General features: G+C 72.4%; 53 protein-coding genes and 2 pseudogenes (2 of these 55 only partly in view). 36 read left to right on the forward strand and 19 right to left on the reverse strand.

The window, feature by feature from the left end; genetic code table 11:
• On the reverse strand, positions 1-78 hold the 5' portion of the coding sequence (locus tag ACFYP4_RS03735) for a 3-hydroxyacyl-CoA dehydrogenase family protein (protein ID WP_358854606.1). Its footprint begins 1,728 nt before the window's first position; 78 of the gene's 1,806 nt are visible here — the first part of the coding sequence; its start codon is at positions 76-78; its stop codon lies off the left edge, out of view.
• Between the two features lie 368 nt (positions 79-446).
• On the opposite strand from ACFYP4_RS03735, the gene ACFYP4_RS03740 reads away from it, so the two are divergent.
• The gene (locus ACFYP4_RS03740) at positions 447-1,016 is read left to right on the forward strand and encodes an adenylosuccinate lyase (RefSeq protein ID WP_358854605.1); all 570 of its coding nucleotides are present in this window, start codon (positions 447-449) and stop codon (positions 1,014-1,016) included.
• 37 nt (positions 1,017-1,053) lie between these two features.
• On the opposite strand, the gene ACFYP4_RS03745 is transcribed toward ACFYP4_RS03740, so the two are convergent.
• The 4 genes from ACFYP4_RS03745 to ACFYP4_RS03760 form a co-directional block, all read right to left on the reverse strand.
• Positions 1,054-1,566 carry a GNAT family N-acetyltransferase gene (locus ACFYP4_RS03745; RefSeq protein ID WP_358854616.1) on the reverse strand — a complete coding sequence of 171 codons (513 nt, stop codon included), beginning with the start codon at positions 1,564-1,566 and terminating at the stop codon, positions 1,054-1,056.
• Between the two features lie 20 nt (positions 1,567-1,586).
• Positions 1,587-1,985, reverse strand: coding sequence for a RidA family protein (locus tag ACFYP4_RS03750; protein WP_358854604.1), 399 nt, complete (start codon positions 1,983-1,985; stop codon positions 1,587-1,589).
• Positions 1,986-2,106: 121 nt separating this feature from the next.
• Positions 2,107-3,693: an alpha/beta hydrolase gene (locus ACFYP4_RS03755; RefSeq protein ID WP_358854603.1), complete on the reverse strand. Its 1,587-nt coding sequence runs from the start codon at positions 3,691-3,693 to the stop codon at positions 2,107-2,109.
• Positions 3,694-3,872: 179 nt separating this feature from the next.
• Positions 3,873-4,910: an Rv2578c family radical SAM protein gene (locus tag ACFYP4_RS03760; RefSeq protein WP_358854602.1), complete on the reverse strand. Its 1,038-nt coding sequence runs from the start codon at positions 4,908-4,910 to the stop codon at positions 3,873-3,875.
• Between the two features lie 158 nt (positions 4,911-5,068).
• Between ACFYP4_RS03760 and ACFYP4_RS03765 the strand changes: the two genes are divergently transcribed.
• The 9 genes from ACFYP4_RS03765 to ACFYP4_RS03805 all read left to right on the forward strand — a co-directional run bounded on the left by ACFYP4_RS03765 (position 5,069) and on the right by ACFYP4_RS03805 (position 17,354).
• Positions 5,069-5,512 (forward strand): SRPBCC family protein, encoded by a 444-nt coding sequence (locus tag ACFYP4_RS03765; RefSeq protein ID WP_358854601.1) that lies wholly within the window; start codon positions 5,069-5,071, stop codon positions 5,510-5,512.
• Between the two features lie 228 nt (positions 5,513-5,740).
• Positions 5,741-8,110, forward strand: a complete 2,370-nt coding sequence (locus tag ACFYP4_RS03770; RefSeq protein ID WP_358854600.1) for an MFS transporter — start codon at positions 5,741-5,743, stop codon at positions 8,108-8,110.
• A gap of 149 nt (positions 8,111-8,259) precedes the next feature.
• Positions 8,260-10,731, forward strand: a complete 2,472-nt coding sequence (locus ACFYP4_RS03775; protein WP_388782499.1) for a SpoIIE family protein phosphatase — start codon at positions 8,260-8,262, stop codon at positions 10,729-10,731.
• 139 nt (positions 10,732-10,870) lie between these two features.
• On the forward strand, positions 10,871-11,608 hold the full coding sequence (locus ACFYP4_RS03780) for a class I SAM-dependent methyltransferase (protein ID WP_388782502.1): 738 nt from the start codon (positions 10,871-10,873) through the stop codon (positions 11,606-11,608).
• Positions 11,609-11,663: 55 nt separating this feature from the next.
• Entirely contained in the window at positions 11,664-12,497 is an 834-nt protein-coding gene (locus ACFYP4_RS03785) for a M55 family metallopeptidase (RefSeq protein WP_358854597.1), read from the forward strand.
• A complete protein-coding gene (locus ACFYP4_RS03790; RefSeq protein WP_388782505.1) occupies positions 12,490-13,839 on the forward strand; it encodes a M20/M25/M40 family metallo-hydrolase in 1,350 nt (449 codons plus the stop codon). The genes ACFYP4_RS03785 and ACFYP4_RS03790 overlap by 8 nt, the downstream gene beginning before the upstream one ends.
• Positions 13,840-13,852: 13 nt before the next feature.
• Positions 13,853-15,838 carry a prolyl oligopeptidase family serine peptidase gene (locus ACFYP4_RS03795; protein ID WP_388782508.1) on the forward strand — a complete coding sequence of 662 codons (1,986 nt, stop codon included), beginning with the start codon at positions 13,853-13,855 and terminating at the stop codon, positions 15,836-15,838.
• Complete coding sequence (locus ACFYP4_RS03800; protein ID WP_388782510.1) at positions 15,835-16,764, forward strand: LD-carboxypeptidase; 930 nt, start codon at positions 15,835-15,837, stop codon at positions 16,762-16,764. The genes ACFYP4_RS03795 and ACFYP4_RS03800 overlap by 4 nt, the downstream gene beginning before the upstream one ends.
• Before the next feature lie 29 nt (positions 16,765-16,793).
• Entirely contained in the window at positions 16,794-17,354 is a 561-nt protein-coding gene (locus ACFYP4_RS03805; protein WP_358854593.1) for a GNAT family protein, read from the forward strand.
• Between the two features lie 94 nt (positions 17,355-17,448).
• Here ACFYP4_RS03805 and ACFYP4_RS03810 read toward each other — a convergent pair whose 3' ends face one another.
• Entirely contained in the window at positions 17,449-17,799 is a 351-nt protein-coding gene (locus tag ACFYP4_RS03810; protein WP_358854592.1) for a VOC family protein, read from the reverse strand.
• 223 nt (positions 17,800-18,022) lie between these two features.
• Here ACFYP4_RS03810 and ligD point away from each other — a divergent pair, with 223 nt between their 5' ends.
• The 11 genes from ligD to ACFYP4_RS03865 all read left to right on the forward strand — a co-directional run bounded on the left by ligD (position 18,023) and on the right by ACFYP4_RS03865 (position 24,436).
• Complete coding sequence (ligD, locus tag ACFYP4_RS03815) at positions 18,023-18,943, forward strand: non-homologous end-joining DNA ligase (RefSeq protein WP_358854591.1); 921 nt, start codon at positions 18,023-18,025, stop codon at positions 18,941-18,943.
• Between the two features lie 60 nt (positions 18,944-19,003).
• Positions 19,004-19,366: a gas vesicle protein gene (locus ACFYP4_RS03820; RefSeq protein WP_358854590.1), complete on the forward strand. Its 363-nt coding sequence runs from the start codon at positions 19,004-19,006 to the stop codon at positions 19,364-19,366.
• 52 nt (positions 19,367-19,418) lie between these two features.
• Positions 19,419-19,844: a gas vesicle structural protein GvpA gene (locus ACFYP4_RS03825; protein ID WP_355789046.1), complete on the forward strand. Its 426-nt coding sequence runs from the start codon at positions 19,419-19,421 to the stop codon at positions 19,842-19,844.
• Positions 19,841-20,614: a GvpL/GvpF family gas vesicle protein gene (locus ACFYP4_RS03830; RefSeq protein WP_358854589.1), complete on the forward strand. Its 774-nt coding sequence runs from the start codon at positions 19,841-19,843 to the stop codon at positions 20,612-20,614. The genes ACFYP4_RS03825 and ACFYP4_RS03830 overlap by 4 nt, the downstream gene beginning before the upstream one ends.
• A 4-nt stretch (positions 20,615-20,618) precedes the next feature.
• A complete protein-coding gene (locus ACFYP4_RS03835; protein WP_358854588.1) occupies positions 20,619-20,885 on the forward strand; it encodes a gas vesicle protein GvpG in 267 nt (88 codons plus the stop codon).
• Positions 20,882-21,523, forward strand: a complete 642-nt coding sequence (locus ACFYP4_RS03840) for a DNA primase (RefSeq protein WP_358854587.1) — start codon at positions 20,882-20,884, stop codon at positions 21,521-21,523. Before ACFYP4_RS03835 ends, ACFYP4_RS03840 begins: the two co-directional genes overlap by 4 nt.
• A complete protein-coding gene (locus ACFYP4_RS03845; protein ID WP_358854586.1) occupies positions 21,516-22,715 on the forward strand; it encodes an SRPBCC family protein in 1,200 nt (399 codons plus the stop codon). Before ACFYP4_RS03840 ends, ACFYP4_RS03845 begins: the two co-directional genes overlap by 8 nt.
• On the forward strand, positions 22,712-23,056 hold the full coding sequence (gene gvpJ / locus ACFYP4_RS03850; RefSeq protein WP_358854585.1) for a gas vesicle protein GvpJ: 345 nt from the start codon (positions 22,712-22,714) through the stop codon (positions 23,054-23,056). Before ACFYP4_RS03845 ends, gvpJ begins: the two co-directional genes overlap by 4 nt.
• Entirely contained in the window at positions 23,053-23,835 is a 783-nt protein-coding gene (locus ACFYP4_RS03855) for a GvpL/GvpF family gas vesicle protein (RefSeq protein ID WP_358854584.1), read from the forward strand. The genes gvpJ and ACFYP4_RS03855 overlap by 4 nt, the downstream gene beginning before the upstream one ends.
• Complete coding sequence (locus ACFYP4_RS03860; protein ID WP_358854583.1) at positions 23,832-24,020, forward strand: gas vesicle protein; 189 nt, start codon at positions 23,832-23,834, stop codon at positions 24,018-24,020. Before ACFYP4_RS03855 ends, ACFYP4_RS03860 begins: the two co-directional genes overlap by 4 nt.
• Before the next feature lie 152 nt (positions 24,021-24,172).
• On the forward strand, positions 24,173-24,436 hold the full coding sequence (locus ACFYP4_RS03865) for a gas vesicle protein K (protein WP_358854615.1): 264 nt from the start codon (positions 24,173-24,175) through the stop codon (positions 24,434-24,436).
• Positions 24,437-24,481: 45 nt separating this feature from the next.
• Here ACFYP4_RS03865 and ACFYP4_RS03870 read toward each other — a convergent pair whose 3' ends face one another.
• The 3 genes and pseudogenes from ACFYP4_RS03870 to ACFYP4_RS03880 all read right to left on the reverse strand — a co-directional run.
• Positions 24,482-24,652: a hydrophobic protein gene (locus ACFYP4_RS03870; RefSeq protein ID WP_358854582.1), complete on the reverse strand. Its 171-nt coding sequence runs from the start codon at positions 24,650-24,652 to the stop codon at positions 24,482-24,484.
• Between the two features lie 42 nt (positions 24,653-24,694).
• Positions 24,695-25,516, reverse strand: a complete 822-nt coding sequence (locus ACFYP4_RS03875; RefSeq protein ID WP_388782519.1) for a class I SAM-dependent methyltransferase — start codon at positions 25,514-25,516, stop codon at positions 24,695-24,697.
• Between the two features lie 162 nt (positions 25,517-25,678).
• Positions 25,679-26,305: pseudogene (locus ACFYP4_RS03880) on the reverse strand (phosphatase PAP2 family protein); the annotation flags it as partial.
• A 139-nt stretch (positions 26,306-26,444) separates the two neighbouring features.
• On the opposite strand from ACFYP4_RS03880, the gene ACFYP4_RS03885 reads away from it, so the two are divergent.
• Together ACFYP4_RS03885 and ACFYP4_RS03890 are read left to right on the forward strand one after the other, a co-directional pair.
• Entirely contained in the window at positions 26,445-28,064 is a 1,620-nt protein-coding gene (locus ACFYP4_RS03885) for an ATP-binding cassette domain-containing protein (protein ID WP_358854580.1), read from the forward strand.
• A gap of 149 nt (positions 28,065-28,213) precedes the next feature.
• The gene (locus ACFYP4_RS03890) at positions 28,214-28,432 is read left to right on the forward strand and encodes a DUF6158 family protein (protein ID WP_358854579.1); all 219 of its coding nucleotides are present in this window, start codon (positions 28,214-28,216) and stop codon (positions 28,430-28,432) included.
• Between the two features lie 164 nt (positions 28,433-28,596).
• Here the strand turns inward: ACFYP4_RS03890 and ACFYP4_RS03895 are convergent, their stop codons facing one another.
• Positions 28,597-29,148 (reverse strand): type 1 glutamine amidotransferase domain-containing protein, encoded by a 552-nt coding sequence (locus tag ACFYP4_RS03895; RefSeq protein ID WP_388782522.1) that lies wholly within the window; start codon positions 29,146-29,148, stop codon positions 28,597-28,599.
• A 196-nt stretch (positions 29,149-29,344) separates the two neighbouring features.
• Positions 29,345-31,144 carry a thiamine pyrophosphate-requiring protein gene (locus tag ACFYP4_RS03900; protein WP_388782525.1) on the reverse strand — a complete coding sequence of 600 codons (1,800 nt, stop codon included), beginning with the start codon at positions 31,142-31,144 and terminating at the stop codon, positions 29,345-29,347.
• Between the two features lie 243 nt (positions 31,145-31,387).
• On the opposite strand from ACFYP4_RS03900, the gene ACFYP4_RS03905 reads away from it, so the two are divergent.
• The 4 genes from ACFYP4_RS03905 to ACFYP4_RS03920 all read left to right on the forward strand — a co-directional run bounded on the left by ACFYP4_RS03905 (position 31,388) and on the right by ACFYP4_RS03920 (position 36,162).
• Positions 31,388-32,182 (forward strand): RNA polymerase sigma factor SigF, encoded by a 795-nt coding sequence (locus ACFYP4_RS03905; protein ID WP_358855403.1) that lies wholly within the window; start codon positions 31,388-31,390, stop codon positions 32,180-32,182.
• 588 nt (positions 32,183-32,770) lie between these two features.
• A complete protein-coding gene (locus ACFYP4_RS03910) occupies positions 32,771-33,550 on the forward strand; it encodes a hypothetical protein (RefSeq protein ID WP_358855404.1) in 780 nt (259 codons plus the stop codon).
• Between the two features lie 144 nt (positions 33,551-33,694).
• On the forward strand, positions 33,695-34,942 hold the full coding sequence (locus ACFYP4_RS03915; RefSeq protein WP_388782529.1) for an aminotransferase class I/II-fold pyridoxal phosphate-dependent enzyme: 1,248 nt from the start codon (positions 33,695-33,697) through the stop codon (positions 34,940-34,942).
• Positions 34,939-36,162, forward strand: a complete 1,224-nt coding sequence (locus ACFYP4_RS03920; protein ID WP_388782532.1) for an MBL fold metallo-hydrolase — start codon at positions 34,939-34,941, stop codon at positions 36,160-36,162. The genes ACFYP4_RS03915 and ACFYP4_RS03920 overlap by 4 nt, the downstream gene beginning before the upstream one ends.
• Here the strand turns inward: ACFYP4_RS03920 and ACFYP4_RS03925 are convergent.
• Together ACFYP4_RS03925 and ACFYP4_RS03930 are read right to left on the reverse strand one after the other, a co-directional pair.
• Positions 36,159-36,803: a DedA family protein gene (locus tag ACFYP4_RS03925; RefSeq protein ID WP_388782535.1), complete on the reverse strand. Its 645-nt coding sequence runs from the start codon at positions 36,801-36,803 to the stop codon at positions 36,159-36,161. The genes ACFYP4_RS03920 and ACFYP4_RS03925 overlap by 4 nt on opposite strands.
• The gene (locus tag ACFYP4_RS03930; protein WP_358855408.1) at positions 36,800-37,573 is read right to left on the reverse strand and encodes an MBL fold metallo-hydrolase; all 774 of its coding nucleotides are present in this window, start codon (positions 37,571-37,573) and stop codon (positions 36,800-36,802) included. Before ACFYP4_RS03930 ends, ACFYP4_RS03925 begins: the two co-directional genes overlap by 4 nt.
• Positions 37,574-37,709: 136 nt before the next feature.
• Here ACFYP4_RS03930 and ACFYP4_RS03935 point away from each other — a divergent pair, with 136 nt between their 5' ends.
• The 4 genes from ACFYP4_RS03935 to dnaK all read left to right on the forward strand — a co-directional run bounded on the left by ACFYP4_RS03935 (position 37,710) and on the right by dnaK (position 43,123).
• A complete protein-coding gene (locus tag ACFYP4_RS03935) occupies positions 37,710-38,108 on the forward strand; it encodes a hypothetical protein (RefSeq protein ID WP_358855409.1) in 399 nt (132 codons plus the stop codon).
• 188 nt (positions 38,109-38,296) lie between these two features.
• A complete protein-coding gene (locus ACFYP4_RS03940; RefSeq protein WP_388782540.1) occupies positions 38,297-40,411 on the forward strand; it encodes an alkaline phosphatase family protein in 2,115 nt (704 codons plus the stop codon).
• A 219-nt stretch (positions 40,412-40,630) separates the two neighbouring features.
• The gene (locus tag ACFYP4_RS03945) at positions 40,631-41,059 is read left to right on the forward strand and encodes an OsmC family peroxiredoxin (protein ID WP_358855411.1); all 429 of its coding nucleotides are present in this window, start codon (positions 40,631-40,633) and stop codon (positions 41,057-41,059) included.
• Between the two features lie 132 nt (positions 41,060-41,191).
• Entirely contained in the window at positions 41,192-43,123 is a 1,932-nt protein-coding gene (dnaK, locus tag ACFYP4_RS03950; protein WP_358855412.1) for a molecular chaperone DnaK, read from the forward strand.
• 31 nt (positions 43,124-43,154) lie between these two features.
• On the opposite strand, the gene ACFYP4_RS03955 is transcribed toward dnaK, so the two are convergent.
• A complete protein-coding gene (locus tag ACFYP4_RS03955) occupies positions 43,155-44,018 on the reverse strand; it encodes a helix-turn-helix transcriptional regulator (protein ID WP_358855413.1) in 864 nt (287 codons plus the stop codon).
• Positions 44,019-44,184: 166 nt separating this feature from the next.
• Positions 44,185-45,021 (reverse strand): helix-turn-helix transcriptional regulator, encoded by an 837-nt coding sequence (locus tag ACFYP4_RS03960; protein WP_358855414.1) that lies wholly within the window; start codon positions 45,019-45,021, stop codon positions 44,185-44,187.
• Between the two features lie 129 nt (positions 45,022-45,150).
• Between ACFYP4_RS03960 and ACFYP4_RS03965 the strand changes: the two genes are divergently transcribed.
• Entirely contained in the window at positions 45,151-45,456 is a 306-nt protein-coding gene (locus ACFYP4_RS03965; RefSeq protein ID WP_388782544.1) for a 4a-hydroxytetrahydrobiopterin dehydratase, read from the forward strand.
• Between the two features lie 6 nt (positions 45,457-45,462).
• Positions 45,463-45,627, forward strand: a pseudogene (locus ACFYP4_RS03970) (SAM-dependent methyltransferase); the annotation flags it as partial.
• On the opposite strand, the gene ACFYP4_RS03975 reads toward ACFYP4_RS03970, so the two are convergent.
• Positions 45,609-45,755, reverse strand: coding sequence for a hypothetical protein (locus tag ACFYP4_RS03975; protein WP_388782547.1), 147 nt, complete (start codon positions 45,753-45,755; stop codon positions 45,609-45,611). The pseudogene ACFYP4_RS03970 and the gene ACFYP4_RS03975 sit on opposite strands and share 19 nt — an antisense overlap.
• 150 nt (positions 45,756-45,905) lie before the next feature.
• Between ACFYP4_RS03975 and ACFYP4_RS03980 the strand changes: the two genes are divergently transcribed.
• A complete protein-coding gene (locus tag ACFYP4_RS03980; protein ID WP_388782712.1) occupies positions 45,906-47,741 on the forward strand; it encodes a rhamnogalacturonan lyase in 1,836 nt (611 codons plus the stop codon).
• A gap of 143 nt (positions 47,742-47,884) precedes the next feature.
• Here ACFYP4_RS03980 and ACFYP4_RS03985 read toward each other — a convergent pair whose 3' ends face one another.
• From ACFYP4_RS03985 to ACFYP4_RS03995, 3 genes are all read right to left on the reverse strand, one after another.
• Entirely contained in the window at positions 47,885-48,433 is a 549-nt protein-coding gene (locus tag ACFYP4_RS03985; protein WP_358855417.1) for a GNAT family protein, read from the reverse strand.
• Positions 48,434-48,584: 151 nt separating this feature from the next.
• A complete protein-coding gene (locus tag ACFYP4_RS03990) occupies positions 48,585-51,251 on the reverse strand; it encodes a cellulose binding domain-containing protein (protein ID WP_388782550.1) in 2,667 nt (888 codons plus the stop codon).
• A gap of 143 nt (positions 51,252-51,394) precedes the next feature.
• The gene (locus tag ACFYP4_RS03995; RefSeq protein ID WP_388782553.1) at positions 51,395-54,310 is read right to left on the reverse strand and encodes a glycoside hydrolase family 48 protein; all 2,916 of its coding nucleotides are present in this window, start codon (positions 54,308-54,310) and stop codon (positions 51,395-51,397) included.
• 253 nt (positions 54,311-54,563) lie between these two features.
• On the opposite strand from ACFYP4_RS03995, the gene ACFYP4_RS04000 reads away from it, so the two are divergent.
• Positions 54,564-54,875, forward strand: coding sequence for a hypothetical protein (locus ACFYP4_RS04000; protein ID WP_358853035.1), 312 nt, complete (start codon positions 54,564-54,566; stop codon positions 54,873-54,875).
• Positions 54,876-54,886: 11 nt separating this feature from the next.
• A protein-coding gene (locus ACFYP4_RS04005; RefSeq protein WP_358853034.1) for a glycoside hydrolase family 6 protein crosses the window boundary here: on the forward strand, positions 54,887-55,554 show its start. Its footprint extends 1,069 nt past the window's final position; the window shows 668 of its 1,737 coding nt (coding positions 1-668); it begins with the start codon at positions 54,887-54,889; its stop codon lies beyond the right edge, outside the window.

Genomic DNA, 55,554 nt, shown 5'->3' on the forward strand with positions numbered 1-55,554 from the left:
GGTGCCCATCGTGCCGAGGCCGACGACGGCGACGGTCTTCAGCGGGGACAGAGGGGTGTCGGACAGGGGAGTGGCCATCGCGGGACTCCAGGAAGAGGGTGACGACTGAGGAGCACACGGGTGCGCCGAAGGGGCGCACACGGTGCGTGGGATGCGGGTGTTGCCGGGCTGACGAGCGCACACGCCCGGAGCCGTCCAGGAGGTGGAAGCACAGCCGCCCCTGGAGCGGTGAAGACCGACCGGCCCTGTCCCGGAGCCGTGTCGCACTGAGGTACCTGAGGTACCGAACCGACTGGCACTCGCGGCGGCTGCGTCACCAGGCCACCGCAAGCAGAACGCGAGTGGGTAACTCGCTCGTCTGAGCTTAACCGGCCGGTAACGAGCGCGCCAGCCCCCAGTTTGTGATGTAGGTCCCCGCACCCCGGGTGCCGCTCTAGGCTCGGCGTATGGACGAGGAGTTGCGAACACTCACGCGCCTGCGCACCGAAGCCGGGGCTTCCGCGACGTACGACCGGCTCGTGGCGACCGGGAACCCCGACGAACTCGCGGCCGCGCTGACCGAGCCCGGACAGCCGCTCTGGGCCCGGGAGCTGGTCGCCTTCCGGCTCGGCACCGCCGGTGACCGGCGGGCCTTCGAGGCCCTCGTCCTGCTGCTCAACCACCGCGATCCGCAGCGCTGCGCGTCCGCCGCGCACGCACTCGCCGCGCTGGGCGACCCGCGCACGGCCCGCGCCGCCGCCGCGCTCGCCACCAACGAACTGCGGGTCGCCTACGCGCTGCACCCGGTACGCCTCCTGGCGGAGCTGCGCGCACCGGAGTCCGTGCCCGCGCTCGTCACCACGCTGGAACGCAGACTGCGGCCGCACGATCCGTACCGCGGGGTCGCCCTCGCGTGCGTGGAGGGGCTGGGCGCGCTGGGCGACGCCCGCGCCCGCCCCGTCCTGACCGAGTGCCTCGCGCACCCGGCACTCGCGGAAGCGGCCGTCCGGGCCCTGGGCCGACTGCCGCGGCCGTGACGGCCGTTGACGCCGTGGCAGCCGCCGATGCCGTGACTCAGCGGGGCCCCGTGCCGTCGAGCACGCGCACGTAGCGCACCTCGGGGACCGCGACGCCGTCCACCTCGAACGGCTCCTCGGTGCCGTCGGCGGCGAATCCCGACCGCTCGTAGAAACGCCGGGCGCGGTGGTTCTCCCGCAGCACCGACAGGAGCATGCGCGGGTGGCCGGCGGCGGCGCACCGCGCGACCGAGGCACCGAGCAGCGCCCGGCCCGCGCCGCCGCCGAACCGGTCGGGGTGGACGTAGAGCGCGTACAACTCGGCGTCCCCGGTCGGGGTTTCACCGTCCCGGCAGGGGCCGTGGCAGGCCCAGCCGACCACCTCCCCGTCCCACTCGGCGACGACGTTCACCACGCCGTCGCCGCCCCGGTCGAAGAACATCCGCCGCCGCGCGACCTCCTCCGCCACGTCGAGAGCGTCCAGGTACGGCTGCGGCACGAGCCCCCGGTAGGCGCTCTGCCAGCCGCGGACACGGATCTCGGCCACCCGGTGACAGTCGGCGCGCGTCATGGCGCGCAGGGCGAGCCCGCTCACCCGCCGATCACCGCGTACGCCTCGATCTCCATCAGGAACTCCGGGCGGACCAGCGCGGCGACCTGGACCGCCGACGCGGCCGGGAGGCGGTCCGCCGGTATGTGGGCGTCGCGGGCCGCGCGGACGGCGGGCATGCAGGACATGTCCGTGACGAAGAAGGTGAGTTTGACGACGTCGTCGAACGTGGCGCCGGCCGCGGCGAGGCAGCGGCGCAGGTTCTCGAAGACCTGGCGGGCCTGCGCCTCGGGGTCGCCCTCGCCGACGACCTCCCCGTCCTCGTCGAGGGCGAGTTGGCCGGAGACGGCGACGAAGCGCCCGGTACCCGTGACGACATGCGAGTACGCGGCGGCGGGGGCGACCCCGTCGGGGGCGGGAATGCGGGTCAGCTCACTCATGCGTCCATGGTGGACCACCGGTCGGACAGCGGCCCCGGCGGCCACGGCCGTCGGGCTCCGCCCGCGCGGCCGGCGGTTCCGGCCAGAACCGCCGGCCAAGTCGCCGCCGGACTGCCGCGGATCAGCCGCGGAAGCCGAGCAGCCCGTGCAGCGCCGAGCCGCGCGAGGCGGCGGCCGTCCTCTTCGCGCTCAGCGGCTTCGGGTCGGGCAGCGCCTCGCAGACCGCGTCCGCCTCGCCGTCACCGCGCGGCACCCGACCGCTGTCGAGATACGCCGCCAGGTGCTTGTCCAGGCAGGCGTTCCCGCTCAGTGTGACGCCGTGGTTCCCGCCGTGCTCCTCCACCACCAGGCTGGATCCCCGCAGTTGCTGGTGGACGGCGACGGCGCCCGGGTAGGGCGTCGCCGCGTCGTCCGTCGCCTGGAAGAGCAGCGCCGGGGGCACCGCGTCGTTGGAGACGTCGACCGGCCGGAGCGGCTCGACGGGCCAGAAGGCGCAGGGCGCGTTGTACCAGGCGTTGCTCCAGGTCATGAACGGCGCCTCCTCGTGCACCGCCCAGTTGTCCTTGCGCCACTGCTCCCAGTCCCGGGGCCAGGACGCGTCACGGCACTGGACCGACGCGTAGACGCTGTAGCCGTTGTCCCCCGCCGAGTCCACCGCGCCGAACTTCCGGTACGCCTCGGTGAGCGGGCCGGCGTCCTTGTCGTTCACGTAGGCCGCGAACGCCCCGGCCAGGTGGGGCCAGTAGCCGTTGTAGTACCCGCCGGGGAGAAAGGTGTCCTCCAGTTCGGAGGGGCCGACCTTCTTCCGCGCGGGCTTCTTCGCGAGCGCCGCGCGCATGCCGTACCACTTCGCCTCGACCCCGGCCGGATCTTTGCCGAGTCCGTACGTCCTGTCGTGCTTCGCGACCCAGGCCATGAACGCCAGGTGCCGGTCGTTGAAGGCGCGGTCCTGCTGGATGTTGTCGTCGTACCAGACCCCCGTGGGGTCGACGACGGAGTCCAGCACCAGCCGGCGCACCCGCTCCGGGTACAGCTTCGCGTACACGGCGCCCAGGTAGGTGCCGTACGAGTACCCGAGGTAGTTGATCCGCCCGGCGCCCAGTGCCCGCCGGATCGCGTCCATGTCCCGGGCCGTGCTGACCGTGTCGATGTGGGGCAGCACGTCCGCGTACGTGGCACCACAGGCCTCGGCGAAGGCCTTGGCGCGGCCGAGGCCGGCCCTCTCCACCGCCTGGGTGATCGGAACGGAGTCGGGCCGCACGGGAGCGAAGTGCTTCGGCCGGCAGTTCAGAGCCGGTCTGCTCGCACCGACTCCGCGCGGGTCGAAGCCGACGACGTCGTACTGCGCCGCCACCTTCCTCGGCAGCGCGGAGGCGACGAACCCGGCGAGGGTGCGCCCGCTGCCGCCGGGCCCGCCCGGGTTCACCAGCAGGGGCCCCTGGTACGTCTTCGCGGTGTGCGGGACGCGGGACAGCGCGAGGGTGATCCGCTGCCCGTGGGGGTTCGTGTGGTCCAGAAGCACCTTCAGGGACGCGCACTGAAGCGTCGGGTAGGCGGTCGTGCCGCACTTCTTCCACGCGGGCTTCGGGGCGGCGGTCGCGGCGCCCGGCGTCACGGACGCGGCACCGGCGTCGGCCCCGGCCGGGACCGGCGCGAGCGTCGCGGCCACCACGGCGGCGGCGCACAGAGCGGCTGCGCGTTTCTTCATTGGGCCTCCCAGGACGGAGGAGCTGAGCCGTGCACCTCACGGCCTCCGCCGTATCGTCCCGGAAGGGGGGTCCGGAAGAACTCGTTCTGGACGGGCTTGACCCGATTGAGCGGCGGGATGCGCTCGGATGCCGCCGGGGCGGCTCCGGGCACGCGGAGCCCGGGCCCGACCGCGCCGCCTCAGAGCAGCGTGAGCTGGGTCGGCTCCGGTGGTGCCGGGGCCGGCTCGGGTGCGGCGATCCTGCGAGCCGCTCCGGCGCGCGCGGGTCCGATGCCGTACTCCTGCGCCAGTTCGTGGACCTGACGGGTGATGTGGCGCTGGTACCACCGGGGTGCGTAGGCGCCCTCCGCGTAGAGCCGCTCGTAGCGGCACACCAGGTGCGGGTGGTGGTGACCCAGCCAGGCCATGAACCACTCCCGGGCCCCCGGCCGCAGGTGCAGCACGAGCGGAGTGACCGAGGTGGCCCCGGAAGCCGCGATCGCCCGTACCGTGGCGCGGAGTTGGTCCGGGCGGTCGCCGAGGAAGGGGATCACCGGCGCCATCAGGACCCCGCACGCGATGCCGTGTTCACTCAGTGTGCGGACCGCGTCCAGACGCCGCTCCGGGGCGGGGGTGCCGGGTTCCACGGTGCGCCACAGCTCGGGGTCGGTGAAGCCCACCGACACGGAGATGCCCACGTCGGTGACCTCGGCCGCCTGCTTGAGCAGGTCGAGGTCGCGCAGGATCAGCGTGCCCTTCGTCAGGATGGAGAAGGGGTTCGCGTGGTCGCGCAGGGCGCCGATGATGCCGGGCATCAGCCGGTAGCGGCCCTCCGCCCGCTGGTAGCAGTCGACGTTGGTGCCCATCGCGATGTGCTCGCCGTGCCAGCGGTCCGAGGCGAGCCGGCGGCGCAGCAGCTCGGGCGCGTTGACCTTGACCACGATCTGGGAGTCGAAGCCGAGGCCGGTGTCGAGGTCCAGGTAGCTGTGCGTCTTGCGGGCGAAGCAGTACACACACGCGTGCGTGCAGCCCCGGTACGGGTTGACGGTCCACTCGAAGGGCATGCGCGAGGCGCCCGGCACCCGGTTCACGATCGAGCGGGCCCGGATCTCGTGAAAGGTGATCCCGCGGAACTCCGGGCTGTCGAAGGTGCGGGTGGTCACCGCGTCCGCGTCGAACAGCGCGGCGTCCCGGGCGCGGTCCCCGTCGGGGTCGGCCGTGAGGTTCTCCCAGCGCATGAGTCCTCCTAGGTAGCACTGGCTCCAGAATAGAACATACGTTCCCTTGATCGTGCGAACCGGTTTCCGGGCCCCCGCGGGACCCCGATTTGGGCCGCCCGGGCGCCGGGTGGTTGGCTTGCCGCACACCCCGGAAAACCAACTGCTGGAGGAAGTCAATGGCGCAGGTCGAGGCCACCACGGAACGGGTCATCGCGGCGGATGCCGAGACGGTCTTCGATGCCCTGGCCGACTACAGCGGCACACGCGCGAAGGTGCTGCCCGAGCACTTCAGCGAGTACGAGGTGCGCGAGGGCGGCGACGGCGAGGGCACCCTCGTGCACTGGAAGCTCCAGGCCACCAGCAAGCGGGTGCGCGACTGCCTGCTCGAGGTCAGCGAGCCGGCCGACGGTGAGCTCGTCGAGAAGGACCGCAACTCCTCCATGGTCACCACCTGGCGCGTCACGCCGGCCGGCGAGGGCAGGGCGCGCGTCGTCGTCACCACCGTCTGGAACGGCGCCGGGGGCATCGGCGGCTTCTTCGAGAGGACCTTCGCGCCCAAGGGCCTCGCCCGGATCTACGACGCGGAACTCGCCAACCTCGCCGCCGAGGTCGAGAAGTAGCCGAGCGGCGACTCGGAACTGCTGCTGCGGGGCCCGGAGTTGATCCTCCGGGCCCCGCTCGCAGTCACCGTTTCGAGTGGTTTTCCGCACGGCTTCCCCGTCCGCCGCAGGGCTCCGACCGGCGGTTACGCCCTTTCGGGCCGTTTGAGAGGCGACTCGTCGTACTTGCTCCCGGTTGTCGCGTAATGCGAGAAATGGGCCGCGCAGACGCGACGAGGGGAGCGGTACGTGGGCGGGACGACGCTGGTGGAGACCGAGCGGGTGGCGGCTCCTGTCGTCGACGCGCCGCCCCGGGCGCCCGCCCCCGGCACGACGGGCCTCAGCCCCCGCCGGATCCGCATGGTGTTCGTCGGGCTCATGCTCGCGCTGCTCCTCGCGGCGCTGGAGCAGATGATCGTCGCCACCGCGCTCCCCAGGATCGTCGGCGAGCTGCACGGTCTGGACAAGATGTCCTGGGCCATCACCGCGTACCTCCTCACCTCGACCGTCGGGCTGCCCGTCTACGGCAAACTCGGTGATCTCTTCGGTCGCAAGGGTGTCTTCCAGTTCGCCATCGTCGTCTTCGTCGTCGGTTCCGCGCTGGCCGGCCGGGCACAGAGCATGGACCAGCTGATCGCCTTCCGCGCCGTCCAGGGCATCGGTGCGGGCGGTCTCCTGATCGGCGTGCAGGCGATCATCGCGGACATCGTGCCGCCCCGCGAACGCGGCCGTTACATGGGGCTGATCGGCGCCGCGTTCGGCCTCGCCTCGGTCGCCGGGCCCCTGCTGGGCGGCTACTTCACGGACCACCTGTCCTGGCGTTGGTGCTTCTACATCAACGTGCCCTTCGGCCTGCTGACCCTCGCCGTCGTCACCGTCGTGCTGAGGCTCCCGAAGCCCGCGGCCAGGGCGCGTCTCGACGTCCTCGGGACCCTGCTGCTCGCCGCCGCCTCGACCTGCCTGGTCCTGCTGACCAGCTGGGGCGGCACCGAATACGCCTGGGACTCCCGGGTCGTCCTCGGGCTCGGTGCCGGAGCCCTCGCCGCGACGGCGCTCTTCCTGGTCACCGAGCACTTCGCGCCCGAACCCCTCATCCCGCTGCGGCTGTTCAGGGACGGCGTCTTCAACGTCACCGCCGTCGTGGGACTGGTCATCGGCATCGCGCTGTTCGGCGCGGCCAGCTACCTGCCGACGTACCTGCAGATGGTCGAAGGCGCCTCCGCGACCGGGTCGGGTCTGCTCATGCTCCCCATGATGGGCGGCATCGTCGGCGCCTCGGTGATCTCCGGCCAGCTCATCAGCCGCACCGGCCGCTACCGGATCTACCCCGTGCTCGGCAGCGCCCTGTCCGCCGTCGGCATGTGGCTCCTGTCGCGGCTGGAGACCGACACGCCCCGGCTGCACTACAGCATCTGGATGGCCGTCCTCGGCACCGGCATCGGCATGGTGATGCCGGTCCTGATCCTCGCCGTGCAGAACTCCGTGCGCCCCGCCGACCTCGGCACCGCCACCAGCGCCAACAACTACTTCCGGCAGATCGGCGGCAGCGTCGGCGCCGCCGTGTTCGGCACCCTCTTCGCGAACCGGCTCGCCGACGCGCTGGCCGAACGCCTTCCCGCGCCGGCCGGCGGCCCGGACCCCGAGTCCATCACCCCCCGGCTCGTCCACGCGATGCCCGCCGCGCTGCGCGACGACTACATCCGGGCGTACGCCGACGCGATGCCCCGGATCTTCCTCTACCTGGTGCCGGTGCTCGTCCTAGGCCTGCTGATCGCCTTCTTCCTCAAGGAGAAACCGCTGGTGTCCCACAACGCCCCCGCCTCCCCGCTCGCCCAGGTCCCGCAGTCGCGGACGCACGCCGCCGGGGTCCCGGTGTGCGGCACGGTGCAGCACCACGACGGCACCGTCGTGCCGCGGGCCGCGCTCACCCTCATCGACGTCGCGGGGCGGCAGATCGGACGGGGTGCCAGCGGCGAGGACGGGCGGTACGCGCTGTCCACGCCGGGCACCGGGTCGTACGTCCTGATCGCCGCGGCCGGCGGCCACCAGCCGCAGGCGGTCTCGGTGACCGTCGGTGAACGCCCGGTGGAACTGGACGTGGTGCTCGGCGGCGCCGGACGGCTGGCCGGCGGCGTGCTCACCGCGGACGGCACGCCGGTGCGCGACGCCACCGTCACGCTCACGAACGTCCAGGGGGAGGTGGTGGCCACCACCCGCAGCGGACCCGAGGGCGGCTACGTCATCGCCGAGCTGGTCGCCGGGGAGTACACGCTGGCCGCCAGTGCGCCCGCGTTCCGGCCGGCCGCGCTCCCCGTCACCGTGCAGGCCGCGCGCGAGACCCGCCAGGACGTCGAACTCGCGGGCGGAGCCGTCCTGCGCGGAACCGTGCGGGCCGGCGGCGGGCGCCCCGTGGAGGACGCGCGCGTGACGCTCCTCGACGCCGCCGGCAACGTCGTGGACACGCTCACCACCGGCGGCGACGGCACGTTCAGGTTCGTCGACCTGTCCTCGGGCGAGTACACCGTGATCGCGGCCGGGTATCCGCCGGTCGCCACCGTGCTCCGGATGGCCGGGGGCGGCAGGACGGAACGCGACCTCCAACTGGGCCACGAGGACTGACCCGTTGGCGGTCCGCTCCGGCTTGTCCGCGCCGGAGCCGCCCCCGATGATGTCAATTCGAGCGTTGGCGCACATCGCGAGCGGCCGCCGCCGTACCGTGGTGACGACGACGCAGATCTTGCGGATCCGTGGGGAGAAAGGGCCTGGCCATGGACCGTGGCACGGAAGTGGGCGCACATCCCGGAGCGGGAACCGGGGAGGATCCCGCGGCGGGGTACGCCGCCGCGGGGCGCATCCCGCTGGCCGTGGTCGTCGTCGACCGCGACGGCCTGGTCTCCCACTGGAGCACGGGCGCGCGGCGCCTGTTCGGCGCCACCCGGGAGGACGCGCTCGGGCGCCCCGCCGCCGACCTGCTGCCCGTCTCCGGCGCCCTCCCCGACGTCCTCGACCCCGAACCGCTGACCGACGCGTACGGACCGTACGAGGTCTACGACGGGCTGGGCCCCGACCTGGAGACCTCGCTCGGCGGCCGCAGCTCCTACCCGGCGGCGGGCCGCGCCCGGCTCCCCGGACCGGCCGGGGAGCGGCTCGACATCCTCTGGTGGGGCTACCCGCTGGTCGGCCCGGGCCCCGCCCGGCTCCTGGTGCTCGCGGCGGACGCGCAACGCCTCCAGGCCGAGCGCGGCTACGACGACGAGGTCGTCGAGCGCATCGCCCCCGGCTTCGCCCCGTACACCGAGCTCCCCGCACCGGACGACCTCGCCAAGCGGCTGCCCGAGGTCCTGCCGAACATGGGACCCGAGCTGAGCGGCCGGATCGTGGCGCAGATCCTCGAACTCGGCTATCCAGTGCTGGAGTTCAGCCAGTACGAGCGGGTGCCGGTGACTCCCGACTGGGGTGTGCCGCGCCGGGCGGGCAGGCAACGGGCCACGGCCGGGACCGGGATCACCGTGTCCCGTTCCGTGCCGTCCGGAGCAGAGCACGACCTGGAGTACGCCGCCGTTCGCGAGCGGCTGGAATTCCTGAACGAGGTCAGCACCGGCATCGGCTCCTCGCTCGACCTCGGCGAGACCATCCGCGAGGTCACCAGCGCCGCCGTGCCCCGCTTCGCGGACTTCGCCGGCACACACCTGCGCGCGGCCGTCCTGGCGGGTGAGGGATTCCCGGACGGCCCGCCCGACGTGACGACCGTGTGGCACCGCGTCTGGGTCGAGCACAACGACGAGCCCGGGCGCTGGGACGACACCGTGCCGGTCGGCGAGGCCATCGCGTTCCCCGAACACACCCCGTTCTTCCGGTGCATGGTCACCGGGGAACCCGTGCTCATCCCGCGCATCGACGAGCAGCTGGGGAACCGCATCGCGGGGGAGTTCGAGAAGCGGGACCTGCGGCCCCTCATCACCGGCCGCTCCCTGCTCATCGTCCCGCTCAAGGCACGCAACGTGGTACTCGGCTTCATGGTGCTGATGCGGCGCGCGGACCGTGAGGCGTTCGACGACATGGACCGCACGACGGGCGCCGAACTCGCCGCCCGGGCCGGCCTCGTGCTCGACAACGCGCGCATGTACACCTACCAGGAGAACGTCGCCGACACGCTCCAGGACAGCATGCTGCCGCAGGTCGCGCCGCGCATGGCGGGCTGCGACATCGCGACGCGCTATCTGCCCGGAACCCGTCTCGGCCGGGTCGGCGGCGACTGGTTCGACACCATCAAACTCCCCGGCTCACGCACCGCGCTGGTGGTCGGCGACGTCATGGGCCACGGACTCAACTCGGCAGCGATGATGGGCCAGTTGCGCACCGCCGTGCAGACCATGGCCACGATGGGGACGCCGCCCGCCCAACTGCTGCGCGGCCTCGACGACCTGGCCCGGCGGCTCGGCGAGAACTACCTCGCGACCTGCCTGTACGCGGTCTACGACCCGATCCGCGGCGAACTGCAGCTCTCCAACGCCGGTCACATCCCGCCCGTCGTGGTGCGCGCCGCGAACGGCCGCAGCGAACTGCTCGACCTGCCGACCGGCGCGCCCGTGGGGGTGGGCGGGGTCCCCTTCGAGACCGCGGTCGTCCGCGTCTCGCCCGGCGACCGGCTCGTGCTGTGCACCGACGGTCTGGTGGAGGTGCGGGGCGCCGACATCGGCGAGGGTCTCGCCGCGCTCTGCGAGTCCGCGGCCCACCCGGCCGCCTCGATGGACGACGCCTGCGACACGATCATCCGCGCGCTGAACACCCACGGTGAACGCAAGGACGACGTGGCACTGCTCATGGCCCGGCTCAACGGCATCCTGGACGATGACGTCGCAGAATGGCAGCTGCCGCGCGGCCCCCGCGAGGTGGCCAGTGCCCGGCGGCTGGTCCGCGGCCGACTGACCGCCTGGGGACTCGCCGACGCGGTGGAAACCGCTGAGCTGCTGGTCAGCGAGGTCGTCACCAACGCCGTACGGCACGGCGCGGGCGACGCGATCGGATTGCGGCTGGTCCGCACCGACGCGCTGCTGTGCGAGGTCACCGATGACGAGCCGACCCTGCCCGACTTCATGACCGCGGGTCTCGAGGACGAGGCCGGCCGGGGCCTGCGGGTGGTCAGCCGCCTGGCCCGGGAGTGGGGCGCGAGCGCCTCCGGGCACCGCAAGACGGTCTGGTTCGAGCAGGCTCTGACGTCCGGGCCGCGTCACCGCTGACACCCCGGGGCGCCGGGCCTCCGGGAGCCCGTCCGGCGTGCGCGGGCCCGAAATTTACGGTGAAGGAAACAAGCACCCCCTTGCCCCGCACCCGGTCGCCGCGATACTCCGATCATGACGTCGACCCTGGGGAGCGCGCATGAACGTGTCGGAGAACTACCGCAACGCCTGGGAGAGTTACTGGCGGGAGACATCGGATGCGCCCGGTGAGGCGATCTGGGACTCCGCCCCGGCACTGACCTCCGTCCCGCACAGCGAGCTGCTCCTGCCGCACGCGGACACCGGGCGCACCATCGTCGATCTCGGCTGCGGCAACGGCACGCAGACGCGCTACCTCGCCACCCGGTTCGCGCGCGCCGTCGGCGTCGACCTGTCCCACGCCGCCGTCGACCACGCCCGGCGCGCCGGCGAGGGCGACGGCACCGGCGTCGAATTCCAGCAGCTCGACCTGACGGACACCGACGCGGTACGCGCCCTGCACGCCCGGCTCGGCGACACGCACGCCTACATGCGCGCCGTCATCCACCAGAGCGAACCCGGGGCCCGGGCGGCGGTGGCCGCCGCCGTCGCCGAGCTCATAGGCACCGAGGGGCGGGCCTTCGTCGTGGAGCTCACCGCGGCCTCCCGGCAGGTGCTCCAGCAGGCCGCGTCCGCCCCGGACGGGCCCCCGCCCAAGCTGCGCCGGGTCTTCCACCACGGACTGAAGCCGGCCGACGCGTCGGACGACGAGGTCCCGCGGCTGCTGCGGGAGGCCGGACTGGAGATCCTCGCCGACGGCGACACGACGCTGCCGCAGACGGAATACATGGCGGACGGCACCCGCATCGACCTCCCCGCGCGCTGGTTCGTGCTGGCGGGGCGTGGCGCGGACGAGTGAGGAGTTGTCCACAGGCCTGTCCGCCGCTCGGCGGATGCGCGTACGGTTTCGAGGCATGAAGATCCTCATCAGCGCCGACATGGAGGGCGCCACGGGAGTGACCTGGCCGGCCGACGTGCTGCCGGGCACCCCGCAGTGGGAGCGCTGCCGCGCGATGTTCACCTCGGACGTGAACGCCGCCGTCCTCGGCTTCTTCGACGGCGGCGCCGACGAGGTGCTGGTCAACGAGGCCCACTGGACGATGCGGAATCTGCTCCTGGAGCGGCTGGACGAGCGGGCGCAGATGCTCACCGGCCGGCACAAGTCGCTGTCCATGGTCGAGGGGGTGCAGCACGGCGACGTGGACGGCATCGCCTTCGTCGGCTATCACGCCGGTGCCGGGATGGAAGGCGTCCTCGCGCACACCTACCTCGCCAACTCGATCACCGGGGTGTGGGTGAACGGCGTCCGGGCCAGCGAGGGCCTGCTCAACGCCCACGTCGTCGCCGAGTACGGGGTGCCGGTCGTCCTGGTCACCGGCGACGACGTGGCCTGCGAAGACGCCCTCGGGTACGCGCCGGGGGCGCTGAAGGTCGCCGTCAAGGACCACGTGTCGCGGTACGCGGCGGTGTGCCGCACCCCGGCCCGCACGGCGGCCGACATCCGCGCGGCGGCCAAGGAGGCGGCGGCCCTGGCCGTGCGGCACGAACCCGTCGTCGGTGAGCCGTTCACCGTGGCGCTGGAGTTCGACGCCGAGCACCTGGCGATGGCCGCCACCGTCGTGCCCGGCGTGGCGCGCACCGGCGAGCGGAAGGCGGAGTACACCAGCGGGACGATGTACGAGGGCATCCGCACGTTCAAGGCGGTCACCACGATCGTCTCCGCCGCGGTGGAGGAGCAGTATGGCTGAGCGGCTGTCAGGAGGAGCCGGCGCGGAGTGCGCCGGGCAGGTCGACGGGCGTGCGCTCGACGAGGTCGTCAGCTTCACCTCCGATCTCATCCGCATCGACACCACCAACCGGGGCGGCGGTGACTGCCGGGAGCGCCCCGCCGCCGAGTACGCCGCCGCGCTGCTCGCCGAGGCGGGTCTCGAGCCCGCCCTCCTGGAGCGCACCGAGGGCCGTACGAACGTGGTCGCCCGCATCGAGGGCACCGACCCCTCCGCCGACGCGCTGCTGGTGCACGGTCATCTGGACGTGGTGCCCGCGCAGGCCGAGGACTGGAGCGTGCACCCCTTCTCCGGCGAGATCCGGGACGGGGTCGTCTGGGGCCGGGGCGCGGTCGACATGAAGAACATGGACGCGATGATCCTCGCCGTCGTCCGGCAGTGGGCCAGGCACGGGGTGCGGCCCCGGCGCGACGTGGTGGTCGCGTTCACCGCCGACGAGGAGGCGAGCGCCGAGGACGGCTCCGGGTTCCTCGCCGACCGGCACCCCGGACTCTTCGAGGGCTGCACCGAGGGCATCAGCGAGTCGGGGGCGTTCACCTTCCACGACGGCGGCGGCCGGCAGCTCTACCCGATCGCCGCGGGCGAGCGTGGCACCGGATGGCTCAGACTGACCGCGCGCGGCCGGGCCGGCCACGGCTCCAAGGTGAACGACAGCAACGCCATCACGCGGCTCGCCGCCGCGATCACCCGCATCGGGGCCCACGAGTGGCCGCCGCGGCTCACGCCGACCGTGCGCGCCTCCCTGACCGAGCTCGCGGCCCTGTACGGCGTCGACAGCGACCTGGAGAACGTCGACACCCTGCTGGAGAAGCTGGGCCCGGCCGCCGCCCTCGTCGAGGCCACCGTCCGCAACAGCGCCAACCCGACGATGCTGTCCGCCGGCTACAAGGTCAACGTCATCCCGGGGGAGGCGGTGGCCCATGTGGACGGCCGCTTCCTGCCGGGCGGCGAGGAAGAGTTCCGCAGCACCCTTGACCGGCTCACCGGACCCGACGTGGAGTGGGAGTTCCACCATCGCGAGGTGGCCCTCCAGGCGCCGGTGGACTCGGCGACGTACGCGCGGATGCGGGCCGCCGTCGAGGAGTTCGCGCCCGAAGGACATGTGGTGCCGTACTGCATGTCCGGGGGCACGGACGCCAAGCAGTTCTCGCGCCTGGGCATCACGGGATACGGGTTCACGCCGCTGAAGCTGCCGGAGGGGTTCGACTACCAGGCCCTCTTCCACGGCGTCGACGAGCGCGTCCCGGTGGAGGCGCTGCACTTCGGCGTCCGCGTCCTCGACCGCTTTCTGCGAACGGCCTGACGAAGTGGGGGACATGGTGCAGACCCTGGCGTACGGAGCGTGGCCGTCGCCCATCGACGCGGCGCTCGCCGCCGCGCACGACGGACGGCCCGAGTTCGTGGGCTTCGTCGGCGAGGAGGCCTGGTGGACCGAACCGCGCCCCGCCGAGGGCGGCCGGCGCACGCTCGTCCGCCGCACGGCGGACGGCACGGAGCAGTCCGTGCTGCCCGCCCCGTGGAACGTGCGCAGCCGCGTCATCGAGTACGGCGGCCTGCCCTGGACCGGGCTCGGGCGCCCCGAGGGGCCGCTGGTCGTCTTCGTCGACTTCGCCGACCAGCGGTTGTACCGCTACGAGCCGGACACCCCGGGCGGTGAGCCGGTTCCGCTGACGCCCGTGTCGTCCGTGGGCGGCGGACTGCGCTGGGTCGACCCGCAGGTGCGGCCCGAGCGGGGCGAGGTCTGGTGCGTCCTGGAGGAGTTCACCGGGGAATCGCCCACGGACGTGCGGCGCGTGCCGGCCGCGGTGCCGCTGGACGGCTCGGCCGCCCGGGACCGCGACGCGGTACGCGAACTGACCGGTGACGAGCACCGGTTCGTCACCGGCCCCCGCCTGTCGCCGGACGGACGGCGCGCGGCCTGGCTCGCCTGGGACCACCCGCGCATGCCCTGGGACGGGACGGAGCTGCTCGTCGCGGACGTCACCGACGACGGGACGCTGTCCGGGGCACGGGCCGTGGCCGGCGGCCCCGAGGAGTCCGTCGCCCAGGCCGACTGGGCCGGCGACGGCAGCCTGCTGTACTCCAGCGACCGCACCGGCTGGTGGAACCTGTACCGGGTCGCACCCACCGGCGAGGAAAAGGCGCTCTGCCCCCGCGAGGAGGAGTTCGGCGGGCCGCTGTGGCGCATCGGGCAGCGCTGGTTCGCGCCGCTGGAGGGCGGGCTGATCGCCGTCGTGCACGGCCGGGGCGCCACCGCCCTCGGCATACTCGACCCGGAGACCGGCGAGGTGGTCGACGCGGCGGGCCCCTGGACCGAGTTCGCGCCGATGCTCGCCGCGCACGGCACCCGGGTCGTCGGCGTCGGGGCCAGCCCGCGCAGCGCCTACGAGGTCGTCGAGCTGGACGCCCGTACCGGCCGCGCCCGGGTGATCGGCGCCCCGCACGACGATCCGGTCGACCCGGCGTACTACCCCGAGCCGCAGATCCGCACCTTCACCGGTCCCGCGGGCCGCGAGATCCACGCGCACATCTATCCTCCCCACCACCCCGGCCACGTCGCACCTGGCGAGGAGCTGCCGCCGTACGTGGTGTGGGTGCACGGCGGTCCGACCAGCCGCGCACCCCTGGTCCTGGACCTGGAGATCGCCTACTTCACCTCGCGCGGCATCGGGGTCGCCGAGGTCAACTACGGAGGATCGACCGGTCACGGCCGGGAGTACCGCAACCGGCTGCGCGAGCAGTGGGGCGTGGTCGACGTCGAGGACTGCGCGGCCGTCGCTGTCGCGCTCGCCGAGGAGGGGACCGCGGACCGCGACCGGCTGGCCGTCCGCGGCGGCAGCGCGGGCGGCTGGACCGCCGCCGTCTCGCTCGCCGCCACCGACATCTACGCCTGCGGCACGATCCTCTACCCGATCCTCGACCTCGCGGGCTGGGGGTCGGGGGAGACCCACGACTTCGAATCGCAGTACCTGGAAACGCTGGTCGGGCCGCTCGCCGAGGTGCCCGGCCGGTACGCGCAGCGCTCGCCCGCCGAGCACGCCGACCGCGTCACCGCGCCTTTCCTGCTGCTCCAGGGACTGGACGACGTCATCTGTCCGCCCGCCCAGTGCGAGCGGTTCCTCGCCAGAATCCAGGAAGCGGGCCGACGTGTCGCCCACGCCTACATCGCCTTCGAGGGCGAGGGGCACGGCTTCCGGCGAGCGGCCACGACGGTGCGGGTCCTGGAGTCCGAACTGTCCCTGTACGCCCAGGTCTTCGGCCTGAACCCACCGGGTGTCCCCACCCTGGAGCTCATCACGTGAAGCCCCTGATCCGTCCCGCCCGCCTCGCCCCCGGGGCCCGGGTGGCCGTCGTCGCGCCCAGCGGCCCGGTCCCCGAGGAGCGCCTGGAGGCGGGCCTCGACCTGCTGCGGGGCTGGGGCCTCGACCCCGTCGTCGCCCCCCACGCCCTGGACCGGCACGCCGAGTTCGGCTACCTCGCGGGTACGGACGCCGACCGGGCCGCCGACTTCCAGGCCGCCTGGTGCGACCCCGGCGTGGACGCCGTGCTGTGCGCACGCGGCGGGTACGGCGCCCAGCGCATGGCCGACCTCCTCGACTGGACGGCGATCGCGGCGGCCGGCCCCAAGGTCTTCCTCGGGTTCAGCGACATCACCGCCCTCCACGAGGCCTTCGCGGCCCGCATGGGTCTCGCCACCCTGCACGGCCCCATGGTCGCCGCTGTGGACTTCCTCAAGAACGCGCGGGCGCAGGAGCATCTGCGGGCGACGCTCTTCGAGCCGGAGACGGTCCGCACCATCGCCGCACCGGGCCGGGGCGCCGCCCTCGTCCCGGGGCGGGCCGAGGGCGTCCTGCTCGGCGGCTGCCTGAGCCTGCTCGCCGCGGGCCTCGGCACCCCGTACGCCCGGCCGTCGGCACGCGGCGGCCTGGTGTGCCTGGAGGACGTGGGCGAGGAGACGTACCGGCTGGACCGGTGTCTGACCCAGCTGCTGCGCGCCGGGTGGTTCGACGGCGTCGCCGGTTTCCTGCTCGGCTCGTGGGCGGACTGCTCGCCGGCCTCCGAGGTGCGGCCCCTGCTGGCCGACGGGCTCGGCGGTCTCGGGGTGCCGGTGGTGGACGGGTTCGGCTTCGGGCACGGCGAGGGCGCGCTGACGATCCCCTTCGGCGCGGCCGCCGAACTGGACGCGGGGGCGGGCACGCTGACGCTGGAGGAGCCCGCCCTGGCCTGAGGATCCGTCCGCTCGCGTACTGTGTCCGGATGCCTGAGAACACCGGCCACCTTGCCGAGGGCGCCCGGGTGGGCATCCGGCACTGCACCGCGGACGACGGCGCCGAGTTCACCGCGCGGGCGCGGGAGAGCAAGGACCTGCACCACCCGTGGCTGTTCCCGCCGACCAGCGCCGAGGGGTATGCCGCCTACGTCCGGCGGCTGACCGGGGACCCCGCCAGAGCCGGGTTCCTGGTCTGCGAGCGGGACACCGGGGCCATCGCCGGGTTCATCAACATCAACAACATCGTCGAGGGCGCCTTCCTCAGCGCGGCGCTCGGCTACGGCGCGTTCGCGCACGCCGCCGGGCGGGGGCTGATGAGCGAGGGACTCGCCCTCGTCGTCTCCCACGCGTTCGGGCCCATGGGACTGCACCGGCTGGAGATCAACGTGCAGCCGGGGAACACCGCGTCCATCGCGCTCGCCCGACGCCGAGGCTTCCGGCTGGAGGGCTTCTCACCGGACTTCCTGTACATCGACGGCGCCTGGCGCGACCACGAACGGTGGGCGCTCACCGCGGAGATGACAGACGGGACGCCCCCGCGCGGGTGACCCGGCGGGCGGGCGCCCTCGCGTCGCCGACCGGTACACGGAGGCCTGCGGCGACCTGTGCCGGGAGCACCCGTCTTCCGCGGGTTCCGGCCGGTCAGTCGCCGTGCCGGTCCACGTACTCGTAGACCGTGCCGTCCGGATGCATCGCGATCAGGTTGCGGCCGACCGGGGTCGCGACCGGCCCCGCGAGGACACGGGCGCCGGAGTCGCTGAGCACCCGGCTCGCCTCGTCGACGTCCGTGACGGCGATGGTGGCGGCCACCTTGCGCAGGATCTCCAGCTCGGCCTCCGGCCCGCTCATCAGCAGGAAGCAGCCGACCGCGGCGACCGAGACGCCGCCGCGCTCGAAGCGCAGGGCACGGCCGCCCGCGAGTCTCTCGTAGAAGGGGACCGAAGCCTCCAGGTCGTCGACGCAGACACGCAGCGTGGCTCCCAGAATCTCCATGCGTCCGAGCCTAGTCGGGGCGGACCGGGAGCGAGATCGGTTCCCCCGGATCCCGCTCCCGTCCCGCGCGGCCGGCCGCCGTGCCGCGGCAGCATCTCGGTGGGGAGGCCCGCCACGTTTGGCCGCCCCGGCCAGGGGGACGCGATAGGCCCTACGAGCAACCGTGAGAGCGCCGTCGCGCGCTGAGGACACCGAGGGCCTCACGGCCGGAGAGGAATTCCCCATGAGCAGCGCACGGACCGTGCGGGCCGGCCGCCGCACCGTGGAGATCCACCGCCCGGACAAGGTGCTCTTCCCGGCGGACGGGGGCGGCAAGGAGTACACGAAGGACGACCTGGTCGCGTACTACCGGTCCGTCGCCCCCTTCATGCTGCCCCATCTGCGGGGCCGGCCGCTGATGCTGGAGCGGCACCCCGACGGGCTCGCGGGCCCCGCGTTCATGCAGAAGAACACCCCGGACCACTACCCGGAGTGGATCCGGCGGGCCGAGGTGTCCAAGGAGGGCGGCACGGTCCTGCACCCCGTCTGCGACGACGCCGCGACCCTCGTCTTCCTCGCCGACCAGGCCGGCATCACGCTGCACCGCTGGCTGTCCCGGGCCGACGCGCCCGACCGCCCCGACCGGATGGTCTTCGACCTGGACCCCGGTACGGACGACTTCGCCGTGGTGCGTGAAGCCGCCCACCTCATGGGTGAGTTGCTGGACGAGCTGAAACTTCCGTCCGCCCTGATGACCACCGGCTCCCGGGGCCTTCACATCGTGGTGCCCCTGAACGGGCGTCACGGTTTCGACGAGGTGCGCGCGTTCGCCAGGGACGCAGCCGACGCGCTCGCCGACCGGCATCCGGACCGCTTCACCACGGCGGCCCGCAAGAAGGAGCGCGGCGACCGGCTCTACCTCGACGTCCAGCGCAACGGCTACGCGCAGACCGCCGTCGCTCCCTTCAGCGTGCGCGCGAAACCCGGTGCCCCGGTCGCCGTCCCCGTCTCCTGGGGGCAGCTCGACGACCCGCGACTGCACGCCCGCCGCTGGACGATCGCCGACGCCGTCGACCAGGCCCGCACCACTCCGTGGGCGGGCCTGCTGAACCACGGGCGCGCGCTCGGCCCGGCCCGGCGCCGCCTCGACGCGCTGCGTGGCTGAGTCTCGCCGCCCCCGAGGTTTGGCCGGGGAACGAGCGAGCACCCGATGTTCGAGGTGGCCATGACGAACACATCGAACACATCCAGATCACAGAGTTCACAGAACTCTTCCCAGAACAAGGGGAACAGCAAGGAGAACAGCGCGGCGGACAGCCAGCCCAAGCCGATGGAGGTCCTGCGCCACGCGCGCGACCAGCTCCAGGAGCTGACGGGTATGGCGGCCGAGTCCGTTTCGTCCTTCGAACGCACCGAGGACGGATGGGCGTTGGAGGTCGAGGTCCTGGAACTGGCCAAGATCCCGGACACGATGAGCCTGCTGGCGACCTATCAGGTGGAGCTCGACCAGGACGGAGAGCTCACCGGGTACCGCCGGGTCCGCCGCTACGAACGCGGGAGGGCCGAACGCAGGCCCGGCGGCCGATAGGCGATCGCCTCTTTCCCGCGCAGACACTCACAGACTAGGAGGACCGGACGGTATGACCGTTGTCCCGGCACAGCAAGGTGGCGGATCTGGAGGCACGAGCGGCCTCTACGACGTCCTGGAGCTCGTCCTCGACCGAGGAATCGTCATCGACGCGTTCGTACGTGTCTCCCTCGTAGGTATCGAGATCCTGAAGATCGACGTGCGCGTCGTCATCGCGAGCGTCGACACGTATCTGCGTTTCGCCGAGGCGTGCAACCGCCTCGACCTGGAAGCGGGGCCGCACAAGAATCCCGGACTGCCCGATCTGATGGGCGAACTCACCGAGTCCGGTGCGCGCGGCAAGTCCAAGGGCGCCCTCTCCGGCGCCGCCGAGACCATATCGGACGCGTTCAAGCAGGCCCGCGAGGACGGCCAGTCCGAGTCCCGCCCCCGTACCCGTAAGACCGCGGCCTCGCGCCGGAAGGAGGAGCAGGAGTGAGCACGTACGTCTACGGCATCGCCGAGGGAACGCACCCCTCGCTTCCCGACGGCATCGACGGAGTCGGTGCGCCGGCACGTCCGGTACGCATTCTCAAGGAGGGCGACCTGGCGGCCATCGTCAGCGACGCCCCCGAAGGGCTGCGCCCCAAGCGCAGGGACCTGCTCGCCCACCAGAACGTCCTGAGCGAGGCGGGGGAGGGCGGCACGGTGCTGCCCATGCGCTTCGGCAGCGTCGCTGCCGACGACCAGGCGGTCGTCTCCGTGCTGGCCGAGCGCGCGGAGCACTACCGGGAGCGCATCGAGGCGCTGGCGGGCAAGGTCGAGTACAACGTCAAGGCCAGCCACGACGAAGAGGCCGTCCTGCACCGCGTGATGGGCGAGAACCCCGACATCCGCGCGCTGACCGAGGCCAACCGGCAGGCGGGCGGCGGCTCGCACGAGGACAAGATGCGACTCGGCGAGATGGTCGTGGCCGCGCTGCAGGCCCGCGAGGCCGAGGACGCCGCGGGGCTCAGGCGCACGCTCGAACCGGCCGCCGACGCCGTGAGCGAGGGCCCCGAGTCCACCGGCTGGCTGGCCAACCTGTCGTTCCTGGTGGACCGCACGTCGGCCGACACCTTCCTCGCCACCGTCGACCGGATCCGGGGCGGCCAGCCGCACCTGGAACTGCGCGTCAACGGACCGCTCCCGCCCTACAGCTTCGTCGAGCCCGGCCCCTCCGCGCCGGACACCGGCATCAAGCAGGGCGCCCGGGCGGGCGGCGAGTAGACCCATGGGGCTCATCGGCGAGGTCCTGATGCTGCCGTTCGCACCTGTGCGCGGCAGCCTCTGGGCGATGAAGCAGGTGGTGTCCGAGGCCGAGCGCCAGTACTACGACCCCTCCGCCATCCGCGCCGAACTCGCCCAGCTCGAAGCGAAGCTGGAGGCCGGAGAGATCACCGACGAGGAGTTCGACCAGCAGGAGGACGTCCTGCTGGACCGGCTCGAAGCCAGCCTGCGCACAGGCGGCGCCGGCCCCGAGAACGGGACGACAGGATGAACAGACTAGGACTGGGCCTCGCCGTAGGGGCCGGGTACGTCCTCGGACGTACCAAGAAGATGAAGCTGGCCTTCGCGGTCGGCACCATGGTGGCGGGCAAGCGGATGCAGCTGAGTCCGAAGGCGCTCGCGGACCTGGTGTCCGGGCAGCTGGCGAACAACCCGGCGTTCAAGGAGCTCAACGACCAGCTCCGCAACGACCTGCGCGGAGTCGGCAAGGCCGCCTCCGGCGCCCTGGTCGAGCGGCAGATCGAGGGTCTCGCCAAGCGGCTGCACGGCCGTACCGCGGACGTGCGCAACCAGCTCTCCGGCGTGAGCCCGGACGCGGCCGGGCACGACGAGGACGAGGACGACGAGCCGGACGACCGGTACGAGGACGAGCCCGAGGAGCAGGACGACGACCGGGACGAGACTCCCGGGCGGGAGTCCGCCGAGGAGGAGCGTCCGCGGAAGAAGGCCCCCGCGAAGAAGGCCCCGGCCAAGACGGCGCAGAAGCAGGGCGCCGCCAAGAAGGCCCCGGCCAGGAAGACCGCCGCGGGGGACAGGAAGACGTCCGCCGGGAAGACGGCCGCCAAGAAGACCGCCGCACGCCGCGTCCCGCGGTCCCGGCAGTCGGAGGGAGGCCGCGACGATGGCTGACGCTCTCGGATCCGCGACCAAGAAGGCCAAGGACAACCCGCTCACGTCCGTCGTGCAGAGCGAGGCCGCCGACCGCTTGAAGTCGGAGGTCCAGGACTATCTGTCCGCGCAGGCACAGCGGTTGCTGGTCGGCGTCGGGCAGAAGCTCGGCCAGACCACCGTCAAGCTGAACGACATAGCGGAGGGCAACAGCCCCGGCTTCGCCAAGCTCGCCCTCGACGGCGGCCGCAAGCTGGCGGAGGGCAAGAGTCCGCTGCGGTCCGCCGTGGAGGTCGGCGCCGGGCGCGCCAAGGACGGTGTGGTCGGCGCCTTCAAGAACCTGGTCGGCGGCAAGGGCAGGCGCAAGGGCGGCGCGGGCCAGAAGCCCACGGTCATCCTGGAGTTCATCGACGTCGGCGTGCCGCTGCGCACCGCGTACGACCAGTGGACCCAGTTCCAGGACTTCAGCACCTTCGCGAAGGGCGTCAAGAGCGCGAACCGCGCCGACGACACCACCTCCGACTGGCAGATGAAGGTCTTCTGGTCCAGCCGCAGCTGGAAGGCGCACACCACCGAGCAGGTGCCGGACCAGCGGATCTCCTGGACGTCCGAGGGCGCCAAGGGCACGACCAAGGGTGTCGTCACCTTCCACGAGCTGGCGGAGAACCTCACCCGTGTCCTGCTGGTCATCGAGTACTACCCCAAGGGGCTGTTCGAGAAGACCGGCAACATCTGGCGCGCCCAGGGCCGCAGGGCCCGGCTCGACCTGAAGAACTACGCCCGCTTCATCACGCTCAAGGGCGAGGCGGAGGACGGCTGGCGCGGTGAGATCCGCGACGGCGAGGTCGTCCGCAGCCACGAGGACGCGATCGAGGAGGAGCAGAGCGCCGCCGAGTCCGAGGACGCCCCCGAGGACGAGTACGAGGGCGACGAGGAGGAGACGGACCAGGAGTCGGCGGACGCGGAGGCGGACGAGCCGGAGGAGTCCTACGAGGACGACCCCGAGGGCGAGTACGTCGACGAGGAGGACCCCGAGGGCGAGCCCGAGGCCGAGTACGCCGACGAGGACGACCCCGAGGCCGAGTACGCCGAAGAGGACGACCCCGAGGGTGAGTACGCCGAAACCGAGGACGCCGGGGCCGAGCCCGCGGACGCCGAGGAAGCGGAGTACGAGGAAGAGGACGAGCCGGCCGTCGGCGGGAGTCGCCGATGACGACGCCGGGTCGGATTCCCGAGCCGTACGGACAGGGCGGTGGCGCGAACCTCGCCGACATCCTGGAGCGCGTTCTCGACAAGGGCATCGTGATCGCGGGAGACATCCGGATCAACCTGCTCGACATCGAGCTGCTCACCATCAAGCTCCGGCTCATCGTCGCCTCCGTCGACAAGGCGAAGGAGATGGGGATCGACTGGTGGGAGGACGACCCGGCGCTGTCCTCTCGCGCGCACCACAACCAGCTCGCCCGCGAGAACGCCGAGTTGCGCGCCCATCTCGCCGAGATGGAACAGCTGGAGCGGGGACGCGCGGAGCGCGAGGAGGAAGAAGCACCATGAGCGGACTGCGGTACGTCTACGCCGTCTGCCGCCCCTTCGACGCGGCTCTCCAGGCCGATGTGACGGGGGTGGCGGGCGCGCCCCCCGGCCGGCTGACGCACCACGGCCTGGTCGCCGTCGTCAGCACGGTGCCCGAGGCGGACTTCGCCGAGGCACCGCTGCGGCGGCATCTGGAGGACCTCGACTGGCTGAGCGACACCGCGCGGGCCCACCAGAGCGTGATCGACGCGCTCACCGCCGTGACGACGCCGCTGCCGCTGCGGCTCGCCACGGTGTTCCGGGACGACAGCGGTGTGCGCACCATGATCGAGGCGCGCGAGGACGCTCTGCGCCGGACCCTCGACCGGCTCGACGGCCGCGTGGAGTGGGGCGTCAAGGTCTACGCCGAGGCGGAGTCCGCCGAGGCGGCCCAGGCGGCGAAGCCCGTGACGGGGCGGGACTACCTGCGGCAGCGCCGTATGCGCTCCAAGTCGCAGGACGCGATGTGGGAGAAGGCCGAGAGTTTCTCGCGCCGGCTGCACGACAGCCTCTCCGCCCACGCGGAGGACGCGCGGCTGCACGCCCCGCAGAACGCCGCGATCTCCCGGGAGTCGGGCCGCAATGTGCTCAACGCGGCCTATCTCGTCTCCCGTGCGGAGTCGGAGGCCTTCGTCGAACTCGTGGACCGCACGAAGGACGACGAGCCGGGGCTGCGCGTGGAACTCACCGGGCCCTGGGCCGCGTACTCCTTCGCCGGCCTGGAGGACGAGGCGAACGGTCCCGGGGAGGCGGGGCCGTGACCGTCGTGGAACGACGTGAGGTCGCGCTGGTCGACCTGCTCGACCGGCTGCTCGCGGGCGGGGTCGTCATCACCGGGGACATCACCCTGCGGATCGCCGATGTCGACCTCGTCCGCATCGACCTGAACGCCCTCATCAGCTCGGTGAACGAGCAGGTCCCCTCGCCCTTCCGGGACTCGCCGTGACCGGCCCGACGCCTGCCGACGAGCAGGCGCCCGTGAGCGGGCCGGCGGCATCGTCGCCGCCGGAGGACGAGACGGTCACGTCCGGGGAGGAACAGCTCGCGTCGGGGGAGGAGCAGGCCCCGGCCGGAAGGAAGCCCGCCGGGCGCAACCGGGTGGAACTCGAACCGGACACCGTCGAGCGCGACCTCATCAAGCTCGTGCTGACCGTCGTGGAGCTGCTGCGCCAGCTCATGGAGCGGCAGGCCGTGCGGCGGTTCGACACGGGTGACCTGTCCGAGGACCAGGAGGAGCGCATCGGGCTCACGCTGATGCTGCTCGACGAGCGGATGGCCGAACTGCGCGACCGCTACGGGCTGAAGCCCGAGGACCTGAATCTGGACCTCGGGCCGCTGGGACCGCTGCTGCCCAGGGAGTAGCTCTCCGCGAGCGGCAGCGGTCCGGGACCTGCGTCGGGAACGGGGCTACCAGCGATACCAGCGGCCCCGGCCTCCCGAAGCGTTCGTGCCGCGTACCAGGAACCCCAGGAGCCACAGCACCAGCACCACCAGGGCGATCCACCAGAGAATTTTCAGCGCGAATCCGGCACCGAAGAGAATCAGCACCAGAAGCAGTACCAGCAGGATGGGAACCATGATGTGAACCTCCTGCCGGGCGGGTTTCCCGATATGCCCGAATCAAGCGTCTTTGCGGCAGAGGATTTCCCCGTGCAGGACGGCGAACCAGCCGTCCTCCCGCTCGCCCCAGGCGCGCCACGCCCCGGACACCGCCCGCAACTGCTCCCGGGTCGCGTGACCCCCCTCGATGGCCCGGTCCGCGTACGTCGAGGCGAGGGTGCGGTCGGCCCACAGACCGCTCCACCACCGGCGCTCGTCCGCGGTGGCGAAGGTCCAGGTGCTCGAGGTGGCCGTGACGTCGGTGAACCCGGCCCGCAGCGCCCAGGACCTGAGCCGGCGGCCCGCGTCCGGCTCCCCGCCGTTGGCGCGGGCCACCCGCAGATACAGGTCCAGCCAGTCGTCCATGCCCGCGGACAGCGGATACCAGGTCATCGCCGAGTAGTCCGAGTCCCGGACCGCGACGAGTCCGCCCGGCCGGGTGACCCGGTGCATCTCGCGCAGCGCCCGCACCGGGTCGCCGACGTGCTGGAGGACCTGGTGGGCGTGCACCACGCAGAACGTGTCGTCCGGGTGGTCCAGCGCGTGGACGTCGGCGACCGCGAAGTCCACGTTCCGGAGACCGCGCTCCGCCGCCATGGCGCGCGCCTGGTCCAGGACCCCCGGAGCGCTGTCGACGCCCGTGACCCGGCCCTCGGGGACCAGGGCAGCCAGGTCGGCGGTGATCGTGCCCGGGCCGCAGCCGATGTCCAGCACCTTCATGTGCGGCTTCAGGGAGCCGAGGAGGTAACCGGCCGAGTTGGCGGCGGTGCGCCAGGTGTGGGAGCGCAGTACGGACTCGTGGTGGCCGTGTGTGTAGACGGCGCTCTCCTGCGGCTTCGGCATGACCGTTCCCCTCGTCGGCGTACGGGCCCGCGGAGGCGCTGCTCCGCGGGGCGATGGGCGCCACCGTACGCCGTCGTGCCGCATGGTGAGATGTCAATCTCACTATGCGGTCTGTTGAGTCGTCGGACCGGGACGGTCGGTCGGAGGACCCGGCAGGGCCCCAGGCCTTGCCGGGCGCCCGGCCCGGGGAGGCGTCCGGTCCCGGTCCTCGGTCGGAACGAGTCCGCGCACCGCGTACGCGGCCCCCACCCCGAGGGCGGCGCCGACGAGCACGTCGCTCGGGAAGTGGACACCGGTGTACACGCGGGAGAGGGCCACCGCAGTCGCCACAGGTGCCACCGCGGCTCCCCAGCCGCGGGACTCCATGGCCACGCCCGTCGCGAAGGCCGCGGCCGACGCGGAGTGCCCGGAGGGGAACGACGTCGTGATGGGCTGCCGTTTCAGCCGCCGGACCAGCGGGACGGGGTCCAGCGCGGGCCGGGTACGGCGCACCGAGCGCTTGCCGACGGTGTTGATGGTGGCGGACGCCAGGGTGAGCGAGGCGAGACCGCGGGCGGCGGCGCGGCGGGCCCGGGGGCTGCGGGTCGCGGCGAGCGCTGCCGCCGTCGCGAACCAGAGCACGCCGTGGTTCGCGCTCCGGCTCAGCCGCGGCAGCAGGCGGTCGCAGCCCGGCCAGTGCCGTGCCGCGACCCCCTCGAAGAGACGGCAGTCGGCCGCCAGGAGCCGGTCCCGGAGAACGTGGTGGCCCGGAGGGCGGACGGTGAGGTCGACGTCTGGGGTCGCAGTCATGGGGATCCTGGTACCCAGGGGCGGACGATTCCTGCCCGGGCGCCGGCACCGGGTGCGGGAGGCCCGGGACCGGGTCACGCGGGCACCCTGCGGATATGCGTTTGCCCGGCGGGCCCGGCGCCCCGGACAATGCCTGACCATGGGACACCTCGAAGCCGCACATCTTGAGTACTACCTCCCCGACGGGAGGCCGCTGCTCGGCGATGTGTCGTTCCGGGTGGGGGAAGGCTCCGTCGTGGCCCTCGTCGGCCCGAACGGCGCGGGGAAGACGACCCTGCTGCGCCTGATCTCCGGAGAGCTGAAACCGCACGGCGGGACGGTCACCGTGACCGGCGGCCTCGGTGTGATGCGCCAGTTCGTCGGCTCGGTGCGGGACGAGACGACCGTCCGTGAACTGCTGGTGTCCGTGGCGCCGCCGCGCATCCGCGAGGCCGCCCGGGCGGTCGACGTCGCCGAGCACGGGATCATGACCGTCGACGACGAGGCCGCCCAGCTGAAGTACGCGCAGGCCCTCTCCGACTGGGCCGAGGTCCGCGGGTACGAGTCCGAGACGCTCTGGGACATCTGCACCATGGCGGCGCTCGGCGTGCCCTACGAGAAGGCGCAGTGGCGTCAGGTGCGGACGCTGTCCGGAGGCGAGCAGAAGCGGCTCGTGCTGGAGGCGCTGCTGCGCGGCACCGACGAGGTACTGCTCCTCGACGAGCCGGACAACTACCTCGACGTCCCCGGCAAGCGCTGGCTGGAGGAGCGGCTCAAGGAGACCCGCAAGACGGTCCTCTTCGTCTCCCACGACCGTGAACTGCTCGCCCGCGCCGCCGAGAAGATCGTGAGCGTCGAGCCCAGCCCCACCGGTGCGGACGCCTGGGTGCACGGCGGCGGTTTCGCGACGTACCACGAGGCACGCCGGGAGCGCTTCGCCCGCTTCGAGGAACTGCGGCGCCGCTGGGACGAGAAGCACGCCCAGCTGAAGAAGCTCGTGCTGAACCTGCGTCAGGCGGCTTCCATCAGCCACGAGTTGGCGTCCCGGTACGCGGCGGCGCAGACCCGGCTGCGGAAGTTCGAGGAGGCCGGCCCGCCGCCGGAGCCGCCGCGCGAGCAGGACATCAGGATGAGGCTGCACGGCGGCCGGACCGGCGTCCGGGCCGTCACCTGCAAGGGACTCGAACTGACCGGCCTGATGAAGCCCTTCGACCTGGAGATCTTCTACGGGGAACGGGTCGCGGTGCTGGGATCCAACGGCTCGGGCAAGTCGCACTTCCTGCGCCTGCTCGCCGGCGGGGACGTGGCGCACACGGGCGAGTGGAAGCTCGGCGCCCGCGTCGTACCGGGCCACTTCGCGCAGACGCACGCCCACCCCGAGCTGGCGGGCCGCCCCCTGCTCGACATCCTGTGGACCGAGCACGCGCAGGACCGGGGTGCCGCCATGTCCAGGCTGCGCCGCTACGAGCTGACCGCCCAGGCCGAGCAGCGCTTCGAGAAGCTGTCCGGCGGGCAGCAGGCCCGTTTCCAGATCCTGCTCCTGGAACTGGAGGGCTCCACGGCGCTGCTCCTTGACGAGCCCACCGACAACCTCGACCTCGAGTCGGCGGAGGCTCTTCAGGAGGGTCTCGAGGCGTACGACGGGACGGTGCTGTCGGTCACCCACGACCGCTGGTTCGCCCGGTCCTTCGACCGCTATCTCGTCTTCGGGTCGGACGGCCGGGTACGGGAGACGGCCGAGCCGGTGTGGGACGAGCGCCGGGTGGAGCGGGCCCGGTAGCTCCACGGAGGCCGTGGGCCCGGGATCTTCGTAGAGTGGAGAGGACAGGTGAGTTCCACGGCTCCCTCCCACAGGCCGCTCGGGGTGGTGCCGGCCGGGCGGGCACCCGGACCGCACCGGAGGATCACGACGACGATCGGGGTACCGCGATGACCGGAGTCGACCCGGGCCGGCTGGACGACCAGCAGCTGATGAGAGAGCTGGAGACGATCCACCGCACGCGCCACGACACGCTCCTGCACGGTTCCAACGACGCACTGCGGATCCACAACGAGCGCATGGCGCAACTCGAGGGCGAGTACCTGCGCCGCCACCCGCGTCGCCCGATCACGCCCGGCCGCACCCGGGAGGGCGCCCGGGAGCGCTGAACCGCGCCCACGTGCTGAGACGCGTGTCGCCGCCGACCCGCACGCCGGGGCACCGGCTTCGTGACCGTGCCGACCCGTATGGCGACGCGCTGACACGTGCGACGCGACCCGTGGCCGGGCCCTTCGCGGGGCCCGGCCACGGGTCGCGGCACGTCGGGGGAGTCTCAGGCGGTCTTCCGCGGCCCCTTCGCGAACTCGGCGAGGAAAGCCTCGTCGAAGGCCTTGAGATCGTCCGGCTTGCGGCTGGTGACCAGGGTGTTCGGCCCGTGGTCGCAGATCTGCACCTGCTCGTCGACCCAGGTGCCGCCCGCGTTGGTGATGTCCGTGCGCAGGCTGGGCCACGAGGTCAGCACACGTCCGGAGACGACGTCCGCCTCGACCAGGGTCCACGGCGCGTGGCAGATCGCGGCGACCGGGCGGCCCGAGTCGAAGAAGTCGCGTACGAAGGACACCGCCCGCTCCTCCATCCGCAGGGCGTCCGGGTTGGCCACGCCGCCCGGCAGGACCAGTCCGTCGAAGGAGTCGGCGGACACGTCGCCGACGACCTCGTCCACGGGGAAGGTGTCCGCCTTGTCGAGGTGGTTGAAGGCCTGGATCTCGCCCGGCTCCGTCGAGACCAGGACGGGCTCGTGACCCGCGTCGGTCACCGCCTGCCAGGGGTCGGTCAGTTCGATCTGCTCGACGCCCTCCGGCGCCACCAGGAACGCGATGCGCATGGTGTTCGGTCTCCTTTCCCGGCCCGGGGGCGGACCGCGTGCGCGGCCCGCACCGTCAGCCGGTGTCCGCCGCCCGCGGGCGGCGCGGTGCTTCCTCGTCGGTCCCGGGCCGCCGCGGCGGCCCGGTGTGCACAACCGCCTCGTCGCGTACCCGTCCGTCCGGGGACGACACATCCGCCGGCGGCGGCCCGGATGATCACTCCCCGCGCTTGCCGTGGCCCGGCAGGAATTCCTGGACCTTGGCCTTGAGGCCCTGGCGGATCATGGCGCCGCGGTCGGCGTCGCCCTTCAGGACGGCGGCCGCGGTGGACTCCATCTGCTCCCAGGTGGCGTGCGGCGGAATGGGCGGCACCGCGGGGTCGGTGAGGAACTCGATCACCGCCGGGCCGTCCGCCTCCAGTCCCGCGCGCCAGGCCGCCTCGACGTCCTCCGGCTTCTCCACCCGGATACCGGTCAGCCCCAGGGAGCGGGCGAAGGAGGCGTACTGCACGTCGGGCAGCTCCTGCGAGGGCAGGAACGAGGGGGCTCCGCCCATGGCCCGCAGTTCCCAGGTGACCTGGTTCAGGTCGCGGTTGTTCCACACGCCCACGACCAGCCGCGGGTCCTGCCAGCGGTCCCGGTACTTCGCGGCCGTGATCAGCTCGGCCAGCCCGTTCATCTGCATCGCCCCGTCCCCGACGAGCGCGACCACGGGCCGGTCCGGGTGGGCGAACTTCGCGCCGATCGCGTACGGCACAGCGCAGCCCATCGTCGCCAGGGTGCCGGAGAGGGACGAACGCATACCGGACCGCATCGTGAGATGACGGGCGTACCAGTTGGACGTCGACCCGGAGTCGGACGTGACGATCGCGTTGTCGGGCAGCAGCGGGTCCAGGGCCCGTGCGACGTACTCCGGGTTGATCGGGTCGGCCGACTGCTCGGCCCGGCGCCGCATCACCTCACGCCAGCGCGTGACGTTCGCGCAGACCGTGTCGTACCACTCGCGGCCCCGGCCCGGGTTCAGCAGCGGGATGAGCCGCTCCAGTGTCGCCTTCGCGTCGCCGACCAGATTCACCTCGTACGGATAACGCATCCCGATCATGTGCGGGTCGAGCTCGATCTGCACGGCTCGCGCCTTGCCGAACTCCGGCAGGAACTGCGAGTACGGGAAGGACGACCCGATGGTCAGCAAGGTGTCGCAGTCGCGCATCAACTCGTACGAGGGGCGCGTGCCGAGCAGGCCGATCGACCCGGTGACATAGGGGAGTTCGTCGCTCAGCGCGTCCTTGCCGAGCAGGGCCTTGGCGACTCCGGCGCCGAGCAGCTCGGCGACCCGCTCCACCTCCGCGCGCGCCCCCGCCGCGCCCTGGCCGATCAGGATCGCCGTCCTCTCACCGGAGTTGAGGACCTCGGCGGCCCGCTCCAGGGACTCCTGCGAGGGGACCGTGGACCACGAACCGAAGTCCAGGCTGGAGGGGACCATCTTGAACTCGTGCGTGGGCGGCGCGTAGTCGAGCTCCTGCACGTCACCGGGGATGATCACGGCGGTGGGGGCGCGGCGCGCGTAGGCGGTGCGGATCGCGCGGTCCAGGACGTTCGGCAGCTGCTCGGGGACGGTCACCGTCTCCACGAAGTCCGACGCGACGTCCTTGAAGAGCGTGTGGAGGTCGACCTCCTGCTGGTACGAGCCGCCCATCGCGCTGCGGTGGGTCTGGCCGACGATCGCCAGCACCGGGACATGGTCGAGCTTGGCGTCGTACAGCCCGTTCAGCAGATGGATCGCACCCGGCCCGGACGTGGCCGCGCACACGCCCAGCCGGCCGCTGAACTTGGCGTATCCCACCGCCTGGAACGCGGACATCTCCTCGTGCCGCGACTGGACGAACCGCGGCTGGTCCTCCGCCCTGCCCCAGGCCGCCAGCAGGCCGTTGATGCCGTCCCCGGGATAGCCGAAGACCTGTTCCACGCCCCACTCGCGCAAACGCTCGAGGACGTGATCGGCGACCTTCTTGCTCATGACCGGACCTCCCGAAGAAAAGGGGTACAGACGTACCGCCTACCGAGTCACCACCCCTCACCCGCGAAAACCTGCGGGTGTTTGCCGCGCAGGACTCGGGGCAGGCGCGTCTCAGTGCTTCGGACAGGAGGCACGTCCGTGGGAGCGAACGAACCGCGCCCCGGGTGTTTCCGTCCGGCGCACGGGCGCGCTCCCACGGTGACTGTCCATCTCAGGCACCCCTCAAGGGAGTTGCGACACACCATGCGAAGCCAAGCGAGCGTGAAGCACCACCCGCACGACGACGCACCCGACACCGCCGAGGCATTCCGCAGACTCGCCGCGCTCCCCGCGGGCCGGCAGCGTGACGCACTCAGGGACCGGATCGTCGAAGCCTGGCTGCCGATGGCCGAACGGCTGGCGGGGCGGTTCCGCAGTCGCGGCGAGAGCTACGAGGACCTGCGCCAGGTCGCGGCACTCGGACTCGTCAAGGCCGTCGACCGGTACGACCCCGATCTCGGCAACGCCTTCGAGAGCTACGCCGTTCCCACCATCACCGGCGAGATCAAGCGGCACTTCCGCGATCACATGTGGACCCTGCACGTGCCGCGCCGCGTCCAGGATCTGCGCAACCGTGTGCGGTTCGCCGGCCAGGACCTCTCGCAGACCATCACCGGCCGCAGGCCCACCGTCGCCGAGATCGCCGAGCACGCCCGGATGAGCGAGGAGGAGGCGCTGACCGGCCTCGAGGCGCTGGAAAGCTTCACGGCGCTCTCCCTCGACGCCGAGCTGTCGGGCGGCGAGGACGGCTACTCGCTCAGCGACGCCCTCGGCTCGCCCGACCCGGCGCTGGACACGGTCATCGACCGGGAGGCCGTCAAGCCCCGCCTGCAGGCGCTGCCGGAGCGGGAGCGCGCCATCCTCTACATGCGGTTCTTCAACGACATGACACAGAGCCGCATCGCCGACGAGCTCGGCATCTCGCAGATGCACGTGTCGCGGCTGATCAGCCGCTGCTGCAGCCGGCTGCGGGAGCAGATCATGCGCGACGCCGCTTAGCGATCCGCCGGGCCGACCGGGTGGCGAGGCGCGGGTGTGCCGCGCCTCGCTCTCGCGTGCCACCCACGCGGGCACGGGACCGACCTGAAGCGGGCCGCACCCACGCGGGCGCTGGGCCGGCCTGAAGCCGGCCGCACCTGAACGAAGGCGGCAACCAGCCGGACACCGCGAGGGCGAACAAACCTGCACCCCTGACCCTCGCTCCGCGGACGGGACCCGCGCCCCGCCTTCCGGCCGGCGCCGTCCGCGTCCGCCCGCGCGCCCGCGTCGGGAGCCCGCCGCAGGCCGTCGCTGGCGAGGCGCGGGTGGGTCGCCCTCGTGTGGCTGTCAGGGTGTCGTCGCCCGGTGGGTGAGTCGGCGCCGCCGGGTCGCTCGCCTTCCGGTGTACCGGTCGCCGCGCACCCCTGTCGGTGCGGCGGGTTCCGGACCGCTTCCGCGGTCTCGGCGAGGGCCCCGTGTCCCCCGTCCGGTGGCTCGGGTAGCGCGAATGGTCCCGGTGGCGAGCGGGGCGGCGTCGGCGGGGCTGTCATGGGTCTGGGGGCACGACGGCCGTGCCCTCACCGGAGACCGGCTGAAGGAGCCCTTCCCATGCGCCGTACCGCCCGTGTCCTGTCCGCCACCGCCCTGGCCAGTGCCGCCCTGGGTGCATTCGCCTCGGCCGCGTTCGCGGACCCGGCCGCGGAGGGCGGTCCCCGTACCGTCGCCCCGGGCGCGGTCACCGCCCCCGTGGCCCGCGAGGAAACCGCCGCGAGCGCACCCCCACCCATCGACGCGGGCCCGGAGGGCTACGAGGACCGCCGGGCCGGGCCGTACCCGGTAGCCGCCGACGAGGGGGGACCGGCCCCCGCATTCGGCCCGGCCGCGCCCCCGCCCGTCGCGGACGTGAATCCGCGGGCCGTGGGCCCGGACGCCGCGGAAGCGGGAACCGCGAGCGGCGGCGCGGACGAGGTGGGCCCCGGCGACGTCGGGCCGGACGCCGTGGGGCCGGACGCCGTGCGGCCCGAGGACGTCGGCCCCGGCGTCGGCGACCTCGGCGGTGTGGGACCGGACGCGGTCGGGCCGGACTCCGTACCCGAGGGGGTGGGGCCCGAGGGCCGCAGTCCCGCGCCCGACGAGCGCCAGCCCTCCCGCGACGGCGCGGCCCGCGACGGCGCCACCCAGGACAGCGGCACCCGCGACGGCACCGCCTCCCGCAGTCCCGGCGAGGACCCCGCCGTCGGCTCCCGGCGCGGCGTGCGCGCCGGAGAGGGCGGCGCCTTCACCGACTCGCTCCCGGCGCTGATCGCCGGCGGCGTCCTGATCGCCGGCGCGGTCGGCGCCGCCGCCTACCGGCTGCGGAGCGGGGGCCCCGCCGGCCGCCGCCGCTGAACCTGTGACGGGCGCGACCGGACGGTCACCCATGGCCCCTGGGGTCCCGGGGTAGGGAGATGCCCAGGGCGACGAACGTACGGGACCGGTCACCGGCCACGGGCGAGGACAGGGCACGGCACCACGGACTGCGCGGAGGCACGTATGCGGCGGACGTACCCGGAGGGGCACGGTCCCGTTCGCTACGGCCCGCCCCTGCCCGGTCAGGGTCTGCCCCTGCTGCCCGGACTCTCCGACGTGCTCGCCGCGTCCGCCGGCCGGGCAGGCGCCGAACCCGCGGGCGGCGGTCCCGCGCTGCTCGACGCCGCCTGCGGCTACTGGGACCGGCGCGGACTGCCCGCCGGTCCCGACCGGGTGGCCGCCTCGCCCGGCGCCCCCTCCCTGCTGCTCGCGCTGACCGCTGCGGTCGGCGGCGACGTCCTGCTGCCGCGGCCGTGCGCCGCCTGGTGGACCCCGCAGACCCGGCTCCTGGGGAGATCCGCGTTCCATGTGGCGACCCCCGCGGAGTGCGGCGGCGTCCCGGACCCGTACGCGCTCCTGGAGACCGTGCGCAGAGTCCGCGCCGAGGGCGGCGACCCGCGGCTGCTCGTACTCTCCGTCGCCGACGACCCCACGGCCACGGTCGCGCCGCCCGAGACCGTCCACGAGGCCGTGGAGGCCGCCGTCGGCGAGGGCCTGCACGTGATCAGCGACGAGACCTGGCGCGACACCCTGCACCAGCCCCTCGACACCGTGTTCCTCAGCCCCGCCGAGATGCTGCCGGACGAGGTCACCGTCCTCACCGACCTCTCCGGGCCCTTCCTGCCGCTCGGCTGGCCCGCCGCGGTCGCCCGCCTCCCCGGCACCCCGTACGGCTCCGCGCTGCGCGCCCGCGTCCTCGACGTGCTGACCGCGCTCGGCGCCCGGCTCGCCGACCCCATCGCCGCGGCGGCGGCGTACGCGCTCGCGGAACCCGGCAAGGTCACCGAACGGCTCACCGCGGCGGCCCGACTGCACGCGGCCGTGGCGGGCGCCGTGCACCGGGCCGTGGTCGACGCGGGCGCCCTCGCCAGGCCGCCGCGGGCCGGCCGGCACCTCTACGTGGACCTCGGCCCGCTGCGCGACCCGCTCGCCGGCCGGGGTGTCGGCGACGCCCAGGAGCTGGAGGACCATCTCACCGCCCGCCTCGGTCACCCCGCGCCGGGCGGCCACCGTTTCGGTGACGACCTGGCGGCGCTCCGGGTGCGACTGTCCACCGGTCCACTGCTCGGTACGACGGCACAGGAGCGCGAGGAATGCCTCACGTCACCCTCGCCGTTGGAACTGCCGCACGTGCAACGCGCGTTGACCCACCTGGGTGTGGCCTTCGACGAACTACGCGACGACGCTCAGCGATGGGAGCCTCCTCGATGACGCAGCAGTCCGAATCGACCACGACGACCCCGCAGGACACCGAAGGTTCGGCCTCCGCGCCGCGCCCGGCCGCCGGGCCGCCGCCCGCGCTCACCCCCCACGAGGCTCTCGAATCCCTCGCCCCCCACGAAGTCCTCGTCCTGCACGGGAGGCGCGAGACACCCGCGCCGCCCGCCGAGCCGCGTCCGCTCGGCGAACGGCGGTCCTGGCCGCGGTCCTTCGCCGACCGGCTCACCGCGCCGCTGCCCGGACTGCGTGCCTTCGCGCGCTTCGCCCGCGAGGGCGCGCTGCGTCCCGACGCCGACGGCCTCGCCGACGTCCCCCGGCTGCCGTACGCACCGGGCCCGCTGCCCCGGGTGGACGCCCGCACGGTCGCCGTCTCCTGGGCGGGGCACGCGAGTTGGGTGATCCGGATAGGCGGGCTCACCGTCCTCACCGACCCCGTCTGGTCCCGCAGGATCCTCGGGACCCCGGCCCGCGTCACGCCCGTCGGAGTGCCCTGGAGCGCGCTGCCCCGCGTCGACGCGGTCGTCATCAGCCACAACCACTACGACCACCTGGACGCCCCGACGCTGCGCCGGCTGCCGCGCGACACACCCGTGTTCGTGCCGGCCGGGCTCGCCCGCTGGTTCAGGCGCCGCCGGTTCACCGCGGTCACCGAGCTGGACTGGTGGGAGGCGGCCGAACTGGACGGCGTCCGCTTCGACTTCGTCCCCTCCCACCACTGGTCCAAGCGCAGCCTGACCGACACCTGCCGCACCCTGTGGGGCGGCTGGGTCCTGACGGACGGCGACGGACAGCGCGTGTACTTCGCGGGCGACACCGGCTACGGCCACTGGTTCTCCCGCATCGGCCGGCGTCACCCCGGCATCGACCTCGCGCTGCTGCCCATCGGCGCGTACGAGCCCCGCTGGTGGCTCCGCGACGTCCACTGCGACCCGGAGGAGGCGGTGCGGGCCGCCGTCGACCTCGGCGCGCGCCGCATGGCGCCCATGCACTGGGGCACCTTCGTCCTCTCGGCGGAACCCGTGCTCGAACCGCTCACCCGGGTGCGGGCGGCCTGGGAGAAGGCGGGCCTGGACCGGGACGACCTGTGGGACCTGCCGGTGGGCGGCTCACGCGTACTGACGGAACCACCGGTCCCGGACGCCCCGCGAACCGGCCCGACGCGCACGGCAGGCACGGGAGGCACGGGAGGCACGGGAGGCACGGGAGACTAGTTCGCCCCGCGGACCCGGCGCCACAGTGCGGGTGCCGCGCCCACCAGCACCGTCAGGACGACGGCCGCCACCACGCCCTCCCAGGGCTCCTCGAAGAGGGAACCGCCCAGGATGCCGATGAGCTGGTAGGTGACCGTCCAGGCGAGACAGGCCGGGAGGTCACCGCGGGCGAAGGTGCGCAGGGGCATCTTCGCCATCAGGCAGGCGAGCATCACCGGGATACGGCCGGCCGGGACCAGCCGGGACAGCACCAGGACGGCGACGCCGTGGTCGTCCAGCTTCCGCTGGGCCTGCGCGAGGCGCTCCTCGGGGGCACGGTCGCGAAGGGCCGCCAGCCAGCGCGAGCCGTTCTTCGAGTACGTGCCCCGCCTGCCGAGCCAGTACAGCGAGATGTCGCCGAGGAACGCCGCGAGCGACGCCACTCCGAAGACCAGCGCCAGCGAGAACGGCGACGTCTGGTGGAAGGCCACCACCGCCGCGGAGCTGACCAGCGCCCCCGTCGGCACGACCGGCACCAGCGCGCCGATCAGCACCAGCAGGAACAGCGACGGATAGCCGAGCGCCTGCTGCGTGGACTCGGGCGGGACCGTCGCACCGGCCGTGCCCGCCGCGGACAGGACGACCGCGGACCGGAGGATCACCGGGCGACCTCCGGCCGTATGCTCTCGCCGTGCCCGAGCCGGTGCACCGCGACCCCCGGCGCGCACTCCGCCGCCCGGCGCACGAACTCCTCACCCGGCGTGTGGAATTCGTGGGGGCGCACAGCGTCCATCCCGATCGGCCAGTACGTGCCGTAGTGCACCGGCACCGCGGTGCGCGGCGCCAGCTCCGCCAGCGCCCGGGCGGCGCGCGCGGGATTCATGTGCCCCTCGCCGAGGAACGGCCCCCAGCCGCCGACCGGCAGCAACGCCACGTCGACCGCGCCGACGTCCGCTGCCATCGAGTCGAACAGATCGGTGTCCCCCGCGAAGTACGTCCGCGCCTCGCCCTCGATCACGAAACCGAGCGCGGGCGCCCGGTGCGGCCCGACCGGCAGCCGCCGCCCGTCGTGCGCCGCGTGCACCACCCGGACGTGCAGTCCGTCCAGCCGGACCCGGTCTCCCGGCGCGACTTCGGTGAGGCGGAGGTGACGAAGCCCGCGCAGTCCCGAAACCACCCGCGGCGCCCCGCGCGGCACCAGCACCCGCGTCCCCGGCTCCAGGCGTGCCAGCGAGGGAACGTGCAGGTGGTCGGCGTGCAGGTGCGAGATCAGGACGGCGTCCGCGACCGCGGCCTCCGCCGGGGGCGGCGCCCCGGCGCGGCGCCGCAGATGCGCGAGCCTGCGCGCGAACAGCGGGTCCGTGAGCACGCGTGTTCCCGAGTCCTCCACCGTGCAGGTGGCGTGACCCCACCAGGTGATCTCCACCGGCACTCCCTTTGCCTCCTTCGCGCGACTCCCCCCGAGCCTACGGGCAGGAGTAGGGTCGGCGGCGAAACCCGGAGGTGAGGGGAGACGCGCGCGTGCCGCGGCCCACGTCCTCCGCTTCGTTCGAGCAGGGGGGAGCCCCTTGGTGCGTGTCACGGCGATCGCCAGTCTGACGCCGCTGGAGGAGCTGGACGCGGATCCGTTCCTCGTCGACTCCCGCAGCCAGCACGCGATGTGCGCCCGCTGGGCCGCGGAGCGCGGCTACGTCGTCACCCGCGAACTCCTCGTCGGCGGACTGCGCTCCGACCACTGCGCGCTGTGGGACGACGTCGAGGCGGGCCTCGTCGACCTGTTCGTCGCGCCCAGCCGCCGCGTCCTGGAGCGCGCCCTCGCCTCCGCCGACGAGTTCGCCGCCGAGTGCGCGAGGCGCGGGGTGCGGGTCGAGACGGTCGGCCGCGCCGAACCCTCCTACGACGCCCGGATGAAGGCCAGCGTGCACCGCCGCCTGTCGATGCCGACGGCGGGCTACGACGGCCGCTGAGCCGCGCCGCCGGTACCGGCGCCGCTGAGCCGCGCCGCCGGTACCGGGGCCCCCGCCCGGGACCGCTCCACGGGTGACATCCGGGCCGCTCCGGGCGTTGTGACAGGCTGGGAGGCGAGGCGGCCCGCGCACCGGGCGGGCCGTGAGGGCTCGCGTTCCGGCGGGTCGGGACGCAAAGGTGGCTGGGCGTGGGCGGCGGGCGTTGGCGGAGCGTGCTGAGCGGGGTGTGGCGGAGCGTCACCGTCTGGGCCGCGTCCACGGTCACGATGCTCGTGCTCGCCGGGGCGCTGCCCGACTTCCAGCTCCAGTCGGACACCGGGGACAGCGCGACCCGGATCGCGCTCACCGCGGCGGCCGGCGCCGGGGTCTTCGGACTGCTGTCGTCGCTGGTCTGGCCGCTGCTCGTCCGGGCGCTGCTCCTCGTGCCCGCCCTCGTGCTCGGACTGCTGGTCTTCTTCCTCAACGGTTCCCTGCTGCTGATCGCCCTGCGGATCAACCCCTCGGGACGGGGCGAGGCGGCCCCCGAGACCGCCGTGGTGGTCGCCGCCGTGATGTCGGCCGTCGCCTCGGCCACCGGCGCCGCCCTCGTCGTACGGGACGACGACGCGTACCGGCGCAGGCTCTACCGCCTCGCGGACCGGCGGCGGCGGGCGTCCGGCCGGACGGGCCCCTCCACTCCCGGCACCGTCCTCCTCCAGCTCGACGGCGTCGGCCACGACGTGCTGGAGGAGGCTGTGCGCAAGGGCGTCATGCCTGCCGTGGCCGAGTGGCTCGGCGCGCGCCCGGCCGCCGCGCGCAGGATCCCGCCGCGAGCCGGCCGCGGACCCACCCACCGGCTCACCGCCTGGCGCACCGACTGGTCCAGCCAGACCGGCGCCAGCCAGCTCGGCATCCTGCACGGCACCAACCACGACGTCCCCGCCTTCCGCTGGTACGAGAAGGACCGCGGCGAGGTGATGGTGTGCAACCGCCCCTCCAGCGCCGCCGAACTGCAGCGCCGGGCGGTCGAGCACACCGGTGACGCGGGCCTGCTCGCCTTCGACGGCGCCAGCCGGGGCAACCTCTTCAGCGGCGGCGCCGAACAGCTCGCGCTGGTGCTGTCCATGGCGGCCAGGCGAGGCCGCGGCAACCGCTCCCGGGCGGGCTACTTCGCGTACTTCAGCGACCCGGCCAACGCCGTGCGGACCGCCATCTCGTTCGTCGCCGAGGTCTTCCGGGAGGTCGGCCAGTCCACGCGGGCCCGCGTCCGCAAGCGCAGGCCCCGCGTCAAGCGCGGCGGGCTGTACCCGTTCATCCGGGCCTTCGCGACCGTCGTCGAGCGGGACGTCGTGGTCGCGGCCGTCATCGGCGACATGCTCGCCGGCCGTGCCGCGGTCTACGCGGACCTGGTGGCCTACGACGAGGTGGCGCACCACTCCGGGCCGCGCAGCCGTGACGCCGAGCGGGTCCTGGAGCGGCTCGACCGTTCGCTCGCGCTGATCGCCAAGGTGGCCGAGCACGCACCGCGGCCGTACCGGATCGTGCTGCTCTCCGACCACGGCCAGAGCCCGGGGGAGACCTTCCTGACCCGGTACGGGCTGACCCTCGGCAGTCTGGTGCGGGCCGGCTGCGGCCTGCCCGTGCCGCGCCGGGCACGGCGCACCCACAGCGGCGCCGAGGCGCGGTCCGCCGTGCGGGCCGCGCTGCGCAGGCCGGTCGAGGAGGACGCGGAGCAGTACCGTCCCTCGTACCGCCGCGCGGAGCCCCTCGTGCTGGCGTCCGGGAACCTCGGGCTCGTCTCCTTCCCGGACGTGCCGCACCGGATGAGCCGGGAGGAGATCGACCGCCGTCACCCCGCGCTGCTGTCCACGCTCGCCAACCATCCCGGCATCGGCTTCGTGCTCGTCCGGAGCGAGGAGCACGGCGGCCTCGTCCTCGGGGCGCACGGCGCCGAGGCGCCCGTGGACGAGCTGAGCGACGCACACCCCGGTCCGCTCGTCGACTTCGGGCCGGGCGCCGCCGCAGCCGTGCGGCGCACGCACGCGTTCCCGCACGCTGCCGACATCATGGTCAACTCCTGGTACGACCCGCAGGAGGGCGAAGTCCTCGCCTTCGAGGAGCAGATCGGTTCGCACGGCGGGCTCGGCGGGGACCAGGGGCGTCCTTTCCTGATGTCGCCGGTGACGCTCTCCGCGCCGGTCGAGGACGGCGGCGAGCTGGTCGGCGCCGAGCAGGTCCACCGCGTACTGCGGCGGTGGCTGCGGGAGTCCGACGGTCCCCGGGTGCCGCGGGCGGCCCGGCGGAAGGACCGGCGGGCCGTGTGACGGCGCGCTGCCTGGCCACTTCGCCGGGGGCGCGTCACGCAGTGCCTCCCCGGAAGCCCCGCGTGCAACCCGGCGTTCACCGTCGTTCCCGCCCGGATACCGGAGTTGCCGCTCAGTCTCGCGACCGTGCGGCCGGTCTTTCTCGTCACCCGAGCCGGAGTGTGATCGGATAGGGGTCACGCAAACCCGGGAACGGGACCCCACCCGAAAGGACTCACCGTGGCAACCACGCGCTCCGCACACACCGTGTGGGAAGGCAGCCTGTTCAAGGGCAACGGCGTCGTCACCTTCGACTCCTCCGGCAGCATCGGGGAGCAGCCGGTGTCCTGGGCGTCGCGCGCCGAGGAGGCGAACGGCAAGACCAGCCCCGAGGAGCTGATCGCCGCCGCCCACTCCAGCTGCTTCTCCATGGCCTTCTCGAACATCCTCGACAAGGCCGGCACGCCCCCGACCAGGCTGGTCACCTCCGCCGACGTCTCCTTCCAGCCCGGCGAGGGCATCACCGGCATCCACCTCACGGTCGAGGGCACCGTGCCGGGCATCGACGAGGCGGCCTTCGTCGCCGCCGCCGAGGACGCCAAGGTCAACTGCCCGGTCAGCCAGGCGCTCACCGGCACGACGATCACGGTGTCCGCCAAGCTCGCCTGATCCCCGCACGCACGAGATGCCGCGTCCCTCGCACGGGGCGCGGCATCGTCGTGTCCGGGTACGCGGCATTGACAGATCCGCACTCGAGTTCTGAGCTGCAGAGGGGAAGGGCCGGGGCGGAAGGGGACGGACATGGCACGTGCGGTCGGGATCGATTTAGGTACCACGAACTCGGTGGTGGCCGTCCTGGAGGGCGGTGATGCCACCGTCGTCGCCAACGCCGAGGGCCAGCGCACCACGCCCTCCGTGGTGGCCTTCGCGAAGAACGGCGAGGTGCTCGTCGGTGAGGTCGCCAAGCGGCAGACGGTCACGAACGTGGAGCGCACCGCGCGCTCGGTGAAGCGGTACATGGGCGACACCGCCTGGCGTTTTCCGGACCGGGGAGACATCGACGGCACCCGCTACCGGGCACAGGAGCTGTCGGCGCGCGTCCTGCAGAAGCTGAAGCGGGACGCGGAGTCCTACCTGGGCGAGGACGTCACCGACGCCGTGATCACCGTGCCCGCGTACTTCGACGACGCCCAGCGCCAGGCCACCAAGGAGGCCGGTGAGATCGCGGGCCTCACGGTGCTGCGGATCGTCAACGAGCCGACGGCCGCGGCCCTCGCGTACGGGCTGGACCGGGGCGAGGCGCAGACCGTCCTGGTGTTCGACCTGGGCGGCGGCACCTTCGACGTCTCGCTCCTGGAGATCGGTGACGGCGTCATCGAGGTCAAGGCCACCAACGGCGACACCCGGCTCGGCGGCGACGACTGGGACCAGCGGATCGTCGACCACCTGGTCACGCGTTTCAAGAACTCGTACGGCGTCGATCTCGCCCTGGACAAGATGGCGCTGCAACGCCTGCGCGAGGGCGCCGAGAAGGCCAAGATCGAGCTGTCCGGTTCCTCCGAGACCACCGTCAGCCTGCCCTACGTCACGGCCTCCGACCAAGGCCCGCTGCACCTGGACGAGAAGCTGACGCGCGCGCGGTTCCAGGAGCTGACGGCCGATCTGCTCGACCGCTGCCGCACCCCCTTCCACCAGGCGGTCACGGACGCGGGGGTGGAGCTGTCCGCGGTCGACCACGTCATCCTGGTCGGCGGCTCCACCCGGATGCCCGCCGTGACCGACCTGGTGAGGGAGCTCACCGGCAAGGACCCGCACAAGGGCGTCAACCCGGACGAGGTCGTGGCCGCCGGCGCGGCACTCCAGGCCGGTGTCATCCGCGGTGACGTCAAGGACGTCCTGCTGCTCGACGTCACCCCGCTGTCCCTCGGCATCGAGACCAAGGGCGGCATCATGACCACACTGATCGAGCGCAACACGACCATTCCCACCCGGCGTTCGGAGATCTTCACGACGGCCGCCGACAGCCAGCCCTCGGTGGGGATCCAGGTGTTCCAGGGCGAGCGCGAGATCGCGGCGTACAACAAGAAGCTCGGCGTGTTCGACCTGACCGGGCTGCCGCCCGCGCCGCGCGGGGTTCCGCAGATCGAGGTCGCCTTCGACATCGACGCCAACGGCATCATGCACGTCTCCGCGAAGGACCTCGCCACGGGACGCGAGCAGAGGATGACGGTGACCGGGGGATCGGCGCTGCCCAAGGACGACATCGACCGCATGATGCGCGAGGCCGAGCAGTACGCGGACGAGGACCGCAGGCGCCGCGAGGGGGCCGAGACCCGCAACCAGGCCGAGCAACTCGTGTACCGGACCGAGAAGTTCGTCCGGGACAACGAGGAACGCGTACCCGCCGCCACGAAGGCGGAGGTCGGCTCGGCGGTCGCCGGACTCAAGGATCTGCTGTCCGGTTCGGCCGACACGAACGCGCTGCGGGTCGGCGTGGAGAAGCTGGCCTCGGTCAGCCGGCAGATGGGCCAGGCCATGTACGCGCAGGCCCAGCAGCAGTCACCGTCGCGGCAGTCACCGTCCCAGCAGCCGCAGGAGCAGACCGGTGAGCCAGCGCCCGCGGACGAGGACGGCGTGGTGGACGCCGAGATCGTCGACGACGACGGCGGGAACGGATCGGAGGGGAACGGCGACGACGGCAGGGGCGGCGGGGAAGGCACGGCCCGGGGCTGAACCGGGCGTGATCCGGGCGCCGCCGGGCGGCTCAGTAGCGCTCGCGATACGTCCGCAGCAGCGCCTTGGTCCGCTCGGCGGAGGCCGCCCGCGCCGACATGTGGTCCAGCACCTCCAGATGATGGGCCACCTCCTGGCGCGAGTCGAGATAGAGGGCACCGGTCAGGTACTCGCTGTAGACCATGTCGGGCAGCTCGGGCTCCGCGAAACGGAACAGCGTGAAGGACGTGTAGGTCCCCGGATGCGGGCCGGCCGCGTACTCGGCGATCTGGAGCGTGATCTCGTCGTTCTCGGTCGCCTCGACAAGCCGGTCGATCTGGTCGCGCATGACCTCGCCGCGGGTGCTCACGGGACGCCGCAGCACCGTCTCGTCCATGATCACCCAGAAGCGGGGCGGCTGTTCGCGGGTGAGCAGCTTCTGGCGGGTCATGCGCAGGGTGACATACCGCTCGACGGCCGCGGGGTCACTCTGTCCGACGGTCCCGGCCTCCATGACGGCGCGCGCGTAGTCCTCGGTCTGGAGCAGCCCGGGCACGAAGTGCGGCTCGTACGACCGGATCATCCGGGCGGCGCCCTCCAGGCTGATGTGCATGCTGAACCAGTCCGGCAGCACGTCGTGGAACCGCTGCCACCACCCCGCCCGGTTCGCCTCCTCGGCCAGCGCGACGAAGCCCGCCACCTCGGCCTCCGGCACGCCGTACGTCGCCAACAGCACCTGGAGGTACGGGATTTTGAGCGCGACCTCGGCCGTCTCCATGCGCCGTACGGTCGCCGGGGCCACGCGCAGCACGCGCGCCGCCTCCTCGCGTTTCAGGCCGGCCGCCTCCCGCAGTTCCTGGAGCCGCCTGCCGAGCACCACCTGACCCACGGTGGGCGCAGGACGCCGCTCACTCAACGCCACGCCTCCCCTACGCGTCGAAGCCCGGATGCAGTGTGCCATGTTCCGCTGCCACTCTCAGCGCTCACGGAGCCTTCCCTGTCACACCCCCACCGCACACCCCCACCGCGCCCGTTGTCGCGGCCGGCTTCGCGCTGTTCCAGCACCCCGCGCCGACGGCACGTCAGGGCACGAGCGTGCGCAGGTACTTGACCGTGGCGGGGTCGGCCGGGAGCAGCGTCTCGATGGCCAGCTCGGAGACGGTCACGTCCATGGGGGTGTTGAAGGTGGAGATGGAGGAGATGAAGGACAGCGTCCGGCCCTCGTGCTCGATCCGCATCGGCAGCGCGAAGTACGGCACCGGCTCGGCCGGTTCGACCACGTCGGTGTCCTCGGACGCGGGCACCGGGTAGGCCGCGACCTCCTCGTACAGCTCCCGCAGCGGCCGCGAGCGGTGCAGGGCGACCTGCCGTCCCGCCTGGGCGAGCAGGTGCCCGCGCCACTCGCGGAGGTTGCGGATGCGTGGGGCCAGGCCCTCCGGGTGCAGGGTCAGCCGCAGCGCGTTCAGCGGTTGTGTCAGCAGTGACTCGGGGATGTCGCCGAGCAGCATCATGACGCCCCGGTTCGCCGCGACGACGTTGTACATCGCGTCCACCACGAGCGCCGGGTAGGGCTCGTAGCCCTGGATGAGGCGCTCCATGCCCTCGCGCAGCGCGTCCAGGGCCGGGTCGTCCAGCGGGGTCTGCGGGTAGTGGGGCGCGTAACCGGCCGCCAGCAGCAGTGCGTTGCGTTCCCGCACGGGCACGTCCAGATGCTCCGCCAGCCTGAGCACCAGCTCCTCGCTGGGCCTGGAACGCCCTGTCTCGACGAAGCTGATGTGCCGGGCCGAGGACCCCGCCCGCAGGGCCAGCTCCAGCTGGCTCACCCGCCGTTGCTCCCGCCAGCCCCGCAGCAGCGGGCCGACGCCTCCTTGCGGAGCGGTGGTCGGGGGCACGGCGGCGTCGGACGTGACTCGGGTCATGGGAGGACCGTAGTCGAGGGATGCGCGCGAACGACTCGTGCGCCGCGCGATCCCGCGGCCGGCCGCACTCCTGTGGCAGGCTCGGGGAAACACCCCAGCGGGTGCCCGCCGTACGGAAGGACCGAGGTCATGGCCGTCGAGCCGTTGTCGCCGAAAGAGATCGAGGACCGTCTGGCGGAGCTGCCGGGCTGGTCGCTGGAGGGAGACCGGATCGCCCGCTCCTACCGGCTCGGCTCGCACTTCGCGGCGACGGCGATGGTCGTGCACATCGCCCAGGTGCAGGAGGAACTCGACCACCACTCCGACCTCACACTGGGCTACGACACGGTCTCCCTGACCGTGAACACGCACAGCGTCGGCGGTGCGGTCACCGCCCTCGACTTCGGACTCGCCCGCCGGGTGGAGGAACTGGCCGCGGCGCACGATGCGAGCTGAGAGCGCGTCGAGACGTACGCCCTCGCGCGCGGTCTCGCTCCCGCCGGGCAGGCGCGTTTCACGGGGCGCGGCCAGGGGCGCAGTCCCCGCGGCTCGGTGGCGGACCTGCGGCGAGGCCGGTTCACACAGCTCCCGCACGCGCCGCCCACCGCTCAGAAAGCGGTGCGGCGCCCGTCCGGTACGGCTCCGCCGGGCACCGGCGTCTCGCCGAGGCGGCCGGGGAGCGAGTCGACGAAGCGGGCGTCCAGGTCGGGCGAGCACTGGAACCCGCCGAGCCGCGCCGCCCGCTTCGTCCACACCGGCGGAACTTCGGCCGCCCGGTGCGGCAACTCCCGCGCGTACGGCGGCGACTGAGAGGCACAGAGCTCGTCTGTTCCTCCCAGGAGGTGTCCACCGTGCAGTACCCGCACTCGCACAGTCACCGCAGACGCAAGGTCTCCCGCCCCCGCATGCTCCTGTCCACCGCCGTCTGCGGCGCTCTCGCCGCCGCCGGACTCACCGCACTGACCGCCGGCACGGCGTCCGCCGCGACCGCCCGCCAGGTGGAGAAGCTCGACCGGGGTGTGGTCAGCGTCCACACCGACAACGGCAACCTGGTCGGCTGGCGCTGGCTCGGCACCGACCCGGACAACGTGTCCTTCAACGTCTACCGCGGCGGTACGAAGGTCAACTCCACCCCCGTCACCGGCTCCACGAACTACTTCCACTCCGGGGCGCCGAACTCCGCCGACTACACCGTCCGCGCGATCGTGAACGGCGTCGAGCAGGCCGACTCGGTGCACGCGATCCAGTTCCGCACGGGATACAAGGACGTGCCGCTGACCCCGCCCGCGGGCGGTACGACCCCCGACGGAGTCGCGTACACCTACGAGGCCAACGACGCCTCCGTCGGCGACCTGGACGGCGACGGCGCGCTTGACTTCGTCCTCAAGTGGCAGCCGACCAACGCCAAGGACAACTCCCAGTCCGGGTACACCGGCAACACGATCGTCGACGGCATCAGACTCGACGGCACCCGGCTCTGGCGCGTCGACCTCGGCAGGAACATCCGCTCGGGCGCGCACTACACCCAGTTCCAGGTGTACGACTACGACGGCGACGGAAGGGCCGAGGTCGCCATGAAGACGGCCGACGCGACCACCGACGGCCAGGGCAGGGTCATCGGCAGCGCCTCCGCCGACCACCGCAACTCCAGCGGGTACGTGCTGTCCGGACCCGAGTACCTGACCATGTTCAACGGGCAGACCGGCGCGGCGATGGGCACCGTCGACTACGTCCCGGGCCGCGGTACGGTCTCCTCCTGGGGCGACTCGTACGGCAACCGGGTGGACCGGTTCCTCGCCGGTACCGCGTACCTGGACGGGGCCCGGCCCTCACTGATCATGGCGCGGGGCTACTACACCCGCAGCGTCATCGCCGCCTGGGACTGGCGCAACGGGGCGTTCACCCGGCGCTGGACCTTCGACTCCAGCTCCTCGACCAACAGCGGCAAGGGGTACGACGGCCAGGGCTCGCACAGCCTGTCCGTCGGGGACGTCGACAACGACGGCAAGGACGAGATCGTCTACGGGGCGATGGCCGTCGACGACAACGGCAACGGCCTGTGGACCACGAGGACCGGGCACGGCGACGCCCAGCACCTGGGCGACCTCGATCCCTCGCACCCCGGCCTGGAGTACTTCAAGGTCTCGGAGTCCACGTCCCAGCCCGCCGAGCTGTACATCGACCCCGCCAGCGGGCACGTCGACTGGAGCCTCGCGGCCTGCTGCGACAACGGACGCGGTGTCGCGGCCGACATCTGGGCGGGGAACGACGGAGCCGAGGTGTGGTCCGCCGCGGACACGTCGGTCCGTGACGAGTCCGGCGCCACCAAGGGCCGCGAACCGTCCTCCGTCAACTTCCTCTCCTGGTGGGACGGTGACACCAGCCGCGAACTCTTGGACGGCACCCACATCGACAAGTACGGCACGTCGTCCGACACCCGCCTCCTGACGGGCTCCTCGGTCCACTCCAACAACGGCACCAAGGCGACCCCGTCCCTGTCCGGGGACATCTTCGGCGACTGGCGCGAGGAGGTCGTCTGGCCCACCTCGGACAACAGGGCCCTGCGCATCTACTCGACCCCGGCGGAGACCACCACGAGGATCACGACACTCCTCCACGACACCATGTACCGCACGGGCCTGGCCTGGCAGAACACCGCCTACAACCAGCCCCCGCACCCGAGCTACCACCTGGGCGGCGGAATGCGGACAGCACCCCGGCCGGCCGTCTACACGCCCTAGCCGGCCGATCCAGGGGTCCGGCGGCACAGGCGGTGGGTGAGCGCACCCGGTGCTGCCGCGAGGGTGCCCGGGTCGCTCGTCGTACTACGGCCCTGGGTGCCCTCGGTCCTGCCCGCCGCCACTCACGGACGGGCTCCACGGCCTCACACGGGATTCGTCCACTCCTCGCGGAGCATCCCGAAGAGCACGCGGTCGTGGTGCCGTCCGTCCACCAGAACAGCCGACCGGCGACGGCCTTCCTCGCGGAAGCCCAATGAGGTGAAGGCGCGCACGGCGCGCTCGTTTCCGCTCCAGGTGTCCAGCTCCAGCCGGTTCAGGCAGTAGGCACCGAACAGGTGGCGGACCAGCAGCCGCAACGCGTCACTGCCGTGGCCGCGCCCCCAGAACTCGCGCTCCCCGATGGTGACTCCCAGCGTGGCCACCCCGACGTAGGGGTCGAGGTCCCGGTAGTCCACCATGCCTATCACCGTGCCGCCTGCCAGGTCCTCGACCGTGAACACGGCCGACTCCCTCGGGCTCAGTCGCAGCATGGCGTCGAAGCCGAGCCCGACCGCTTCCGCCGTGACCGGGCCGAAACACGGGTCACCGGCTGCGGCCCAGCGCACCACCTCCGGGTCGTTACGCCACCGGAGATGGTGCTCCGCGTCCGCGGAGCGCAGCGCGCGCAGTCTTACCAGGTTTCCTTCGAACATCGGGCAACTCTAGTTGATCAGCGTGCCGGTATCTCGGGGACGCGGTCCCCGCCCCTCCCGGGGGCGGGGACCGCGCCGTGCGCCCGGCTGTGCGGACACGGCGCGCTCGGCGGAGGCGGACGACGGCGTGCCTCGGGAGCCACCGGCCGCGTCAGGACACCGTGCAGGTCCGGTCGCCCAGTCTGAACGACGTCGGTTTGGCGTTCGAGCCCGACCAGCTCCCCGTGAAGCCGAAGCTCACCGAGGAGCCGGCCGCCACCCGGGCGTTCCAGCCGAGGTTCTTCGCGGTGACCGCCGGACCGGACTGCGTGGGGTCGGCGTTCCACATCTGGGTGACCTTCTGGCCGTCCGGGAAGGTCCAGTCGAGCGACCAGCCGGTCCACGCGGCGGAGCCCGTGTTGACGAGGGACACGTCCGCCTGGAAGCCGCCCGACCACTGGTTGGTGACCTTGTACGTCACCGCGCAGGTGCCCGTCGGCACCGGATCCGTACCGCCCCCGCCGTCCCCGGTGCCGGCGGTGTCCCCGTAGACGATCCCGCGCCCGTTGGTCGACACGTACACGCGCCCGTACACCCGCGGGTCACCGGTGATGGCCGCGCCGGTCCAGCCCCACTGATGGGCGTCGTCGTTGATGCGCGTCCAGGTGGCACCCTTGTCCGTGGAGCGGAAGATGCCGCGTACGCCGCCGATCTTCGCGCTCGTGAACAGCGTCTGGTACGAGGCGCCGGGCGCCGCCCTGCCGAAGCCGACGGTGTCGGCCTGGTCGACGCCCGGCACCTTCGTGAAGGTCGCGCCGCCGTCCGTGGAGTGCCACAGCCCGTACGCGCCGTCACTCGCGCCGCCCGCCAGCCAGACGTCCCCCTTCGTGCCGGGCAGCGCCTTGAAGCGCACGCTGTCCCCGCTCGGCAGGCCGGCCGCCTGCGACGCCGTGAACGTGGCGCCGCCGTCGGAACTGACGTAGAACTTGCCGGACTTGAAGCCGTAGAAGGTCTTGGGATCCACCCGGTCGGACTCGACGACCGCCCCGGACGGGATGCCGCTCGACGCGGACCACGAGGTGCCGAACCCACTCGCGTGCTTCACCCCGGTGCCCTCCGGGCTCCACACGAAGCGGCTGCCGTCGGCGGCGGCGGCCACCGTGCCGCCGCCGCTCACCCCCGCCGGGTCGGTGCCCGCGAACCAGTTGGCCCCGTTGTCGGTGGAGAAGGCCACGTGGGGACCGGAGTCGAGATTGCCGACGCGCACCACCGTCCCCGGGTCGCTCTCGGCGAAGTCGAGGCTCGTGGTCGAGGTGAAGTTCGGCGAGGTGTACATCATCGGCGGCACCTTGCCGAGGTCCGTGTGCCGGAACCCGCCGATGTCACCGAGCGCGCTGAGGAGTTGGGCGCCGCCGGAGGGGGGAGCGGCGAGGTCGTTGACGGCCGTCTCCTCCAGTCCCCGCACCATCGGCGTGATGGTGAACTTGTTGCCGCCGTCCCAGTTCGTCAGGTTCTCCGTGCCGTAGACCGTCGCGCCCGTCCCGTACATCATCCGGTCGGAGTCGAACGGGTCGATCTCCAGCGCCTCGGTCATCCACCCCAGTTTCGGGGCCTGTTCGGGCGGCGAGGGATTGGCTCCCCAGGACAGCCACGGCACGGACGAGACGTCCATCGTGTAGCGGTTCGACCGGTCCGGGTACGAGGTGTAGTCCCAGGCCTTCGTCCAGGTGCCCCCGCGGTCGGTCGAGCGGAAGATCTGCGTGTCGGGCCACCAGGAGCTGTACGCCGTGGCCATCACGGTGCCGGGGTGCTGCCGGTCGACTGTCAGCCCGCTGAACCCGTAGTACGTGTCGGCCTCCGCGGCGGGGCTGATGTCCTTCCAGGTCCCCGTCCCGGTCGCGTATCGCCACAGCCGGCCCTTGCCGCCGTCGTACGGGCCGCCGGTGTCGCTGTAGGCGAGGTAGAGGTAGCCGTTCACGGCGTCGAGAACACCCTTGTGCGCGAGGTATCCGGTGGGCTGGCCGGGCAGGCGGGACCAGCTGGCGCCGCCGTCCGTCGAGCGGTAGACGGCGTTGTCCTTGTCGGCGACCCCGACGTACACGGTCTGCGTGGCGTGCCCGGACGATCCCGTGGACTCGTCGAAGGTGACCCAGACGATGCCCTGGTTGTCACTGGCGTACCCGCTCGTGTCGGTCGGGTCCTGGGCGTAGGTGCCGGCGTTCGGGAAGTTCGTGACCTGCGACCAGCTCGCGCCGGAGTCCGTCGAGCGCCACAGGCCCTTGCCGCTGGGCGCCCCCAGGTACAGCACGCTGTTCTTGTTCGGGTCGACGGCGAGGCGCTCGCCCATCCCGCGGCCGGGCATGTTGCCGCCGAGCTTGAACGGCAGATCGGCCTTCTGCCAGCTCGCGCCGCGGTCGGCGGAGCGCAGCACGGCGCCGTTCGTCGGGTCCCAGCCGTTGGTGTAGGTGCCGACGGCGGCGTAGACCTTGTCCGGGTCGGCGGAGTCGGAGGCGAGGCTGACGACCCCGGTGTGCCCCCAGTCGGCCCAGCCGACCGAGTCGAGCAGCGGCGTCCAGGTCTTCGACGACTGCACCCACCGGTAGGCGCCGCCGATGTCGGTGCGGGCGTAGGCGAGGTTCTTCTCGGAGCGGTTGAAGACGATGCCGGGCACGAAGCCGCCGCCGTCGACGCGCGCGTTCTTCCAGGTGTAGGTGTCGGCGGCGACGGCGGCCTTCCCGGCCGCCCTCGCCGGGGCTTCGGCGGCCAGTGCGGGCGGGGTGCCGGCCAGCAGACCGGCCGCCACTGCCAGCACGGCCGTGAGGATGCGGGTTCTTCGCACGGTGGGGTCCTCTCCGGGGGGACGAGGGGCGTGGAAAGACGCGAAGGCCGGGCGGTCCCTCGGTGCGGCGAGGGACCGCCCGGCCACGGCCCCGCCGTCCGTGGGACGGGCGGCGGGGCCTCGGTACGCGGAGCGAGCGGGGACTATTCGAGGAGCTCCGCGTACGAGCCCATGGCGAGGGCTATGTCCGCCTGGGCCCAGAACCGGTGGTACGTGAACGTGGGCGCGGCGCCGCCCGCGAGATAGCTCTCGATCTTCGACCACGCCGGGTCGTTCTTGTAGAAGGACCGCATCGAGAGGAACGTCGACGAGGAGTTGACCGTGTCGCCGTTCGGCATCTTGCCGGTCCAGCCGCTCGGGACGTACACGCCGTCGTCGAAGCGGTTGTAGTCGGCGCGGGTCTCCGGGACGGCGATGCCGAGCGCGTCCTGGTTGTGCTCCCACATGCCGTCGAGCAGCGCCTTCGCCGTCGTCTTCGCCTCCGTGTCACCGGACCGGTCGGCGTAGTACGTCAGGGTCTTGGCATACGCGGCGGCCACACCCACGTCGTTCGTGTAGTCGGCGACGGTGACGTGCAGGGAGCTGTTGGCGCCCGGACTCGAAGCGTTCCAGGTGTCGGGCTTGCCGGACCACTTGAGCGTGGACGGGACCTGGAAGGTGCCGTCCGGGTTGACGGTCGTCTTGGACAGGGCCCAGTCGACCCACTTGTCGAGCACGGCCTTGGCGTCCGCGTCCCCCGTCTGCTGGTAGTACTCGGCGACCCGTTCCATGGACCACGCCTGGAAGCCGAACCACTGGTTGGACGGCGGGTCGTGGTAGACGGGCTTCTCGTCGTAGTACATGCCGTAGAAGGTGGGCGTCCCGGCCGGCGGGGTCGCGTAACGGCCTCCCCAGCTGTTGGTCGCGCCGCCCGCGATGGCGCCCTCGTCCGACTGGAGCCAGCGGTAGAACTCCAGCTGCCGGTCGAGCGACTTGGCCCAGTCCGCCTGCCCCGTCGTCGACTTGGGCTTCAGGTCGGCGTTCTGGCTGAGGGCGTAGGCGGCCAGGGGGTTCTGGTAGCCGCCGTGCGTGTGGCTGGAACCGATGCGCCAGGCCCAGCCCGCCGAGGTGTCGGTGGCGCCGCCCCAGGCGTAGTACCAGGACATCAGGTAGTGCGAGGCGTCCTTGCCGGTGCCGGCCGGGCACGCCGACGGTCCCACGCAGTTGCCGATCTTCTTGAAGTACTTGTCGTACATGGAGTAGCGCAGGTAGTCGCCCATCTTCGCGGCCTTGCCGAGGGTCGTCGACACGTCCGCGCTCTTGCCCTGCTCCTTGGCCCAGACGTCGGCCCAGTAGGCGGCCTGCACGGCACGGGCGTCGGCGTCGGGGGCGTTGGTGAACTTCCACTGCTTGGCGTAGGAGGCGTCGCCGGTGAACAGATCCAGATAGCCGTTGGGGCCGCCGTACTTGAAGGCGTCACAGGTCGGCTGGGGGATCGTCTCGAAGACGGACTCCTGCGGGCCGCGCTGGAAGGTGTTGATGTACGAGGGACCGGTGGCCGTCGGCCCCGCCTCGCACTTGCCGGGCTCGTTGCCGTAGCCGTAGACGTTGTCCACGTCCTGCAGCCAGTGCATTCCGTAGATGTCGTCCGTGCCGTACGCGCTCTTCAGCTCGGCGGCGATCGGGTCGGGACCGACCGAAACCCCACCGTCGAGCTTGGCCGGGTACTCGTTCGGAGTGTCGTGCTCGGGCGCGTACGTGGCCGGCTTGGATGCGTTGTAGAAGGAGTTCGTCGGCTGGTCGGCGTGCGTGGGGATCATGTACGTTTCCATGGTCTTCCACGCGGCGTTGAACCTGGACCAGTCGCCGGTGACCTTCCCGTACATGGCCTGCAGCCAGATCAGATAGCTGTACGCCTCCGACGTCGTCTCGTGCCCGTGGTCCGGAGCCTCGACGATCAGCGTCTCCACCGAGTGGTAGGGGATGCCCTCGGGGGAGAAGTAGCCGTTCGCCGGGTCGGTGATCTTCCCGTACAGCTCCAGGAACCGGGCGTCGTACGCCTTCGACGCGGCCAGCTGCGTCACGGTGACGGTCGCCTTGGTGTGACCGGTCGCCGAGGCCGTGAAGGTGGCCGCACCGGTGCCCGACGCGTCGGCCGTGACGGTCACCTTCTGCGCCGTGTTCCAGTTGGACGGCGTGAAGGTGAGCGAGGAGCCGCCGGTCACGGACAGGCCCGTGTTGCCGCCGGTGCGTGCCACGGCGACCGTGACGTTCGCGCTCGGCTTCGTCGACAGCTTGACCTCGAACGTACCCGACTTGTTCTGCTGGACCCCGAGTTGGGACGGCGACGCGACCACGGCCGGTCCCGACGCGACCGTGATCCCGACCGGTGTGGAGTCGGCCGAGGCCCCGAGGCTGTCGTACGCCTTCGCGACCAGCGAGTGGCTTCCGGCCGCGAGCGAACTCGTGGAGAGCGTGTACGGCGAGCTGGTGTCCGTGCCCAGCAGGGTCGTGTCGTCGTAGAACTCGACCTTGCTGATGGTCGCGTTGTCTGCCGCCGCGGCGGTGGCGGCCAGCGGGACCGGATCGCCCTGCGTGTACACGGCGCCCGCGGTGGGCGACGTCAGCACGGTGACCGGCGGCTGGTGCGCGCCGGCGCAGGTCGTGCCGTTGACGGCGAAGGAGGTGGGAGCGGCGTTGGTGCCGCTGTAGGTGAACTGCGCGCCGGTGGTGACGGCGGCCCCGGCGGCGATCGTCCCGTTCCAGGACGCGTTCTTCGCGGTGACCGTCTTGCCGGCCTGGGACCAGGTGCCGTTCCACCCGTTGGTGAGGGACTGGTTTCCGGTGTAGGCGTACGTCAGGGTCCATCCGCTGATGGCTTCGGAGCCGCGGTTGGTGATCGTCAGATCCGCCGTGAAACCGGAGCCCCAGTCGTTGGCCTTGTAGTCGACGCTGCACTGAACTGCCGCTGCCTGCGCGGGAGTTGAGCTGGTGCTCAGCATGGTGAGCGGCAGCGCCAGGGCCGCCGCGACGGCGGTCCACATCCGTCGCGCGGTACGGCGTCTGCGTCTGGAGTGCATGTGCTGGTTCCTCCTTGCGGCTCGGAGAAATGGGGGAGGAGCAACAAGCCTTGAACCAGTGGGAGCGCTCCCATGATGGGGAGAGGGCTGTGAGGGGTCAAGGTGCTTGAAGAGTCGAAATGATTCGATTGATCGACAGTGCATCTCCTCTGTTCTTTGGCGGCACTTGGCGCTAGCTTCATCGGCACCAGTGGGAGCGGTTCCATCAGTCGACGTGTCGGACACGACACGCCTGAACTGCAAGGAGTCGCTCATGCAACACCCCCCGCGTCCGGCATTTCCCGTGGTCGGCGCCGAGGTCTGCCTCGACGCCGACGGCAGAGCCGGAAGGCTGCTCGGCGTCAACCGCGCCGTCGGCACCCAGGCCAGGAATCTGATTCCGGCCGGCGGCCCCGTGTACCCGCACGATCTCGGCCAGTGGCCGGCGAACCCACCCGGCGATCCGGCGGGCAGGGTCGCCGCCGCCTGGCATGTCAACGGCCCCTCCCTGATCGGCGAGCACCACGGAACCCCCATGTCCTACGGCACCGGGCTGCGCTACCACCTGCGCTCCCTCAACGGATAGGAACCCCGCACATGAGCCGTACAAGAACAGCCCTACTGGCGGCACTTGCCCTGCTGGCCGGTGGTACGGGCACCGCATTCGCGGCCGTCGCCGGGGACGTCGGCCCCGCGGCCGTCCCCTGCACCGTCGACTACAAAGTGCAGAACCAGTGGGACTCCGGCTTCACCACGGCCGTGACCGTCACCAACCACAGCGCCGCCAAGTCCTCGTGGTCGCTGAAGTGGTCGTACGCCGGGAACCAGAAGGTCACCTCCGGCTGGAACGCGAAGCTCAGCCAGAGCGGCGCCACCGTCACCGCCGCCAACGAGAGCTACAACGGCTCACTGGCGAACGGCGGTTCGGTCAGCTTCGGCTTCAACGGCACGTACAGCGGGACGAACGCGCTGCCCGCCACCTTCACCCTCGACGGTGTGGCCTGCAACGTCGACGGCGGCGGAGGCACCGATCCGACGGATCCCCCGACGACTCCGCCACCGACCACCCCGCCGCCGTCCGGCGGCAAGGCGGACAACCCGTACACCGGTGCCAAGGTGTACGTGAACCCCGAATGGTCCGCGAAGGCCGCGGCCGAACCGGGCGGCACGAAGATCTCCAACCAGCCCACCGCCGTCTGGCTCGACCGCATCGCCGCCATCAAGGGCGTGAACGGCGGCATGGGTCTGCGCGCCCACCTGGACGC

Origin of the sequence: Streptomyces sp. NPDC005551, from assembly GCF_042871785.1 — a bacterium.
Taxonomy (GTDB): Bacteria; Actinomycetota; Actinomycetes; order Streptomycetales; family Streptomycetaceae; genus Streptomyces.

Bases quoted from the DNA above. Each gene is read 5' to 3' on its own strand.
- ACFYP4_RS03740 (WP_358854605.1), top strand. From the start codon at position 447: ATGGACGAGGAGTTGCGAACACTCACGCGCCTGCGCACCGAAGCCGGG.
- ACFYP4_RS03745 (WP_358854616.1), bottom strand. From the start codon at position 1,566: ATGACGCGCGCCGACTGTCACCGGGTGGCCGAGATCCGTGTCCGCGGC.
- ACFYP4_RS03750 (WP_358854604.1), bottom strand. From the start codon at position 1,985: ATGAGTGAGCTGACCCGCATTCCCGCCCCCGACGGGGTCGCCCCCGCC.
- ACFYP4_RS03755 (WP_358854603.1), bottom strand. From the start codon at position 3,693: ATGAAGAAACGCGCAGCCGCTCTGTGCGCCGCCGCCGTGGTGGCCGCG.
- ACFYP4_RS03760 (WP_358854602.1), bottom strand. From the start codon at position 4,910: ATGCGCTGGGAGAACCTCACGGCCGACCCCGACGGGGACCGCGCCCGG.
- ACFYP4_RS03765 (WP_358854601.1), top strand. From the start codon at position 5,069: ATGGCGCAGGTCGAGGCCACCACGGAACGGGTCATCGCGGCGGATGCC.
- ACFYP4_RS03775 (WP_388782499.1), top strand. From the start codon at position 8,260: ATGGACCGTGGCACGGAAGTGGGCGCACATCCCGGAGCGGGAACCGGG.
- ACFYP4_RS03780 (WP_388782502.1), top strand. From the start codon at position 10,871: ATGAACGTGTCGGAGAACTACCGCAACGCCTGGGAGAGTTACTGGCGG.
- ACFYP4_RS03785 (WP_358854597.1), top strand. From the start codon at position 11,664: ATGAAGATCCTCATCAGCGCCGACATGGAGGGCGCCACGGGAGTGACC.
- ACFYP4_RS03790 (WP_388782505.1), top strand. From the start codon at position 12,490: ATGGCTGAGCGGCTGTCAGGAGGAGCCGGCGCGGAGTGCGCCGGGCAG.
- ACFYP4_RS03795 (WP_388782508.1), top strand. From the start codon at position 13,853: ATGGTGCAGACCCTGGCGTACGGAGCGTGGCCGTCGCCCATCGACGCG.
- ACFYP4_RS03805 (WP_358854593.1), top strand. From the start codon at position 16,794: ATGCCTGAGAACACCGGCCACCTTGCCGAGGGCGCCCGGGTGGGCATC.
- ACFYP4_RS03810 (WP_358854592.1), bottom strand. From the start codon at position 17,799: ATGGAGATTCTGGGAGCCACGCTGCGTGTCTGCGTCGACGACCTGGAG.
- ligD (WP_358854591.1), top strand. From the start codon at position 18,023: ATGAGCAGCGCACGGACCGTGCGGGCCGGCCGCCGCACCGTGGAGATC.
- ACFYP4_RS03820 (WP_358854590.1), top strand. From the start codon at position 19,004: ATGACGAACACATCGAACACATCCAGATCACAGAGTTCACAGAACTCT.
- ACFYP4_RS03825 (WP_355789046.1), top strand. From the start codon at position 19,419: ATGACCGTTGTCCCGGCACAGCAAGGTGGCGGATCTGGAGGCACGAGC.
- ACFYP4_RS03835 (WP_358854588.1), top strand. From the start codon at position 20,619: ATGGGGCTCATCGGCGAGGTCCTGATGCTGCCGTTCGCACCTGTGCGC.
- ACFYP4_RS03840 (WP_358854587.1), top strand. From the start codon at position 20,882: ATGAACAGACTAGGACTGGGCCTCGCCGTAGGGGCCGGGTACGTCCTC.
- ACFYP4_RS03845 (WP_358854586.1), top strand. From the start codon at position 21,516: ATGGCTGACGCTCTCGGATCCGCGACCAAGAAGGCCAAGGACAACCCG.
- gvpJ (WP_358854585.1), top strand. From the start codon at position 22,712: ATGACGACGCCGGGTCGGATTCCCGAGCCGTACGGACAGGGCGGTGGC.
- ACFYP4_RS03855 (WP_358854584.1), top strand. From the start codon at position 23,053: ATGAGCGGACTGCGGTACGTCTACGCCGTCTGCCGCCCCTTCGACGCG.
- ACFYP4_RS03870 (WP_358854582.1), bottom strand. From the start codon at position 24,652: ATGGTTCCCATCCTGCTGGTACTGCTTCTGGTGCTGATTCTCTTCGGT.
- ACFYP4_RS03875 (WP_388782519.1), bottom strand. From the start codon at position 25,516: ATGCCGAAGCCGCAGGAGAGCGCCGTCTACACACACGGCCACCACGAG.
- ACFYP4_RS03885 (WP_358854580.1), top strand. From the start codon at position 26,445: ATGGGACACCTCGAAGCCGCACATCTTGAGTACTACCTCCCCGACGGG.
- ACFYP4_RS03890 (WP_358854579.1), top strand. From the start codon at position 28,214: ATGACCGGAGTCGACCCGGGCCGGCTGGACGACCAGCAGCTGATGAGA.
- ACFYP4_RS03895 (WP_388782522.1), bottom strand. From the start codon at position 29,148: ATGCGCATCGCGTTCCTGGTGGCGCCGGAGGGCGTCGAGCAGATCGAA.
- ACFYP4_RS03900 (WP_388782525.1), bottom strand. From the start codon at position 31,144: ATGAGCAAGAAGGTCGCCGATCACGTCCTCGAGCGTTTGCGCGAGTGG.
- ACFYP4_RS03905 (WP_358855403.1), top strand. From the start codon at position 31,388: ATGCGAAGCCAAGCGAGCGTGAAGCACCACCCGCACGACGACGCACCC.
- ACFYP4_RS03910 (WP_358855404.1), top strand. From the start codon at position 32,771: ATGCGCCGTACCGCCCGTGTCCTGTCCGCCACCGCCCTGGCCAGTGCC.
- ACFYP4_RS03915 (WP_388782529.1), top strand. From the start codon at position 33,695: ATGCGGCGGACGTACCCGGAGGGGCACGGTCCCGTTCGCTACGGCCCG.
- ACFYP4_RS03920 (WP_388782532.1), top strand. From the start codon at position 34,939: ATGACGCAGCAGTCCGAATCGACCACGACGACCCCGCAGGACACCGAA.
- dnaK (WP_358855412.1), top strand. From the start codon at position 41,192: ATGGCACGTGCGGTCGGGATCGATTTAGGTACCACGAACTCGGTGGTG.
- ACFYP4_RS03960 (WP_358855414.1), bottom strand. From the start codon at position 45,021: ATGACCCGAGTCACGTCCGACGCCGCCGTGCCCCCGACCACCGCTCCG.
- ACFYP4_RS03965 (WP_388782544.1), top strand. From the start codon at position 45,151: ATGGCCGTCGAGCCGTTGTCGCCGAAAGAGATCGAGGACCGTCTGGCG.
- ACFYP4_RS03980 (WP_388782712.1), top strand. From the start codon at position 45,906: ATGCTCCTGTCCACCGCCGTCTGCGGCGCTCTCGCCGCCGCCGGACTC.
- ACFYP4_RS03985 (WP_358855417.1), bottom strand. From the start codon at position 48,433: ATGTTCGAAGGAAACCTGGTAAGACTGCGCGCGCTGCGCTCCGCGGAC.
- ACFYP4_RS03995 (WP_388782553.1), bottom strand. From the start codon at position 54,310: ATGCACTCCAGACGCAGACGCCGTACCGCGCGACGGATGTGGACCGCC.
- ACFYP4_RS04000 (WP_358853035.1), top strand. From the start codon at position 54,564: ATGCAACACCCCCCGCGTCCGGCATTTCCCGTGGTCGGCGCCGAGGTC.